The sequence below is a fragment of the Actinomadura sp. SCN-SB genome (assembly GCF_043906805.1).
Lineage (GTDB): Bacteria > Actinomycetota > Actinomycetes > Streptosporangiales > Streptosporangiaceae > Spirillospora.
The window spans coordinates 57,672-114,898 of sequence record NZ_JBIMPP010000021.1 but is presented as its reverse complement, the minus strand read 5'-3'; the positions used below and the strand labels follow the sequence as shown (position 1 = coordinate 114,898).

Below are 57,227 nucleotides of genomic sequence, written 5' to 3'. Positions count from 1 at the left end.
CACCCACCCCATACCAGCCACCGCAGAGACCGCCGACGATCCATGGCGGCGAACGCTGCCGGGAAGGGCCCGGCAACGCTGCCCAGGTTCTGACACCAAGGGACCGGTCGTGCCTGGTTGGCGCCTATGGTGCTTGCGCTTGTCAGCTTGTAGGTGGGCTGGCGGTGGAGGCCCGTGGCTCGTTGGTGCCGTTACACATCGCCCAGGTAGAAGCGGGTGCCTTGGTCGTCGGTGCATTCGGCGAGGGTTCCGTAGGGGTGACTTTCGGGGTCGGAGGCGGTGCCGCCGGCGGCGCGGACGCGGGCTACGGCGGCGTCGATGTCCTGGACGGCGTAGACGGGGACGACGGTCGAGCTGTCGTGGCCGCCGTGCATGCCGGTCATGGGGTACACCTCGCCGCCGCCGTGCGACCGGACCGACCAGCCGTCCGGGACGCGGCCCGGGACGAACTCCCAGCCGAGGACGGCGCCGAAGAAGGCTCGGGCGCGGGCGGAGTCGGGGACCTCTATGGTCAGGTACGTGACCTCACCCGCGGCCGGGGTGGCCGGACGGGACGGGCTCGCGGTGCCCGCGCCGGTGGTGTCCTCGCAGACGGCGAAGGTGAGGCCCTGGTCATCGGTGCACATCGAGATGGTGCCGTACGGTTCCTCGTTGGGCTCTTCGGCCTCACCGCCGGATTCACGGACGCGGCGAACCGCCTGGTGAACGTCGTCGACCGCGAAGCAGAGGAACATGGTGGGGTGCTCCTGGCCGCCCCAGATGCCGAGGTGCTGGGTGGGCAGTCCCTCGATCCGGCGGCTCTCCGCCATGCCGCCGGGCACGATGCGCCAGTCCAGCACGGAGCCGTAGAAGGCGGCGGCCCGATCGGCGTCCGGGAGCTGGAGTGAGGCGTAGGTGACGTCACCGTGCCGGGGACGGGACGGGACCCCGGGCGGGGAGGTCACCATCCAGCGGTGGCCGAACGGGTCGTTGATCACACCGTTGCGGCCGTGCGGGTAGTCCGCGACGGGACGGGCCAGCTCGGCACCCTCCCGGACGGCGCGGGCGACGACCGCGTCGACGTCCGGGACGCGGAGGTAGATCGACTGGCTGGGGCCGCCACGGGCCTTGGGGCCGAGCAGGCCCAGTTCCGGCCATTCGTCGGCCAGCATCAGCACGGAGTCGCCGATGGCCAGTTCGGCGTGGCCGACGCGGCCGTCCTCCATCACCACGGGTTCCGCGTGCTGCCGGGCGCCCAGCACCCGCATGTACCAGTCGATGGCGCGCCTGCCGTCTTCGACGCAGAGGTAGGGCGTGAGTGAACGGACATGGGCTTCCAGCGGAGAAACGGTGCCGGGCGCGGTGTCCGGGGTCGTTTCGGTGCTCGCGGTCATGGTCGTGCCTCCTGAAGGTCGCAGCAGCTCCTGCCGAATCCGTTCGCGCAGCCTCGCCGCGAATTCCGGATCGGGATCGACGGGGGTGATCGGCATGCGGAGGGCCTCTAGTGGGTCAGTCATCGCGGCCCTCCTCTCCAGTGCAGTGCTCGTCATAGGCCCGGCGGAACGCCGCCCGCGCCCGTACCAGCAGCGCCTCGGTGGCGTGCAGGGTGCGGCCCAGGTGGGCGGCGACCTGCGGAACCGTCAGCCCGTCCAGGTAGCGCAGCGTCAGCGCGGCCCGGTGGTGCGGCCCCAGCGCGCCGAGGACCTGCCGGGCCAGCAGCGCGTCCAGGCGCTCGTCCCACGGGTCGTCGGCGCCGTCCTGCCCGCCGTCGACGGCGCGCAGCCCGCGCTCCTCCCGTGCCGCGTGCCGCCAGTGGTCGGCCAGCTTGTGCCGTGCCACCCCCACCAGCCAGGCGACGGACATCTCCGGCGGCGATTCCTTGCGGACGGCCTCGACCGCGGCGAGGAACGTCTCCGCGGTGAGGTCCTCGGCCAGGGCCCGTTTCCCGCACCGCGACAGGAGGTAGCCATAGACCTCGGGCAGCGCCTCGTCGTACAGCGCGAGCAGCGCCGGGCCCGGGTCCGGCTCCACCTGCTGTCTCGGCCGTCCCATACCCCTCCATCGCACGGCGCACGGATTCTCCGACGGCCCTCGACAAGATTTTTTCTGCCCATCACGGAGAGTGACCATGCCCGCCCGGTGGCGTCGGTCGTGGCGTCGCGGGAATGTCGCCGATGGCCGGGGTACGACTCAGGTCGTGTCGACCATCACCGTTCGCGGCGGCGACCCGCCATTCGGACATTCACGAAATTCCGCGATGATATGGGCGTGAGGGATCCCGAGCCGCTGACGCTGTTCACCCAGGACGGCGTACGTATCGACGCAGGCCACAGTCCTGGTGACACCGGGTTGTGCATCGTGGTGGCGCATGGTTTCACCTGCTCCTGGCGCCAGCCGATCCTGCGGCGGATCACCAGCGCGCTCAACTCGCACGGGGGTGTGATCGGGCTGGATCTCCGCGGTCACGGCCGCTCAGGCGGCCACTCTACGGTGGGTGACCGAGAGATCCTGGACGTCGACGCCGCCGTGGCCGCAGCCCGGCGCCGTGGCTATGAGCGCGTGGTGGTCACCGGCTTCTCCCTGGGCGGTGCCGTGGCCGTACGTCACGCCGCCCTGCACGGAGGCATCGACGCCGTGGTCTCCGTCAGTGCGCCGGCACGCTGGTACTACCGCGAGACAGTGCCGATGCGGCGCGTCCACTGGGTGATAGAGCGCCGCATGGGCCGCCTTGCCGTGCGCCTCGCCAGAGGTACGCGCGTCGCCTCAAGGGGATGGAATCCAGAGCCCGAGGCACCGTACGTTGTGGCGCCCCGCATCGCTCCAGTGCCCCTGCTCATCGTCCATGGCGATGCGGATCCGTTCCTTCCGCTGGAACACGCCCATCAGTTGTACGGCGCGGCGCGCGACCCGCGCGAACTATGGATCGAGCCCGGCTTCGGGCATGCCGAGGTCGCGGCCACACCCGACCTCATCAAGCGGATAGGGGAGTGGGCCGTCGCGCAACGCTGAGCCACGACGACGCTTATCGCCTCGCGCGAGGCAGCGCAGTTGCGGGCGTGCTGCCTATTGCGCCGATTCCTGTGGTTTCGGCTCAGTCGGCCGCGTTGTGCGTCCGTGCAAGGCGGTCACACCCGCTGTCGCCGCCGCGAGCAACACCAGCGCCAGCAACGCAGGGATCAGAACTACGACCAGCCCAGCAAACAAGGCCAGCACGCCACTCACAATGAGGACGATCGGCGGTCGCCCTCCGATCCGCATCCGGATGGCCGCCGCAGCCAATAGGAACAGCCCCACGCCCCCGGCCAGTGACCACCCCTCCACACCATGCAGGGGCTCCGACAGGTCGTAGTGTTCGGTGTCGGCCACCTGGTGAAGCGCCGTCTCCACGCCGAGCGCGGTGAGAACGACACCGGCGACCAAGGGCAGGTGCAGGAACGTGTACACGTGGCTGGCCAGCAAGGTACGTTCGTCGCCGTCCAGGGCTGTCAAACGTTCCTCGGCATCGGCGCTCAGCCGCCTGAAGTACAAGCGCCACAGCCCGGCGGCGATGAGCAGCGCGGCCACCGCCCCGGCCAGCACCTCAACGGTGATGGGGAAGCCCCGCACGCCGACGCCGATCGCCATGATGGACTCGCCCAACGCGATGATCAGGATCAGGCCGTGGCGTTCGGCGAAGTGCCCGGGCGAGGTCACCCGCCAGCCGGACCCTCCGACGAGATAGATCGCCACATAGTCGAGGACCAGCGCGCCGAGCCAGATCAGAATCTGCGTGGCGCCACTGAAAGCACTCCCGATCAGCAGCAGCAGGAACGGCGGCGCCACCGATGTCAGCGCCGTCCGGCGCAGGACGGCACGGAGCTGCAAGTCGTTGGGATGCGCGATCCAGTACGCGGTCAGGTGCAGCGTCCTGAGGAGGCCGTAACACAGGACGAACACCAATGGCGCGTCCACACCGCCCTCCGCGTCCGCGTACACCTCGGAGACGGTGAGGGAGACGATCAGGACCGCGCTCATCACGACCAGCAGCACGCCGAGCAGCGCGCCGGTATCCGCGCGTACGACGTTGCCCAGCCAGGCGAAACAGCACCAGCACCACCACAGCAGACCGATCACGACGGCGCCGCCGAGCAGCCGCAGTGGCGTCGGGTCTTCTGCGAGCAGCGAGGTGATCTGGATGAGGGCGTAGACGAAGACCAGATCGAAGAAGAGCTCCGCAGGGGTGACGCGGTGCTCGTCGCCGGTGGCGACCATCCTGGAACGCGCGCTGTCCCTGGCCATGCCTGTCCCCGTTCTATCCCGCCTTGCCAGAAATCGCCGCTTTGAGGCAAGCAGGGTACCGGCTCTTGATCGACGACGGGACTTCTATGACGCACGGCCGCCCGACCCGGACATGAGAGTCATCCACAATCCCGGCGGGCTCTTCTGATCAACCTGGACGGGCGCGGAGCATCGATGGCATGACGACGAGCATCGGCTGGCGACTCGCCGGTCTCACGATCGCCCCTTCCGACCCCGATGAGGTGTCCACCACCGCCGCTCGCGCCGCTCTGATCGGGCGCCTCGCCCCTCCCGCGGTCGTAGCACGACGGACCGCCGCCTGGATCTGGGGTTTCGACCTCCTACCGCCCAGCTCCGGCCTGACGCGGCTCGAGATCGACCTCCTCGACGTCGCGCACGTCCCACCGTCCCATGTCGTTGAGGAGTCGGGCATACACGTGACCTCCCTGACCAGGACGGCCCTCGACTGCGCCCGCTGGCTCCCGCGCGCAGAAGCGGTGGCCGGGCTCGACCAGTTCCTCCGAGCAGGCGTCGCACGCGCGAACCTCCGGCGCATGGCTGGTGAACTCCCCGCATACCGCAACTCCTCACGCTTACGCGAAGTGCTGCGCTTGGGGGACGCAGGCGCGGCCTCACCTGGCGAGAGCCGAGTGCGCTTCGCCATCATCGAAGCCGGTTTCCCGCGACCCCGTACCCAGATCCCCGTACCGGGGCCCAGAGGCGACCCTTTCTACATCGACCTCGGTTACGAGCGGTTCCGGCTAGGGATCGAGTACGACGGCGAGCCCCACCACCTCGGCGCCCGAGCCCGAGCCAGAGACGAGGGCCGGCGCCGCTGGCTCGCACGAGAGGCGGGCTGGGAGATCATCCCGGTCACCAGGGATTTCCTGCCCCACCCCGCGCCCTACCTCGAAGCCCTGCTGACCGCCCTCCTACACCGAGGATGGCACCCGTCCGACAGAACGCTCGACCGCATCGCCACCCACCTGACCCGCCTCCGCAGACGCCGAACCACCTAAGTTGGTGGGTTGTCTTGCTCGTGGCGGGAATCTGTCCTGCTTGCAGCCGGGTCTCGATGTTGTTTCTGGACGGTGGCCCGTTTTGCTTGTGGTCGGTAGACGGGCCTGTTTGCGGCCGGCCCCTCGCTGTTGCTGTGGTCAGGGTTCGCCTTGGCTGTGGTCGATGGGTCTCCTGCTTGCGGTTGGTGGGGTGTCCTGTTCGTGGTTGAGGGGGTGGCTGACGGAGCTGAGCGCCGTTGGGGCTCGGTGCGATGGCTGGTCTCGGGCCTGCCTGGCGGATCGTCGTTGATTCAAGGGGGCGCTGACAGGTGGTGGCAGATCGGTAGTGGTCAGGCGGCCTGCCATGGCGGGGTGGCAGGGCTGGGGGTCGCGAGTGGCTGCGGTGTTGGTTTGCGATGTCGTGTGCGCGGCATTGTTGGGTTGCCGGTTCCTGGGACGGGTCGTTGGTGAGGTGAGTGCGGTGTGCTGACAGCCTGGGTTGAACAGATCGGCGTGGGGTCCGGAAGGCGAGTTCGTTCTGGGATTGGTGCGTAGGTCTGTTAAGCGTGGAAACTGGTTGCTTGGTGTTATTTGTACGAGAAGGTGACCGTTCCGAGGGGTAACTGGGTCAAGGAAGGTGAAACCATGGATTGGAAGCTTCAAGTGGTGGTCGTGCCTGTTTCGGATGTCGATGTCGCCAGGGCTTTCTATGCCGAGAAGCTAGGTTTCAACGTGGACACCGACTATCGCGCGGGGGAGGACTTCCGCATCGTCCAGTTGACGCCGCCGGGGTCGGCGTGCTCGATCTCGATCGGCGCAGGGGTCGCCAAGGCGGAGCCTGGCTCCGCTCAGGGAATGCACCTCGTCGTCACGGACCTCGATGCCGCCCGTGCGGCGCTCATCGAGCAAGGGGTGGAAGTCAGTGAACCCTTCCACTTCGACGAGGGCGGAATGCGGCCGGGAGCGGACCCGCAGCGACGTGACTACGCCTCCTTCGTGTCGTTCAAGGACCCCGACGGCAACGGTTGGCTCGTCCAGGAGGTGAAGGGGATCGGGAAATAGTGGAGTTTCCCTTGTCAGGTCGAGGTACTCCGGTTTGGAGGGGTGAGAGTCGCGGATATGGGTGGCGGATTTTCGGTTTGAGGTCCTTGCGTCGGCAAGGCAATGGTCGGCGTGGCGTTGGAGGTCGAGCGCCGTTTTTGGTGCCTGTGCGAGTGGGGCATTTGGTGGCGCCGACGGGGGTCGGTCGCCATCGTCTCTGTTTTTCGCTGGATTGGACTTGTAGGTGTCGGCGAGCGGGTGTCGGTATTTGTGGATGTCGGCTTCCTGAGGAGTGCGGCGCGCGGTGATTTGTGAATTGTTGTTCTGGTGATGGTGTCGGAGGGGTCGTCTAGGCTGAGGGGGCTCTGGTTGGGTGGAGGTGGGGGTTGTCGTGACGTGGTCGCGTGGTGGGGATCCGTTGGTCGGGTTGGTGGGGGTGGTGTTGGAGCACCACGGGTACGCGTACTCGGTTGTGGGTGAGGACGAGCTTGCGGTGACGCGGCCCGGGCGGGCGAAGCCGGTGCGGATGTATCTGACCAATCTGCGGCAGTGGGTCGCGCAGAAGCCTGAGGAGCAGTGGCCGGCTTTCGTCTCCGACTTCGTGGGGTCGCTGATCGCCACGGCGGAGGTCGAGGACGATGAGGTGCTCGACCTTGGGGACTTCTCGGTCGTCCGGTCGCTGCTCCGGACCCGCCTGTACACCGACGACTTCCGTACGGACCTGGAGGTGGTGCGGCGGGCGGTGGCGCCGGGGCTGATCGAGATCCTGGTGGTGGACAGGCCGACCTCGCTGATGATCGTGAACGTCGAGGTGGCCGGGGCCTGGGGGGTGGAGGCCGAGGAGTTGTTCCGGATCGCGCGTGAGAACGTGCGCGCGGACGGCCCTCTTGAGGTCGAGGACGGGACCCTCGATGGTGTGCGGATCTGTTCGCTCGGCGGCGAGACGGCGTACGTGACCGCGCACGCGTTGTGGGCGGGCGACTATCCGGTCACCGGGACGAGGGGAGCGCTGATCGCTGTGCCGGCGCAGGGGGTGGTCCATGCCTGCCCGGTCGACGGCGACGACGTGCCCGGCGCGATGAACCTGCTGATCCGGCTGGCCTGGGCGGGTTATCGGGAGGGGCCGCGCTCGGTGAGCCCGAACGTCTATTGGTGGCGGGACGGGGAGCTGCGGCTGGCGGGCGCGGTCGAGGCGGACGGCGATGCCCTGGAGGTGTCGATCAGTTCGGAGTTCCAGACGTTCCTGGAAGAGCTGGTGCGGGACTGACGGCGCGGCGGAGGGTGCGCCAGGTGAGCAGGCCGATCGGGACGGGCGCCCAGTAGGTGACGACACGGAACAGCAGGACGGCCTGCACCGCCGTCCCCGCGGAGATGCCGACCGCGGCGAGGGCGCCGACCAGGGCGGCCTCGGTGGAGCCCAGGCCGCCGGGGGCGGGCAGGGCGGCGCCCGCGGCGGCGCCCACGAGGTAGGCGACCAGCAGCGGGAGGATGTCGTCGGGCGTGGCGGTGCCGGGCACGGCGAGGACGCTCAACGCGAACGCCACGCCCAGCACGCAGGTCGTCGCGGCGGACGCGGCGAGCGTGATGGCCAGGTCGCCGGGGCGGCGGCACAGGTCCGTCACGCCGCCGAGCGCCTTCCCGACCGCGGCGGACCGTGCGCAGGGGCGGGCCAGCAGGGCGATGATCGGCAGGAGCGCCGCCGTGGCGGCGAGCGCCGGGGCGGGCGGTAGCCGGTCGGCGAGCCTGACGGCGTGCGCGGCCACGGTCTCCGCCATCCGGGAGTCCTGCGTGATGAGGAGGAGCAGGCCCAGCAGGATCAGGTCGGCGGGCGCACCGGCCACCTGGAGGGACGCGACGGCCACGGCGGCCCGCCCGAGCGGCATGCCGTGGCTGACCAGGTACCGGGTGTTGACGGCGACGGCGCCGAGTCCGCTGGGGGTGACCCGGTTGGCCGCGGCGGCGGTGAACTGGGCCAGCGTCGTCCTGAACAGCGGTAGCCGGTGCCCGGCGGCCCCGCGTAACGCGATCGCGGCGAAGACGTAGTGCAGGACGGAGAGGATCGCGAGCGCGGGAAGATACTCCCAGCGCACGTTCTGGAAGGCGATGGACGTGGCGCGTAGCGGGTCGTCCCCGTAGAGGATGAGCAGTCCCGTCGCGAGCGCGACCGGGAGGACACCGGCCAAGGCCCACCGGATGCGTGTCCGCCGCCGCGCCGCGTAAGGACAGGGGAGGGCTTCGGCGGCGTCGCCGCCGGAGGTCGCGAGCCCGGCGGCCGCCGCGCGTTCGGCGCCGGCGACGATCGTCTCCACACCTTCAGTTGTGGACCGGTTGTCTGAAGGGTACGCGACCGGCCGCCGCCTCCGAGGCGAACAACGGCCGGCGGAACGATCACCCGGTCAGGCGGCGGGCTGGTAGCGGTACGGCCGGGTCTGGGCGCCTATGTAGCGGAGTGTGCTGCGGAGCGTCCAGTGGTTGAGGCGGGTGGGGACCATGCGGTAGCCCTGCCGGTTGGCCATGGCGAGCGCGGCGAACCGGACCTGGTCGGCGGGGCTCCACGGGATGTCGAAACGGTCCCGGACGATCGACGGCAGGCAGCCGAAGGTGACCAGGCGGAGCGGGCGTTCGGCGACGAGGCGGCCGGCGCGCTCCAGGCGGGCGCCGCCGACCGGCATGAGGGAGACGGTGTCGGATCCGTGCTTGGCGATGTCCAGGGCGCGGGCGGCGGCCGGGGTGAGTTCGAGCCGCTTGGCGCAGATGTGCCAGAACTTGGACTGGAACGAGGCGTAGTCCGGCGGGACGGGACGCATGCTGACGCCGTACCGGGAGTACCAGGTGACCGTCTCCGCGTAGAGGCGTTCGCGGTCCTCGGCGGAGAGCGTGCCGGGGTGGAAGACGTCGGCGGCCTTGAAGATCTCCCAGGTGAACGTGGCGTGCGCCCACCAGTAGGTCTCGGGTTCGAGCGCGTGGTAGCGGCGGCGGTGCTCGTCCACGCCTCCGATGGCGCGGTGCAGGTCGCGGATGGCGCGTCCGCGGCGGTCGGCGTCGGGGGCGAAGATGGTCGCCCAGATCTGCGGGACCGAACGGTAGATGCGGTCGAACGGCGCGTCGAAGAACGCCGAGTGCTCGGACACTCCCGCCCCGATGCCGGGATGCATGAGCTGCATGAGCCCGGCGGCGGCGCCGGGCAGCAGGGACCGCACGTCGCCCGCGTACGACCACAGCAGCGAGCCGGGGCCGAGCGGGGCGGTCGCCGCGGTCCGGGACGGGGTGGTGGAGACGGTCATCGCACCTCCCATGAAGACGCGCGTCCTCTCCGATGATGAGACAAGAGTCATTTTTTGTCTAATGTCCAACACGCGTGAGCCCGCCCGCCGTCTTCCAGCGGGCGGGCTCAGGCGCGGGTCAGGCGGCGGGCTTGTAGACGGCCACGGCACATGCGCTGCCCAGGCCGATGTTGTGCTGAAGGGCGACGCGGGCGTTCTCGACCTGGCGCTTGCCCGCCTTGCCGCGCAGCTGCCAGGTGAGTTCGGCGCACTGGGCGATTCCGGTGGCGCCGAGCGGGTGACCCTTGGAGATGAGCCCGCCGGACGGGTTGACGACCCACTTGCCGCCGTACGTGGTGGCCTCGTCGTCGACCAGCTTGTGGCCCTCCCCGACGGCCGCCATGCCGAGGGCCTCGTAGGTGATGAGCTCGTTGGCGCTGAAGCAGTCGTGCAGTTCGATCACGTCGACGTCGTCGATGCCGACCTGGGCCTCGTCCATGGCCGTGCGGGCGGCGCGCTCCGAGCAGCCGAAGCCGACGACGCGGATGGACGAGTGGTCCTCGAAGCTGTCGGGGACGTCCGTGGCGATGGCGTGGCCCGCGATCTCGATGGCCTGTTCCCACAGGTCGTGCTCGTCCACGAACCGCTCGCTCGCCACGATCGCGGCGGCGGCGCCGTCGGAGGTGGGGGAGCACTGCAGCTTGGTGAGCGGGTCGTAGATCATCGGGGCGTTCTTGACGTCGTCGAGCGAGTACTCGTCCTGGAACTGGGCGTACGGGTTGTTCACCGAGTGCTTGTGGTTCTTCCAGCCGATCCAGGCGTAGTGCTCGGGGGCCGAGCCGTACTTCTCGATGTGCTCCCGGCCCGCGTTGCCGAACATCTGCGGCATCGGCGCCTTGTCGGCCTCCCACGGGCGCCCGGCGGTCATCGAGGTCAGATGGTGGTCGATCATCGTGACCTTGGACCGCCCCACCCCGGCGCCCAGGGAGCCCTTCTGCATCTTCTCCATGCCGAACGCGAGCGCGCAGTCGGCCAGCCCGCCCTTGATCGCCTGCCGGGCCATGAACAGCGCGCTGGACCCGGTGGCGCAGGCATTGGAGACGGTCATCACGGGAATGCCGGTCATGCCGGTCTCGTAGAGGGCGCGCTGCCCCATCGCACCGTAGGCGGAGCCCGCGTACGCCTGCTCGATGCGGTCGTAGGGGATGCCCGCGTCCTCCAGGGCCTTGCCGACCGCTTCCTTGGCCATGTCCGGGTACTCCCAGTCACGGGATCCGGGCTTCTCGAACTTGGTCATGCCTACGCCGACGACGAATGTGCGGTTGGCCATCGGGGCCGCCTCTCTTCGCACCGAATCAAGTTCGGTCTCACGATAACCCGGTGGCTCGATCGAGCGCTCGCTCGGTCCCCGCCTCAGGCGGTCATCTCGTCGGCCAGCGCGGCGGCGAAGGCGGCGACGTCGCCTTCGGTGGTGTCGAACGAGCACATGAACCGGACCTCGCCGGTGCGGTGGTCCCAGGTCGAGAACGCGTAGCGCTTGCGCAGGCGGTCCGCGACGTCCTTCGGGATGATCGCGAAGACCGCGTTGGCCTGGACGGGCTGGGTGATTCGGACGCCCGGCACGGCCCGCACCGCGTGCGCCAGGTGCTGGGCCATCGTGTTCGCGTGCGTCGCGTTGCGCAGCCACAGATCGCCGTCCAGCAGGGCGACGAGCTGGGCGGACAGGAACCTCATCTTCGAGGCCAGCTGCATCCCCATCTTGCGCAGGAACTCGATGCCCTGAACGGCCTCGGGGTTCAGGACGACGATCGCCTCGGCGACCATCAGCCCGTTCTTGGTGCCCCCGTACGACAGCACGTCCAGCCCGGCGTCGGTGGTGAACGCCCGGAGCGGCAGGTCGAGGGCGGCGGCGGCGTTGGAGATGCGGGCGCCGTCCATGTGCAGCAGCATCCCGCGCTCGTGCGCGCAGGACGCGAGCGCCGCGATCTCCTCGGCGGTGTAGACGGTGCCCAGCTCCGTGCTCTGCGTGATGGACACGATCTTGGGCTGGGGATGGTGCGGGTCGCCCCAGCCCCACGCGTACCGGTCGACCAGTTCGGGGGTCAGCTTGCCGTCCGGCGTCGGGATCGGCGTCAGCTTCAGCCCGGCGACCTTCTCGGCGGCGCCGCACTCGTCCACGTTGATGTGGGACGACTCGGTGCACAGCACCGAACTCCAGCGCTCCGACATCGCCTGCAGCCCCACGACGTTCGCGCCCGTCCCGTTGAACACCGGGTACGTCTCGGCCTGCTCACCGAAATGGCGGCGCATCACCTCGCGGAGCCTGGCGGTGTGCGGATCGTCGCCGTAGGCGGGCTGGTGCCCCTCGTTGGCGGCGGCCAGCGCGGTCAGGATCTCCGGGTGGACGCCGGCGTGGTTGTCGCTGGCGAATCCGCGGACGGGTGAGGAGGAGTCGTTGAGGCGATCATCCATGCCCTCATTCTGTCGCACGCGGGGGATCGGCCGGCCGGTGCCGTCGGCGGCCTCCGCGTACGGCCGGGATCAGGCTTCCGTGCCGGTCAGCGGCTGCGGGTCGCCGATCGCGGCGGGCCCGGCGGGCGGCGCCGAGGGGTGGCGGGCCGGAAGGCGGGAGCGAAGGGTGTCGAGGTCGTCGCCCATGCGGGCGATGTTGGCCTGAAGGTCGCGCCAGAGCCCGGCGCGCTGCTCCAAGCGGGTGAGCCTTCCGCGCAGTTCGGACAAACGGTTCTCGACGGTCTCCAGTCCGGAGCGCTGGGCCGCGGTCTCCCGCCCGGTACGGACCAGCCCCGTGGCAAGCGTGGTGAGATCGCGCTCGGCCTCGTGGATGCGCTCGTCGAGCTGGGGCAGCAACCGCTCGTTGAGCTGGCCGATCAGTGAGTCGAGGTCGGCGCGCAGGGCCCGCAGCTCGCGGTCGTGCTCGTCGGTGCGCCGTTCGAGCCGGTCGATCCTGGCCTCCTGGGCGAGCAGCCGCCGGAGGGCCTCATGGTCCGTGCGGTCCGGTTCTCCCGCGATCGCGGCGAGCAGGCCGGCGCCCGCCCGCAAACGGCGCTCGGCCTCGGCGGCGGCGCGGCGGATCAGAACCGGGAACAGCACGGTCATGAAGGGCTCCTCAAGGCGAGACACCGGGTGGCTGCCCCCTAAACTTTAGGCGAATTCCAATCGAACAGAGAATGTCCCCGCAAATGTTTCGCAGGTGTTGCGCGCCAGATCCTGCCAGGTCACTACGGGCGTCGCCGGGGACGCCGTCGCCGCGTCATCGCGCCGCGCCCGGCGGGTCGTGACCGCTCAATGCGATGGTGTGATCACGTTTTGTGAACGGCGGCTGCCGGCCGGCTTCTTCGGCAATTCCCGAATCGGCGGGCGCCGGCGATCAGGCCCGAGCGGTGCGGATCCCGGAAAGGTGGCCGGTCTCGTTGTACGACACCGGCCGCAGGTGTTCCCCGTCGCGGTGCCACCGGCTCACCGAGCAGTTGGCCACCCGCGTCTTCTCGATCTTCATGATCTCGCCCTCGGACAGGCCCTCCACCAGGTACCGGGTCATCACCACGATCGCGTCGTGCGTCGCCACCAGGACCCGCTCGCCCGGCATGTCCTGCTCCACATCGCGGTACAGGCTGCGCAGGCGCAACGCGAGGTCCGCCCAGGACTCCCCGCCGGGCGGGCGGTAGTAGAACTTGCCGAGACGCTTCATCCGCGTGGCCTCTTCAGGATGGCGGCGGTGCACTCCCAGCACCGTCAGGCCCTCCAGGACGCCCTGCTCGCGGTCGCGCAGCCGCTCGTCCACCTGGATCTCGGCGTCGAGGGACGCCTCCTCCAACGCGATGCGCGCGGTCTCGGCGGTCCGCAGGTACGGGGACGACAGCACCCGCGTCGGACGCTCGTCGGCGGGCAGCGCCCTGAGCCAGCGGCCCAGCGCCGTCGCCTGGACCCGTCCCAGCTCGGAGAGCGGGATGTCGGCGTCGCGCTCGACGAGCCCGACCTCCTCGGCGTCGGTCCCCAGCACCGCCTGGTAGGCGATGTTGCCGATGCTTTCGCCGTGCCGGACCAGGGTCAGCGATTGGAGCGCGTTCACGCGAGCCATGATCCCACGTCCGCGCTCCACGTGACCCGATGCGTCCTCTACAGGGTGTAGTAGTAGGCTCGGAGTCCTATGTCGAGCGTCCTGTCGACGGTGATCATCGCCGTGTCGCTGCTGGCGGCCGTGTACGCCCTGGTGGGCTCCCTGCGGGACCGTCCCATGGACCTGTGGCATCTCGGCTCGCTGGCCGTGCTGGAGGTGCTGCTGATCGCGCAGGCCGTGGTGGGCTTCGTCAAGCTGGGCGGCGACGAGGGTCCCGCCGAGCCGGCCACCTTCATCGGCTACCTCATCGGGATCCTGCTCATCCCGCTCGCCGCGGCGGGCTGGGGGATGCTGGAACGCAGCCGCTGGGGTCCCGGCGTGATCGTCGTGGCCTGCCTCTCGGTCGCGGTGATGGTGGTGCGGACGCGGCAGCTCTGGGAGGGCACCGTTGGCTGAGCGCGAGCGGAACGACGCCCCGGCGGTGGCGCCGGACGCCGCGCCTTCCCCTTCGCCCCTGCCCCCGTCCGTGAGGGGCGACGATCAGGGGGAGGCGACGCGGAGCGGTCCGGGACGGCTGCTGGTGGCGGTGTACGCGATCTTCGCGCTGGCGGCCGGGGCGCGGGCGGGCGTCCAGATCGCCACGCGCTTCTCCGAGGCGCCGGTGGCCTACGCCCTGTCGGCGTTCGCCGCCGTGGTCTACATCCTGGCCACGGTCGCGCTGGCCATGGGGGGACGGACCTCCCGGCGGGTGGCGCTGATCTCGTTGTCGATCGAACTGGCCGGTGTGCTGATCGTGGGGACGCTGAGCATCGCGGATCCGGCGGCGTTCCCGGACGCGACGGTCTGGTCGGTGTACGGGCGCGGGTACGGCTTCATCCCGCTGGTGCTGCCGGTCGTGGGACTGTACTGGCTGCGCAGAAGCGCCGTCTCGGCTCCGTCCCGTACCTGAACGAAGGCGTCCGGCGGGGGTGGAGGCCGCCTCCGGCGGGGATGCCGGTTTTGGGGTCGCGCTTGTATGGTGGGCATCCCCGCTGGAGGAAGCTCCCTCTCCTTGTTGTCGCCCCTTTCCTCCTCTCAGGCGTCGTGTCGTCCGCCTTGCTTCAGGCGGGGGTCTCTTAGGCGGAGCCTTCGGGCAGGCTCCTTCAGGCCGGGGTCATCGTGCGGCTGATGGGCAGTGCGAGGACCGCGGCCCGGGTGATGGCGTCGATGTCGGCGGGGGAGAAGTCGGCCACCGGATTCCGGTGGATCCAGCGGATCAGCTTCAGCGGCGAGGCGAGGGTGATGCCGTCCGCGCGGAACGGGGCCTTGCGGAGCTTGCCGCCGTGCACCGCCAGGACCGGGACGACCTTCACCTCGATGCCGGCGCGCTCGGCGAGGAGGCGGCCGGTGGTGGCGGCGGCCTCGACCAGCTCGCGCACCATCTGCGACTTGGTGCGGCCGTCCACGAACAGCCGGCCGCCATGCGAGGTGATCTCCGTCTCGGGATGCCAGGCGTCGTTGCGGATCAGCCAGATGCCGCCGGGCCCGACCACGAGCTGGTCGGCGGTGCCGTGGCCGGGGACGGTCCGGCCGTGCAGGACGCGGTGGCCGCGGCGTTCCAGCGTGAGGCGCAGCAGCCGGCCCATCCGCTCCTCACCGCGCAGCCCGCGCCGCCACACCTTGGATGCGTTGTAGGTGCGCCAGTGGACGCAGGCGTCCGCTCCCGCAACGAGCAAGGCCGCAATGGTTCCGAAAACAGCGTTCACCAGGGCCCCGCACAACAGCAGCGTCAGCCCGGCCAGAATGGCTCGTCTCCGCAATCTGCTCTTTCGGTCACGCTGCCACAGCTCCTCATAGACCGCCTGCGGAGAGCCACCGGTGAACGCCTCCCGTCCCCGGAGATAGATGGAGCTGCCGAACATCTTGACCTCCTCGCACCTGCCATGACGATGCTAATTATGGAGATACACGGTGCATTGGCCCGCGGGCGACCCCGGGTTACGGAAGTCCACCGGAAAGGCAATGCGCGGCGAAAGGGGTATTGCCGGTGTCCGATGCCGCAGGAGCATCTGTGCGGCTTGTTGAAGTGCGGTAAAGAACGTTCGCCCGCAATTGTGTAAAGCGCGATGCAACTATCACCGCAAGGCTCGCGGGGAAATCGGTCCGTGGCATTTATCACATTGGGGGGACCGGATGGCGCCGCCGGGGCGCGCGGCAGACTGGTGCGGTGCCTTCCGCCGCCCGCCCGATCGACCTGCCGGTTCGCGCGGCCGTGCCCGCCCTGGCCGCCGCGCTGGAGCGGCGGGGCGTGGCCGTGCTGGCGGCGCCGCCCGGGACCGGCAAGACGACGTTCGTCCCGCTCGCGCTCGCCGGTCTGGTCCCCGGCGTCCCGGGTCTGCGCGCCGGACGCGCCGGTCGCACCGGAGGCTCCCTTCCCGCTGCCGGTCAGGGGAAGGTGCTGGTCGTGGAGCCGCGGCGGCTGGCGGCCCGTGCCGCGGCGCGACGGATGGCCTGGCTTCTGGGCGAACGGGTCGGGGGCTCGGTGGGCGTCACGGTCCGCGGCGAGCACCGTCCGGGAGCGCTCATCGAGGTGGTCACCACCGGGGTGCTGCTGCAACGCCTCCAGGGGGAGCCGGAGCTCGACGGAGTCGCCGCCGTGATCCTGGACGAGTGCCATGAGCGCCATCTGGACGCCGACACCGCGCTGGCCTTCCTTCTGGACGTGCGGGCGGCGCTCCGTCCCGAGCTGCGGCTGGTCGCCGCGTCCGCGACCGCCGACACCGCGCCCTGGGCCCGCCTCCTCGCCGGTGAGGGGGACGACCCGGCGCCGGTGGTGGAGACCGACGCCGCCCTGTACCCGGTCGAGGTCGAGTGGGCGCCGCCGCCGCGTCCCCTGCCGCCGCCGCACGGCATGCGCGTCGACCCGGCGTTCCTCGCGCACGTGGCGTCCACGGTCCGGCGGGCGCTGGACGAGCGCGACGGCGACGTGCTCTGCTTCCTCCCCGGCGCGGGGGAGATCGCCAGGGTCGCGGGCCTCCTCCGCGACGGGCGAACGGACGCGCCGGTCGACGTCCTCCAGGTGCACGGCCAGGCTCCGGCGGCCGTGCAGGACGCGGTGCTCGCGCCGGGCGACCGGCGCCGGGTCGTCCTGGCCACCTCGGTCGCCGAGTCGAGCCTGACCGTCCCGGGCGTGCGGGTCGTGGTCGGCTCGGGGCTGGCCCGCGAGCCGCGCACCGACCACGCGCGCGGCCTGGGCGCGCTGACCACCGTCCGGGCGTCGCGGGCGACGGCCGACCAGCGCGCCGGACGCGCGGGACGCGAGGCGCCCGGCACCGTCTACCGCTGCTGGACGGAGTCCGAGCACGAGCGCCTGCCGGCACGGCCCAGGCCCGAGATCGAACTGGCGGACCTCACCGCGTTCGCCCTCCAGGCCGCCTGCTGGGGCGATCCGGGCGCCGAGGGCCTGGCCCTTCTGGACCCGCCGCCGGAGGCGGCCCTCCGCGCCGCCCGCGGCACCCTCCACGCCCTCGGCGCCACCGAGGACGGCCGGGTCACCGAACGCGGACGCCGCCTGGCCGGGATGGGCGTGGAGCCGCGGCTGGCCCGCGCCCTGCTCGACGGCTCCCGGGAGGTGGGCGAACGCGCCGCCGCCCAGGTCGTGGCCCTGCTGTCCGAGCCGCCCCCGCGCAGTGCGGGGGACGACCTCACCGCGGCCTGGCGTTCCCTGCGCCGCGACGGCCCCGTCAGGGACGCCCACGCCGCCCGCTGGCGCGACGAGTCGCGACGGCTGCTCAAGGCCCTCACCGGCCTGCCGCGTCGTGGCGAGGGCGACGGCGGCGCCCCCGAGAAGCGGAACGACGACGCCGTGGCGGGGACGGTCGTCGCCCTCGCCTTCCCCGAACGGGTCGCGCGGCTGCGGCCGGGAGGCGGGTACCTCATGGCGTCGGGGACGGGCGCCGAACCGGCCGGTGATTCCGTACTGGCGGCGGCCCGGCCCGAGTGGCTGGCGGTGGCGATCGCCGACCGTCCCGCCGGGTCGGCCTCGGCGCGCGTCCGGCAGGCCGTCGTCATCGACGAGGACGTGGCGCGGTTCGCCGCCGCCCCGCTCCTGGCCTCCGGCGAGGAGGTGGCCTGGCGGGACGGCGACGTGGTGGCGCGGCGCGTGGAACGGCTCGGGGCGATCGAGCTGTCCGCGGAGCCGATCGCCCGTCCCGACCCGGAACGGGTGCGGGCCGCGCTCGCGGACGGGCTGCGCGCCGAAGGGCTCGGCCTGCTCACCTGGACACCGGCGGCCACGGCGCTGCGCGAACGGCTGGCGTTCTGCCATCGCGCGCTCGGCGACCCGTGGCCCGCGATGGACGATGCCGCGCTGCTGGATCGCGCGGCCGGATGGATCGCCGCCTCCGGGGCGCGGCGCCGCGCCGATCTGGCGCGCATCGACGTCGCGGGCGCGCTGCGCGGGCTGCTGCCGTGGGAGTGCGCCGCCCGCCTGGACGAGCTGGCGCCCGAGCGGATCGAGGTGCCCTCCGGGTCGCGCGTCCGCGTCGACTACTCCGGCGAGCGCCCCGTCCTGGCGGTCAAGCTGCAGGAGCTGTTCGGCTGGGACGAGGCGCCCCGGCTCGCCGGCGGCAGGGTCCCGTTGGTGGTGCACCTGCTGTCACCGGCGGGACGGCCCGCGGCGGTGACCGCCGACCTGGCCTCGTTCTGGCGCGAAGGCTACAAGGCCGTCCGCGCCGAGCTGCGGGGCCGGTACCCGCGCCACCCCTGGCCGGAGGACCCGGCTCAGGCCACGCCCACCCGGCGCACCAACCCCCGCCGCTAAGCGTCCTCGCCGGCGGCGCGTGAGCGGACGAGCGCCTCGATGCCGTCCAGGACGCGTTCCAAGCCGAACTCGAAGGCGTGCTCGGGGCCGATCGCGCCGTCGTACTCCTCCCCGGCGGCCGCTCCCACGCGCATGCCCAGCGGGTACCGGCCGGGGTCGATGACCTTCTCCAGGAAGGGCGAGGTCGCCTCCCACCACTCGCGGTCGGTGATGCCGGTGCGCCGCTCGGCCTGGGCGACGTCGACCGACGAGCGCGCCGAGCTGGCGGCGAATCCGGTGACCAGGGAGACGACCGAGTCCATCTCCACATCGGTGAGGCCCAGGCCGTCCACGGCGCGCAGTTCGTACTCGTACTTGTCGAGCAGGTTCGGCCCCAGGGGCGGGCGCGCGGTGACGACTTGGAGCATCCAGGGGTGCCGGTGGTACAGGTCCCAGTTCTCCCGGGCGATGTGCCGCAGCTTGTCCCGCCAGGGGAGGTCCTCGCGGGGCGGGGTCGCCTCGCCGAGCGCGCGGTCCATCATGACGTCGATCAGTTCGGACTTGCCGGGGACGTAGGTGTAGATCGACATCGGGGCCACGCCGAGCGTGTCGGCGATCCGGCGCATCGAGAGCGCGTCCAGCCCCTCGCCGTCGGCGATCTCGGTGGCCGCGCGGACGATGCGGTCGACGGTCAGGCGAGGCCGTGGCCCGCGGCGGGGCCGTTCCCGCACGTCCCACAGCAGTTCGAGGCTCCGCTTGGGATCGCCCGCCCCGCTGTACTCGACGCTCACGGGGCCGCTCCGCTCGCGCTCATGGGGTCGCCGCCGGTCGCAGTGTCACGCCGCCCATCTTCCCAGACACCTCGGTGACGCGCGGGAATGAAATTCCGTACGGCGTACGTTATGCTGACCGAACTTACTCCGTACAACGTACAAAGATGGGAAGCGGTGGAATGGGCGAGCCCGCGATAGCGGCCGAGGGGCTGCGCAAGCGCTACGGCGACACCGTGGCCCTGGACGGTGTCGACCTGACCGTGCCCGCGGGGACCGTGCACGGTCTGCTGGGGCCCAACGGTGCGGGCAAGACGACGATGGTCCGGATCCTCACCACGCTCGCCCGGCCCGACGTCGGCCGAGCGCGCGTCGCCGGTCACGACGTGGTGCGCGAGGCGGTACGGGTCCGCGCCAGGATCGGCCTGGTGGGCCAGCACGCGGCGGTGGACGAGATCCTCGGCGGGCGGCAGAACCTGGTGATGTTCGGCCGCCTCCACCACCTGAACGCCCGCCAGGCCCGGCGCAGGGCGGACGAGCTGCTGGAGCGCTTCGGCCTCGACGGGGTCGGCGACCGGCCCGTGGCCACCTACTCCGGCGGCATGCGGCGCCGTCTCGACCTGGCCGCCGGCATGATCCTGGCGCCGCCGGTGCTGTTCCTGGACGAGCCGACCTCCGGTCTCGACCCGCGGGCCAGGATCGAGGTCTGGGACGCGGTGCGGGCGCTGTCCGCCACCGGCACCACCGTCCTGCTCACCACCCAGTACCTGGACGAGGCCGACCGGCTCGCCGACGGGATCTCGGTGCTCGACCGGGGCCGGCTCATCGCGGCCGGCACCCCGGGCGAGCTGAAGTCCGACCTGGGCGGCGACCGGATGGACGTGGTCGTCCGCGAGGCCGCCGACCTGCCCCGCGCCGCGGAGATCATCACCGCGATCACCGGCACCCCCGCCGAGGCCGACCCCGAGGCCCTGCGCGTCGGGGCGCCCGTCACCGACCGGGTGGGCGCGCTCACCCGAACCGTCCGGGCGCTGGACGACGCGGGCGTCGCCGTCGCCGACATCGGCCTGCGCCGTCCCACGCTCGACGAGGTGTTCCTGCGCCTCACCGGCCACCGGTCCGTCCCGGAGACCGCCAAAGAGGAGGCGCCGGCATGACCGTGCTCAACCCCTTCGTCGAGCCCACCGGCCTGAGCCGGGTGCGGTGGGCGCTCGGGGACTCCTGGACGCTGACGCGGCGAGCCCTGGCCCACTGGGCCCGCCGCCCCTACGAGATGCTGATCGGGCTGCTGTTCCCCGTGATGATCGTCCTGATGATGGGCTACCTGTTCGGCGGCCAGATGACGGTGCCGGGCGGCGAGACCTACCGGTCGTTCATCATGCCCGGGATGTTCGCCATGACCATGCTGTTCGGCATCGAGAACACCTACACCGCGATCGCCACGGACGCCGCCAGGGGCGTGACCGATCGGTTCAGGGCGATGCCGATGGCCTCCTCGGCCGTCGTCGCGGGCCGCGCCGCCGCCGACATGCTGTACGCGGTCGCCTCGCTCGCCGTCATGGTGGCGTGCGGGCTGCTGATCGGCTGGCGCTGGCACGGCGGCCTCGCCAAGGCCGCGCTCGCCCTCGGGCTGCTGCTCCTGCTGCGGTTCGCCCTGGTCTGGGTGGGCGTCTACCTGGCGCTGCTGGCGCAGGGGCCGGAGTCGGTGATGGCCGTCCAGATCCTCGTCTGGCCGGTCGGGTTCGTGTCCAGCGCGCTGGTGGCGCCCGGCACCATGCCGGGATGGCTGGGCGCCGTCGCCGAATGGAACCCGCTGTCGGCCACCGTCACCGCCTGCCGCGACCTGTTCGGCAACGCCGACGCCGCCGCCGCGACCTGGGCGGGCGAGAACGCGCTGCTGATGTCGGTGGTGTGGCCGCTGGCGCTCGTCGCGGTGTTCTTCCCGCTGTCGGCCCGCCGCTACCGCGCCATGGGCCGCTGACGGCCCTGAGCGGGCGGCGGGCCGTCAGGCGGCGACCTGCGCCAGGGGTCTCAGCCGCCCGGCAGCAGGGACGCGCGGTGCCTGGCCAGGGCCAGCGCCGGGTAGCAGTCCTCGGGGTAGGTCTCCGCGCCGTACAGCGCGGCGCGGAGACGCGGCCCCACGGCGGCCGCGTCGTACGGCTGGACGACGCACAGCTCCGCCTGCATGGCCTTCCGCGCCGCGGCCATCATCCCCGGGACGTCCCCGACGATGACGATCTCGGTGGGCGCGTCCCCGTACGACAGCCGCACCGCCAGCGCGTGCAGGCCGGTGCCGCCCTCGTAGCGGAACTCGCACACCAGCCGGTCGCCGTCCAGCGGTCCCTCCTGGATCAGCCAGGCCAGGCCGGGGGTGACGGTGCCGAGCGAGCCCGCCCACTCCGGCTCGGGCTGCGCGGCCAGCTCGCCGGCCGCCCGCCCGGCGGCGCGGCGGGCACCGGTCGGGCCGATCGCCGCCAGCGCCCGCAGGAACGTCCGCGCCCCGGGCGTCCCGGCGTCCCGCAACGTCGTGATCAGATCGCTCACCGCGGCCCGCCGCCCCTCGGCGTGCGGGGCGGCCGACTCCAGCGCGCCGAGCTGCGCGGAGGTCCACACCTCCGCCTGCAGGGCGCCCGGGAGCCCCGGAAGCTCACCGGCGGCGCGGGCGTACGCCCGGTACACCTCGCGCAGGCCGGGGAACGTCAGCCGAGGCCCCTGAACGGCGGAAACATCGGATGGCATCGCAGTCACCGCTCCAGGCTAGGGGACCACCCGTACCGGATGGAACGCCCCTCCCGGACCTCACCGGTTGGGCAGGGTCAGCAGCGTGCGCCCCGTCCCGATCGTGCGGACCTCGAACTTGGTGATCTCCTCCGGCTCCAGGGCCGTCGCCCCCTGAAGCGTCAGCCGCGGCATGGGCGAGTCGGGGAACCCGTACCCCTTGGCGGGCACCGACCAGCCGGACACGATGTGCTCCCGCCCGGCCCGGTCGAAGGCGACCAGCTCGCAGCGCAGCGGGCCGCGCACCTTGCTCAGCCGCATCCCGACCTCGCTGCCCCACTGCTTGCGCTGCGTCGCCACCGTCCCGCTGATCCCGCTGGCCGGGTCGGTCGCCGAGATCGGCCGGGAGTTGCGGAACAGCGCCTCCACCCCGCTCTCGACGGGACGTTCCACGGGCGGCGGTGCCGCGTCCCGGTCGGCGCCGACGGTGATCCCCAGCCCGGCCGAGCCGCCCATCAGGACCACCCCGGCGGCCACGCCCACCAGCGCCTGCGACACCCTGCGGCGCCGGTTCAGCCTGCGGCGGCGCTGGAGCAGGTCCGACACGACGGACGGGTCGGGCACCGGCGCCGGCACCGGCTCCTCGGGGATCGGCGGCAGCCCGTCCAGCGTGGCGGCCAGGCCCCGTAGCGCGCCCAGCTCCTCGTGGCAGGAGGGGCAGGACGCCAGGTGCGTCTCGAAGGCGCGCGCGTCCGGCTCTTCGAGCAGCCCCAGGGCGTACGCGCCCACGTCGGTGTGCTGCACCATGGCGTTCACGGCGTCACCTCCTCCTTCTTCTTCGGCCTCATGGCGTCGTGTCCCCCTCCTCGGACTTCACGGCGGTCACGTCCCCCCCTCCGGACGACCGCCAAGGCGGCTTCATGGCGTCACGCCCCTCTCCTCCAGGGCGACGCGGAGCGCCCGGAGCGCGTAGTAGACGCGGGATTTGACCGTGCCCACGGGGATGCCGAGGGCCTTGGCGGCCTCGTTGACCGAGCGGTCCCGGAAGAAGGTCTCGTTCAGGATCTCCCGGTGCGCCGGCGACAGCGACATCAGTGCTTCGGAGACGACGACCGAACGCAGCAGGTCCTCCAACCCGTCAGGGGCGCGCAGGTTCTCCAGCGGGCCCTCGCCCGCCTCCTGAGGCCGGGCGTTCTTACGGCGCTGGTCGTCGATCACGATCCGCCGCGCCACCGTGGCCAGCCACGGCAGCAGCGAGGTGGCGTTGGCGTCGAGCTGGTGCGCGCTGCGCCAGGCGCGGATCATGGTCTCCTGCACCACGTCCTCGGCCCAGTGCCGGTCGCCGCCGGTCAGCCGCAGCACGAACGCCAGCAGCGGCCGCCCGTACACCCGGTACAGCTCGTTGACCAGGACCTGGTCGTCCACCGCCGCGGGACGCGGGCCGCTGAACCAGCTCCACGGCCCGGCGGGAGCGGCGCGCTCCGAGTCCGGCACGGTGGTCGAGGATCTGTGCGCCATCAGGAGTCTCCGGCTGTGGGGTGCGGGGATGCGGGGGTGCGGCGGCGGTGCGCAGGATGACCGGTTCACCCGCCAGGGGCGGACGGGCCGCCCCCGGCGGTGCCCGGCGGCGCGGCGGTGCGCGGCTCCTTCTCGCCGATCACCACGCCGCCGGTGCCCTGGCCGTAGCCGGGCGGCGGGGGCGTGCCCGCGCCGAAGGTGGCCTTGGCGCCGTTGGGGCGGGCGACGAACCAGCCGCCGACGCCTTGGCCGTTGGCGTCGCCCGGGGCGGTGTCCCCGGAGTAGCGGTAGAGCGGCCAGCCGGAGAGCGTGAGCTGGAGGGTTCCGTCCGGGCGCCGGACGCCGCCGACCCGGCCTTCCGGGATGCCGGCGGTGATCCTGATCCGGGGGCTCCAGCGCACCGGCGGCCACTTCCGCGCGCACGCGCCCACGCAGTTGCTGAGGGACGGTCGCGGCCGGTCGCGGTCGAAGCGGTACAGGAGCCGGCCGGCGTCGTCCGCGACGACGTCGCCCAGCGGTCCCGCCGGAAGGATCCTGAGACTGGTGATGGCGACAGGGGCTCCGTCACCGGGGACGCCGTTGCCGGGCACCGTGGACGGCGCGATTCCGCCCACGGGTCTGCCGTACCCGTCGTTGTCCTCCAGCCCGCTCGGCAGGGCGGGCGCATCGCAGCCCGCCAGTGCGAGGCCCGCCAACGCGAGGCCCGCCGCGGTGACGCCCATCGGGGCGGACCGCCGCTGGAGTGCCATGGACGACGTCCTCCGGGTCTCCGGTTCGGGGTGCCTGTCGGATGGATGTACGGGGGCACGCGGGACGCGGTTCAACGGGAGCGGCACGGATTGATCCGGATCGGCCCTGACTTGTTCGCTAGATGACTCTTACCGCCGGGGCCTATCGGCCTGAGGGCACGTCCAAGGCACGTGCGCAGAGGCGCATCGGACGGCGACACGAAGGGAGACGATCCGGCCACGACCCGAAGACGGCTCGAAGACGGCTCGAAAATGGCTTGGGGCGCATCGCGAGAGTCCTCCGCACGAGGCGAACACTCACTCCAGCGTGGAGCGGATGAGGGCATCCGGCCCGATTCGCTCGGAGGACCGAGAGGCGATCGGAATGGACAGGACCGACGGGCCCCTGGTCTACCGGCTTCTCCTGGCCGTGGACATCCAGGGCTACAGCAAGCGCACCACCATCGAGCAGCTGCGCGCGCAGCACATGCTGAGCCGGGCGCTGGACCATGCCGCGTCCGCCATCGGCCTCGACCGCGCCCTCTGGGACAAGCAGGTCGGGGGCGACGGCGAGCTGGCCACCCTGCCCGAGGGCGTGGACCCGGCGCCGGTCGCCGGTGACTTCGTCATCGCCCTCGCGGCCGCGCTGCGCGGGCTCAACCGCGGCCGGGACGGCGGCCCGGCGCTGCGGATCCGGCTCGCCCTGCACCACGGCACGATGACCGCGGGCCCGTTCGGCCCGGCCGGTGACGCGCCGATCGTGGTGCAGCGGCTGCTGGACGCCGCGCCGCTACGCCGCCTGCTGATCGACGACCCCGGCCGCGACCTGGCCTACGTGGTCTCCGAGTCGCTGTACGAGGACGTCGTCCGCACGGGGTTCTGCGCGCTGCAGCCCTCCGCGTTCCGGGCCATCAAGGTCACCGCCAAGGGCGCCGTGTTCCGCGGTCACATCCTCACCGGTGAGGCCGCGCGGCGGAACGCGCGCCCCCGGGAACGGCGGGACCGGACGGCCGGGCCGCCGGGCGCCCGCGTGCTGGACCTCCCGTCCCTCGCCGCCCGGGGCACCGCCTGACGGCGGCCCGAATGCGGGAAGCAACGCCGCGGCGACGCGGTTGTGCCCAGCGTCAGGTCCTGCGCCGAGCGGCGTACGGCGACGGAGGGAGACCGCATGGCTGACGAGACTTCGCTGCTCAAGCTGCTGGGCGAGCGGAACCTGGGGGTGCTGGCCACCCTCAAGCGCGACGGGCGCCCCCAGCTGTCCACCATCACCTACCACTTCGACGAGTCCCGCCGCCTGGTGCGGATCTCGGTCACCGACGATCGGGCCAAGACGCGCAACCTGCGCCGCGATCCCCGCGCCAGCCTCCATGTGAGCTCCGAGGACGGCTGGTCGTGGACGGTGGCCGAGGGCGATGCCGAGCTGTCCGCCGTCGCCTCCGACCCGCATGACGAGGCCGTCGAGGAACTGATCGACCTCTACCGCTCCGTCAGGGGCGAGCACCCCGACTGGGACGACTACCGCCGCGCGATGGTCGCCGAGGCACGCCTGGTCCTCCGCCTCCACGTCACGCGCGTCTACGGGCAGCCCCCGGCCTGACCTACCCCGGGCGTGGTAGCGGCACCGGTTCCCGCTACCACGCCCGTCGTAGGGCGGAAGCCGCCGGTCATGCGATGCGGCGGCGCGAACCGTACCGGCACCGTCGGCGCCATGAGAACTTCACCGACGACACCGACGACACCGGAGGCGTCCCCGGCGGTATCGCCGGCCGCGCGGCGGCGCTCCACCAAGGCGCGGTTCTCGCCGCGAACCCGCAAGGCCGTCCTGCTGCTGCACATCCTCGGCTCGCTGACCTGGCTGGGACTGGACGTCGGCCTGCTGGCGCTCAGCCTGACCGGGCTCACCAGCGACGACCCGGCCACGGTGCGGGCGGTGTACCTGGCCATGAGCGTGCTGGGCACCACCGTCCTCATCCCGGCCGCGATCCTGTCGCTGGTCACCGGCGTGCTGCTGGGCCTGGGCACCAAGTGGGGCCTGGTCCGCCACCACTGGGTCCTGGTCAAGCTGGTGCTCACGGTCATCACCGCGGCCCTGACGATCTCCGCGCTGCGGTCGGGGCTGAGCCAGGCGGCGGACGAGGTCAGGCTGTCGGCGGTCGCGCCCGCGGACGCAACGGGCGGCCTGCTCTTCGCGCCCATCGTCTCGCTGACCTGCTACCTGTTCATGACGGTCCTCTCGATCTACAAGCCCTGGGGACGGACCCCATGGGCGCGGCGCCGCGCCGCATGAGCGCAACGTCCGGAAACGCGCGCTACGCCCCAGGTCGCTCCTAACGGTGACCATGGGGCGTACGCCCTAACATCCAGCTATGGCGGAAGTGACCTCCCGGGACGGTGCGTGGACGTTCGACGGCGAGGCCGTGCGGATCGTGCCCGGCCACGATCGCTCGGTGCACAAGCTGCGCAAGGCACTGGGCGAGGTCGTGGTGCCGTTGCAGGCCATCCGCAGCGTCGCCTACGAGCCGGGACGCAAGGGCGGGCGGCTGCGCCTGCGCCTGCGGGACGGAGCCGACCCGTTCTCGCAGGCGGTCGCGGGCGGGCTTCCCGGCAACGCCGACCCGTACTCACTCGTCGTCGGCGCCGACCGCACCGGCGCGGCTGAGTTCTTCGTCGACGACGTGCGCAACTCCCTCCAGGTGTGGGAGGTGCCGGAAGGCCCCTGCGACCGCTACCTGATGCCGGGCCCCGGCGTGCCGCTCACCGCCGCGGCGGGGGACGGCTCCGCCTCCTTCGATGGCGAGCGCGTGCGGCTGGTATGGAACTGGCTGGCCAGCGGAGCGAAAACGGCGGCGGGACCGCAGACGTTCGAGCTGAAGGACGTGGTCGGCGTCGAATGGGGCCGTCAGGTCGGCATGGGCTACGGGTACCTGCGGTTCAGGCTCCGTACCCCCGCACCCGAGCGGTCCCCGGAAGTGGACCCGCACGCCCTGTCGTGGGGCATCCAGAAGGAGGGCGGGACGACGGCGCTGCTGGCCGCGGCCGTGCTGGCGCGCCTACCGCACCCTCACGCCCCCGCCGTCCCGGAACCGGCCCCCGCCGGCGAGAACACGAGCGCGCAGGACGATCCGGACGCGATGCTGCGCCGCCTGCGCGAGCTGGGCGAGCTGCACCGCGAGGGCGTCCTGACCGACGAGGAGTTCACCGCCGCCAAGCGCACCCTGCTCGGCATGTGAGAAAACGCGGCACGTGAGAAAAAGCGTGGAGCGGAAAGCACCCCGCAGCTCTTTCCGCTCCACGCGCCTGTGACGGCCCCCGTCAGTCGAGGTCGGGGCCGTAGACCTCCCATAGCTCACCGGCGAAGAACCGCCCGAAGGACACCAGCGCCAGCGGACCGCCCGGTCCCGAGGTGCGGAACGTGGTGAGCTGCCGGGCGAAGTCGGTCAGCTTGATCTGGAGCACGCCCGCGGCCAGCACCTCCGCCTCCTCGTCCCCGCCCTCCTCGACATGCCCGTCCAGGATGCGGACGTACAGGGTCGAGGTGTCCGGCCAGATGCGGGTGGGAGGGCCGTGCAGGACGTTCTTCCGGCCCGTGAGGGTGCGGCGCCGGCCCTGGTCGTCGGCGAAGTGCAGGCGGTACTTCATCAGCCTGCGGTCCTCCGCGCCCCCCGGCGCGAACAGGTTGAACCAGCCCCGCTGCACCGGCCGCCGCCCCCCGTGACCGGGCGCGTCCACCCATCCCTCGGCCCGCGCGGTGTGCTCGGGCTCCTCCAGGAACCGGTGCACGTCGTCGGCGGTGATGGTGAGCCGGAACGAGAACCGCTCGCGCCGGTCGTCCAGCTCGCCCGCCCGCGGATCGGACGTCCCGTAGGTGACGAACCCCTTCATCTCCTCGGTGAACGACAACGACGTACGGCCCGGACCCTCGGGGGGCGTACCCCCGGCCCCCGCGAGGGTCCCCGATTCGGTGCCGCGTCCCTGAACGGGGACGCCACCCCGCGTCCCCTCGGACGGGCCGTACGTCTCGCCGCCCGCCCCGTCGGGCGAGCCGGCTCCCCGCGCCGGCCCGGCCCCCGTGTCGACGGGGCGGGACTCACCCTCCAGGATCCGGGTGGCCATCCGGTCGGCCAGCGCGGCGATGGTGAGGGAGGGGTTCGGGCCCACCGGTCCGGGCATCGCCGCCCCGTCGGCGATGTAGAGACCGGGGAACCCGAAGACCTCACCGAAGGCGTTGCACACGCCTTCCAGCGGGTCGCGTCCCATGGGCGCGCCGCCCAGGGGATGCACCGTGATGACCCGCTTGCGGAACCACATGGGGTTGTCGGCGTAGTCGGCGCCCAGCACGTCCGCGATGCCCTGCATCGTGCTGCGCAGCCGCTCGAAGTGCGCCGTGCTGGTCTCCGACGTCCAGTCGGCGGTGAGCCGGCCGTCCTTGAGGGACAGCCGCCCGTCGGGGGTGTCGCGCCCCATGCCCAGCAGCGGCAGCGAGCTCACCGCCAGCGCCCCGTCGCCGATCAGGTCGGCGATCTCCTTGGACAGGTTGGTGTCGGGCGCGCCGGAGAAGAACTCGGTGAACCGCCCCCACAGGAACTTCACCGCCCGGTCGATCTGGTCGCCCAGGTCGAACGGCTGGATGATCCAGTCGACGAAGGCGGGGTAGCCGCCGTCCTCGATGTAGGCGCCGCGGCCCGCGCCGGGATGGCCGTCCAGCTCGTCGGGCAGCCGGATCGCGCTGGTGATCACCGGGCCGCGGCTGGCGTCCAGCGGGCGGACCCGGTCGCGGTCGCGCGAGCGCAGCAGGAAGGTCAGCAGGTCGCCGTTGCCGCAGAACCGCGAGCCCAGCGCCGGGCTCAGCCCGGGGAAGTCGCGGGCCGACTTCAGCAGCAGGTAGGTCGTGCCGTACGTGCCGGCGCCCAGGATCAGCCGGTCGCAGGTGATGGTGCGGACCGGCAGGTCGCGCGCCTTGCGCGGCCCGCGCCCGTCACCCTCGACCGGGGTGGTCTCGTAGGTGACGTAGTCGACCTCGTACCCGCCGGTCGGGCGCGGCCGGATCGCCTTCACGTCGCAGGACGTCCGCAGGTCCGCGCCGTGGAACTTGGCGGCCGACAGGTAGTTGTGGTCGAGGGAGTTCTTGGCGCCGTCGTTGCAGCCGATGTCGCACTCGCCGCACAGCCGGCAGGTGCGCCGCGGCTTGCCGTGCAGGTTGCCGTAGGCGGGCTCGGCGATCGGCAGGTTCAGGCCGGGCGCGGCACCGGCCTCGGGAGCGAAGGACACCGCGAGGGGCGGAAGCGCCCAGTGCAGGCCCAGCTCGGCCGCCGCGTCCTGCATCGCGTGCGTCTTGGGCGTGTCGGCGAACGCGGCCTGGTCGAGCGGGTACGGGGTCGCGCCCATCATCTTCTCGACCTGGTCGTAGTGCGGGTCGAGGTCGGCGCGGCTCACCGGCCAGGGCTCGTAGCCGCCGTCCATCGTGTCGTTGACGAACCAGCGCTCGTCCTTGCGCAGCAGCACGTTGGCGTAGATGAGGGAGCCGCCGCCCAGTCCCGAGGAGACCACGGAGTCGCAGCCCTTGAAGCTCCACACGTCGAACATGCCGTACAGGCCCTCGGCGGGGTCCCAGAACGCCCGCCCCAGCTCGGCGGGGGAGCGGGGGAACGAGCCCGGCGCGTACCTCTGGCCGCGTTCCAGCAGCACGACCGACCGCCCGGCCTCGGCCAGCCGGTAGGCGGCGACCGAGCCGCCGAACCCCGAGCCGACGACGACCGCGTCGGCGTGCTCGGTGGTCATGTGCCGGGGCATCTCAGGCGGCCTTTCGGTCGTGCGCGTGCTTCTGGAAGTGGGCGAGGATCCTCGGGTAGACGTCCTCGTGGGCGTTCTTGCCGAGGATGGGGTCGATGTGGCCGTATCCGGGCAGCACCTCCAGCTCGTGCCGGCCGGGGACGATCTTCGACAGCAGCGCGTGGCACACCACGTTGGAGTCGGTGAAGATCCGGTTGTGGTCGCCGGTGGTGAACAGGATCGGCGTGGTGATCTCGGCGGCCTTGGCCAGGAAGTCGGTGGGCAGCGCCTTCAGCTTGGGATCCCGCGGATCGAACCGCACCGCCTTGCCGGCCTTCACCATCTTGCGGATGTGCCGGTAGTAGTGGACGTCCGAGGCGCCGTTGAGGTCGGCCAGCCGGTCGTGGACGTGGGTCTCGGGCGCGAGGTTCTCGTGCATGAAGAACCCGGGCCGCCCGGACGCCCACATGAAGCTCTGCATGTGGCAGGCCGACTCCTTGCACTCCGGGTGGAACGCGGAGATGACTTTGGACATCAGCCACCGGGCGGTCGGCTTGGGCGCCTGGCTGAACCGGGGGTCGATGACCGGGGAGCCCAGGATGTAGTCGGCGAACGCCGGGCCGACCGTCATCTTCACCTTCGACCAGCCGGGCACGCGCGGCGTCAGCGACACGCTGTTGACCACCAGGCTGGCCAGGTCGTCCTCGATCGCGCCGCCGAACAGGCTCATGCTGAACGACAGCGCGCCCAGGCAGTGCGCGAACACGTGCACCCGCCGGTTGCCGATGTGGCGGCGCAGCTCGGCCATCGCCGCCGGGTAGTCGAACAGCGCGATGTCGTCGAGCGAGTAGCGGCGCAGGTTGGTGTTGTAGGGGAGCCGGTTGCTCATCCGGAAGTCCAGCGCCCACACGTCCCCGAACCCGTTGTCGAGCAGGTAGCTCACCATGTTGTGGATCTCCGGCATGGTGAACAGGTCGCTGGAGGAGGTCAGCCCGTGCAGCAGCAGCACGACGTCGTCGCAGTCCTCCCGGTGGAAGCGCGACAGCGTGAGGAGCAGATCGTCCTCGGTGACGACCGGATGCAGCGACCGCTCGGCGTCCTTCACGCCGTCGGCCGAGAATCGTCGGATTCGCCGTGCCATCTGTCCGTCCTCCCGGCTCAACATCGGTGCCAACCCTGTCAGTCCCGTACGAACCGGCGGCATCGTGGAAAACCCGTAATCGGAGCCGGGACGTACGTGGTGGGATCCGTGTGACAGTAAGAGTCCGGTTTGATGGTATCGGTTCGTGCTTGTCCGTATTTCGGGGCGTTGTGCGTGCGGCGGGCAGGCGAAACGCTCAGGCGCGGCCGCTGCCGGGCAGGGCGTTGAGCGCGGTGGCGACGCCGACACGGGAGCTCACCCCGAGCTTGGCGAACACCCGGGACAGGTGCGTCTCGACCGTCCGGACGCTGAGGAACAGCTTCTCGGCGACCTGCTGGTTGGTGCAGCCCTGCGCGACCAGCGTCGCGATCTCGTACTCGCGGGGGGACAGGCCGAACGGCTCGTCGCCCTTCCGGCCGCGGCGCGGCCCCGGCACCCTGACGCCGAGGCGCCGCTGCTCGCGCACCGTCTGGTCGGCCAGCGCGCGGGCGCCGCACTCCTCGAAGACCGTCACGGCGGCGCGCAGCCGCTCCCTGGCCCGGTCGCGGTCGCCGGCCGCCTGATGGGCCAGGCCCGAGGCCAGCTCGGCCCTGCCCGCCTCCAGGCGCCGTCCCGCCCCGTCCAGCATCCGCGCGGCCTCGGCCGCCAGGGCGGCGGAGGCCGCCGGGTCGGACGTACGGGTGGCGTGCGCGCGGGCCAGCCGCACCAGGCCCGCGTCGGCGGGCACGCCGATGCCGCCGAGCATCTCGGCGATGCGGGCCCACTTGCCGGGGTCGCCGTCCTTCTCGCGGTGCGACTCGCAGTAGGCCAGCAGCTCCGCGCAGCTCATCAGGGTGGACGGGTCGAGCTGGGGCGAGCCGGGGTCGCCGCACGCCTCGACGATCGCGACGGCGCCCTCGTCCAGCCGGCCGGCGTTGACCAGCGCCACGCCCCGGGCGTACCGCGCCATCGCGCCCCACCACTCGCCGGCGCCCGCGTCGCCCGCCACGGCCTCCTCGCCCAGCCGCAGCGCCCGCTCGTGCTCCCCTGACCAGGCGGCGACCAGGCACTGCTGGGTGAGGCCGAACACGACCGTCTCGGCGGACCGCACCATCCGCGAGGTCTCGGTGGCCTCCTCGGCGGCGTCGGCGGCCTCGGCCAGCCGCCCCAGCAGGGTGTACGCCCTGGCCTGCGCGTTCAGCAGGAAGGTGATGTAGGCGGCCTGGCCGGTGGCGCGCGCGATGGCCACGCACCGTTCGAGGCGGCGCAGCGCGGGCTCGTACCGGCCCAGCATGACCTCCGCCCAGCACAGCCACGGGACGTGGTCGAGCGCCTCGGCGATGTGGCTGTCGGGGGCCTCGGCGTACACGGCGTCGGCGGCCTCGGAGTAGGCGATCGCGTCGTCCACCCGCCCGCCGGCGTAGGCGGGCATCACCCGCAGCGAGGCGACCGCGACGCGCAGGCCGGGCGCCCAGCCCGGGGCGTTCTCCGGCATCCGGTCCAGGACGGCCTGCGCGCCCCGCACGTCCACCCGCATCAGCCGGTCGGCCACCAGCCGGGTGCGGAGCAGCACGGCGGCGGGCGCCTGCGGGTCGGGGATGCGGTGCAGCTCGTCCAGGACCAGCGCGCGGGCCTCCTGGTGGCGGTTGAGCTGCCGCTCCATCACCGCGCACATCTGCACGGCGCGGGCCCGGCGGTCGTGGTCGTCGGGCGGCAGCAGCCGCAGCAGCGTGCGGGCGGTCTCCCGGCCCTCCACGAGCTGCCCGCTGACGGTCTGCGCGTGCGCGAGCTCCACCAGCAGCCGCACGCGCGGGGGCTCCTCGTCGCCGTCGGCCTGGCCGGAGTCCTCCGGCATGAGGCGCAGCGCGGCCTTCAGCCAGTGCGCCGCCGTCGCCGGGGCCTGCGGCGCGACGGCGCGGGCCGCCTCCACCAGCGTCGCGATCGCCGACCGGTCGCCGTAGGTGGCCGAACGCTCCACGTGGTGGGCGCGGAGCGTGGCGGGGGCGCCGAGGTCGGCGAGGTAGCGGGCGATCCGCGCGTGCGCGCCCAGCCGCCACCCCGCCGCGGCCGACCCGTACACCACGTGCCGGACCAGCGGATGGCGGAACCGGAACCGCCCGGCGGACGCGGGCCGCACCACGTCCCGCGCCACCAGCTCGTCGAGGGCGGCCAGCGCCACCGCGTCGGGCCGCTGCGCCCCGGCGGCGGCCAGGGCGGGCTCGAACTCGTCGGCGGCGACCGCGGCGGCCTGCGCGATCAGCAGGACGGTCGCGTCCAGGCCGCTCAGCTCCAGTTGCAGCGCGGTGCGGACGGCGGGCGGCAGCTCGGTGATGTCGCCCAGGTCGGGCAGCGTGCCCCAGACCTCGGGGTCGGCGGCCGCCGGACGGTCGGCGCCGTCCTTGCGGGCGAGCGCCTCCAGGTAGAAGGGGTTGCCGCCGCTGGCCTCGTACAACGACTGGCAGCGGGACCGGCTCGTTCCCGGGCCGAGGAACTCCTCGACCTCCTCGATGGTGAACGGCTCGGCGGTGACGCTGACGCCGTGCTCGCCCGCGACGTCCACCAGGCCCGCCAGCCGGGGCGAAGCCTGCGCGGGACGGTAGGCGACCCCGATCAGCACCTTGGCGCGCGGAGGGTGGCGCACCAGGTAGCCCAGCAGCTCGACGGAGGCGTCGTCGGCCCAGTGCACGTCGTCGAGCAGCAGTACCAGGCCGTCGTCGTCGGCCAGTTCCTCCAGCAGGTGCCGCACCGCGCGGTGCAACTGGTAGCGCGCGACGCCGAGCGTCTCCGGCGCCGGGTCGGGCCGGTGCTCGTGCGCGGGCAGGACGGTGGTGTCGCCGTTGGAGGAGGACGTGCCGTGGCCGCCTGCGGTCATGGCGCTGAGCGCGCCCGCCGGGGCCATGGCGGGAGCGCCGCCACCGGCCGTCCCCGTCAGCGCGGGGAACACCGTGGACAGCAGCCGGGTGGTGGCGGGGTCCAGGTCGGGGCGGCGCTCTTCGAGCTGGTCGTCCAGGGCGTCCACCAGCGCGCCGAACGGCATCTGCTGCTCGAACTCGGCGGCGCGCCCGGCCAGCACCCGCAGCCCGCGCGAGGCCCCGGCCTCGGCGAGCTCGCCCAGCAGCCGGGTCTTGCCCGCGCCGGGGTCGCCCGACAGCGCGAGGAAGCGGAAGGAACCCCCGGTCACCGAGTCCAGCGCACCGTCCAGGACGCGCAGCGCGTCACGCCGCCCGACCAGGGGCGTCCCCGCGGGATCCCTGGTGCCGTGACCCGCGTTCCGGTCCGCGCGACCCTCCATGTCCACACCCCAACAGTGACAGGCGGTCGATGCGCCGTGATCGTTCCACTTGTACGACTACCGGGTATCGCACCGGTCATCTTACTGATCTCCGGGGAACGGGTGATCCGCACCGGGCGCGTGCCCCGCCCGTGTTCTGGCCGGTGTGGGCCGCGTTCCCCCGTCCTCCGGTTCAGGCGAGCGCGCCGGAGGACCTTCCGGACCACCGGTCATGTGCTATCAACCGTCATCGCCGCCCCGGTGTCAATAGTGACGGTCTGTCGAATAGTCGTCGCGGGCCTATCCTCGCAGCCGCGACCACGATCTGCGCGGTGAATCGGCGATCCGGCTGAGGACGACCAGGGCCGTCGGGGGACGCGCGGCCTTGCCCCGCTCCAGCCTCCGCATGAACGCGAGCTGCTCCAGCGTCGGCGGGCCGACCGCGAGGCTGCGCCGGGTGGCGGTGGCGGCGTCGGCCTGCCCGGTGTGGACGAGGTAGGCCGCCGCCATCGAGCCCGCGCGCCCGACCCCGGCCCCGCAGTGCACGAACACCGTGCCCTTCGCCGACCGGACGGTGGTCATGAACCGGTCGACCTGGGCGGGTGTGGGCGCCTGCCCGTCCCTGAGGGGCAGCCGCACGACCGTCAGCCCGGCTTGCCGGGGGATCGCCTGAGCGGACGCGGGCAGCCGCTCGGCCCTCAGGTCGACCACCGTGCGGACACCGAGCCGGGCCAGGTGGCGATACCCCTCCGCGCTGGGCGCCGAGCCCCGCCACAGATGGCCGTCGACCCGTTCGAAGTTCTGGACCCCGCGTACCGAGGACGGCCCGCCGATCCGGTGCATGGCCGTCCGGTCGGCGCCCCGCGCGGCGGCGCTCATCCCCAGGATGACCAGGCTCACCACCGCGAACACGACCCCGTAGCCGATCACCCCGCCGAGCGCGGCCACCCCCAGCGCGCGCAGGACACGGACCTTGGCGCTGCGGGGCCGGCCTCCCTGCGCCTCCGTCCGCCCCTCCGTGCCGGGGCTTTCCGCCTCGCCGATGCCATGTTCCGCGTCACCGTCCTGCCCCATGACCACCCTCTCGTCCGCCGGCGCCCCCGCGACGCCCGGTGGTACCAAACTAGGCGGAGGCGAGCCGTGCGGCGGCCTCCTCCCAGGGACGGATGTCGCCGGTGGGGTCGTACCGGCGCACCGGCTGGGTGGCGGCGACCAGGGAGCGGATCTCCGCCAGATCGCTGACCAGGCCGTGGGCGCGGGCCTGGACGAGCACGTTGCCGAGCGCGGTGGCCTCGACCGGGCCGGCGACCACGGGGAGGCCGCAGGCGTCGGCGGTCAGCCGGCACAGCAGCTCGTTGCGGCTGCCGCCGCCGACCATGTGGACGACGTCGATCTCCCGTCCCGACAGCCGCACCGCCTCCCGGAGGGTGGCCCGGTGCGCCAGGGCGAGGCTGTCCAGGACGCACCGGACGATCTCCGCGCGGGTGCGGGGCTCGGGGAAGCCGCGCCGCACGCAGTGGGCGGCGATCCTGGCCGGCATGTCGCCGGGCGGCAGGAACTCCGGGTCGTCCGGGTCGATGAGGAAGCGCCGTGCGGGGACCCGCTCGGCCTCGGCGAGCAGGGCGGGCAGGTCCGGGGAGCCCCAGGCGCGCAGAGACTCCTGGAGCAGCCACATGCCCATGATGTTGCGCAGGTAGCGGATCGTCCCGTCGACGCCGCCCTCGTTGGTGAAGTTGGCCGCGCGGCTCTCACCGGTCAGCACCGGCGCGTCCAGCTCCACCCCGGCCAGCGACCAGGTGCCGCAGGAGATGAAGCCGAACCGCTCCCCGGCGGTGGCCGGGACGGCGGCCACGGCCGACGCGGTGTCGTGCGACGCGACCGCCGTGACGGCCAGGTCGCGCGGGAGACCGGCGTCCTCGGCCACGTCCGATCGCGGCGTCCCGATCACGCCGCCGGGGTCGCGGAGGTCCGGCAGGAGACGGGCGGGCAGCCCGAGCGTGCCGAGCAGCGTCCGCGACCACTCGCCGGTCCGGACGTCCAGGAGCCCGGTGGTGGAGGCGTTGGTGCGCTCGGCGCCCGCCTCGCCGGTCAGCCAGAACGCCAGCAGGTCGGGGATCAGCAGCAGCCGGCTCGCCCGTTCCAGCCCCGCGCCGGCGGCGACGAGCTGGAAGACGGTGTTGAACGGCAGGAATTGCAGGCCCGACACCTGGTAGAGGAGCTCGTCCCCCACCTCGGCGCGGACCCGCTCCATGACCCCGGCGGTACGGGAGTCGCGGTAGTGGACCGGGTTGCCCAGCAGCGCGCCGTCCTCGTCGAGCAGGCCGTAGTCGACGGCCCACGAGTCGATGCCGACGGACACGAGCCCGTCCCGGGCGGCGTCTCTCAGCCCGTCCAGGACGTTGCGGTACAGGTCGAGGATGTCCCAGTGCAGGGTGCCGTTGACCCGGACGGGGCGGTTGGGGAAGCGGTGGACCTCGGTGAGGTCGAGCGTCCCTTCGCCGATCCGGGCGGTCATCACGCGTCCGCTGGAGGCGCCGAGGTCGACGGCCGCGAACAGAGGGGTGGTCATTGAACGTGCCATTCGGTTTCAGTGCAGGAGCAGGACGTCGAGCGTGCGGGGGCCGTGGACCCCCTCGACCCGGGACAGCTCGATGTCGCTGGTGGCGGACGGGCCGGACACGAAGGTCATCGGGCGTGCCGGGTCGAGTCGTTCCAGGGCCTCGGGGACGTCGGCGGCGACCTGGCCGGCGGTGACGACGATCAGGTGGTAGTCGGGGACGAGCGACAGCGCCCGCGGACCCTGGTCCGGGCCGTGGTCGAGGACGATCGTGCCGGTCTCGGCGATCCCGGCCGCGCAGGCGGTGATCGCGCCGGCCAGGCCGTCAAGGTCGGCGACGGCCGGGTCGCGCACCAGCCACCCTTGCTCGGCCTCCGCGACCCATGCGCCGGGCAGGCCGCCCGGCACCCCGTACAACCCGGGGCGGGACGCCAGCGCCTCCGCGACCGCGCCCGGCAGTTCGGCGGCGGTGACCGTGCGGACCGTGGCGCGGTAGTGCGCGACCCGTTCGGCGAACAGGTCGAGGATGCCGTCGCCGTGGTGCTGCCGCAGGTAGGAGCGGTCGATCTCGGTGTAGGACCTGGCGACCTCGGCCGCGGGGCGGGCCGGGACGATCCGGTCGATCCGCCGCAGGATCTCGTCCCGGGCGCTCACTTGGTCCCTCCGCCGGTACGCGACCACCAGGCTCGGAACGACTCCTCGGGTGGGGCGGGCGCGTCCCGGGTGTCGGTCCAGCCCTTCAGCGGGCCGGGGAGGCGGCGGATGCGGCCGTTGCGGCCGACGACCCAGCGGCTCGCCGACGCCGCGCGCTGCGCCAGGCCCAGCCTGGCCGGGGAACGCAGCGTCCAGGCGGCGACGCCCATCGTGGCCCGCTCGATCGGGTGCTTGCGCGACCCCTCCACGGCGCGGGCGCGCAGATGCACCAGCACCTCGGGGATGTCGATGGCGACGGGGCACGCCTCGAAGCACGCCCCGCACAGCGACGACGCGTACGGCAGCGAGGCGTCCACCTCCGACCCGATCCCGCGGATCTGCGGCGACAGGATCGCGCCGATCGGCCCCGGGTAGGGCGAGCCGTAGGCGTGGCCGCCCGCGCGCGAGTACACCGGGCACACGTTCAGGCAGGCCGAGCAGCGGATGCAGCGCAGCGCCTGCCGCCCGACCTCGTCCTCCAGCGTGTCGACGCGGCCGTTGTCCAGCAGGACGAGGTGGAAGTCGCGGGGCCCGTCGCCCTCGGACGTGCCCGTCCAGGTGGAGGTGTAGGGGTTCATCCGCTCGGCGGTGGACGAGCGGGGCAGCAACTGGAGGAACACCTCCAGGTCGCGCCAGCTCGGAACGATCTTCTCCACGCCCATCACCGAGATCAGCGTCTCGGGCAGGGTGAGGCACATCCGGCCGTTGCCCTCCGACTCCACCACGACCAGCGTCCCGGTGTCGGCGACCGCGAAGTTGGCGCCCGAGATCCCGACCTTGGCCGACAGGAACTTGGCGCGCAGATGGGCGCGGGCCGCGGCGGTCAGCTCGGTGGGGGAGTCCGACAGGCCGGGCGGGGCGTCCGGCATCTCGCGGCGGAAGATGTCGCGGATGTCGGACCGGTTGCGGTGGATCGCCGGAACGAGGATGTGCGAGGGCCGGTCGTGCCCGAGCTGCACGATCAGCTCGGCCAGGTCGGTCTCGTAGGCGGTGATGCCCTCCTCGGCCAGCGCCTCGTTCAGCCCGATCTCCTGGGTGGCCATCGACTTGACCTTGACGACCTCCCGCTCGCCGGTGGCCTTGACCAGTCCCGCGACGATCCGGTTGGCCTCGGCCGCGTCCCTGGCCCAGTGCACGGTGCCGCCGGCCTCCGTGACCTTCTCCTCAAGCCGCCGCAGGTAGTGGCCGAGATTGGCCAGGACGTGGTCCTTGATCTGCTTGCCGGCCTCGCGCAGCGCCGCCCAGTCGTCCAGCTCCGCCACGGCGGCGGCGCGGCGGCCGCGGATCGTCGTGGTGGCGTGCGCCAGGTTGCGCCGCAGCCGGGTGTCGGCGACCGCCTTCCTGGCCGCGTCGGGGAACGAGGGCATCCCGACGTAGGTGGGCATCGCTCCGTCGGGCTTCGGGCGGCCGTTCATTGGGCGGTCTCCTCCGTGGACGCCAGGATCTCGGCCAGGTGGACGGTCCGGACGCCCGAGCGGGTGCGGGTCAGCGCGCCGCCGATGTGCATCAGGCAGGAGTTGTCGGCCGCGCACAGCGCCTCGGCCCCCGTGCGCCGCACGTTGGTGACCTTGTCGGCGCACATCGCGGCCGACACCTCGGAGTTCTTCAGCGCGAACGTCCCGCCGAAGCCGCAGCACTCGGTGGCCTCGGGCAGCTCGACCAGGTCGATGCCGCGCACCTCGCGCAGCAGCCGCAGCGGCCGGTCGCCCACGTGCAGCATCCGCAGCGAGTGGCAGGTCGGATGGTAGGTGACGCGGTGGGGGAAGTAGGCCCCCACGTCGGTCACGCCGAGCACGTCCACCAGGAACTCCGACAGCTCGTAGACCTTGGGCACCGGACCGTCGTGGAGCTTGGGATGCCAGTCGCGGACCATCGCGCCGCAGGACGCCGACGGGGTCACGACCGCGTCGTACCCCGCGAACGCCTCGGCGAAGCCGCGCGCCAGGGGCGCGGCCTGCGAGCGGTACCCGGTGTTGAAGTGCATCTGGCCGCAGCAGGTCTGCGCTTCGGGGAAGTCGACCTCCTGGCCGAGCCTGCGCAGCAGCCGGACGACCGCCTTGCCCGTGCCCGGGAAGAGGGTGTCGTTGAGGCAGGTGATGAACAGGGCGACCTTCATCGCGGGCTCCGTTCCGTCGAGTCGCGGACGACCAGCTCCGGCTGGAACATGACCTGCTGGTGCGCGTGGGTCTCGGTGTCGTCGCACTCCTCCAGGAGCAGCTCGGTGGCGATCCGTCCCAGCTGGTAGGTGGGCTGGCGCACCGAGCTGAGCGGGACCGCGGCCGCCGCGCTGAACTCGATGTCGTCGTACCCGATCACGGCCACGTCCGCGGGCACCTTCACGCCCGCGCGCAGCAGCACCCGCAGCACGCCCAGCGCGAGCAGGTCGTTCGCGCAGAAGACGGCGTCGGGCAGCGTCTTGGCCTCCAGCAGGCGGTGGGCCGCCTCCTGGCCGTTGCGGGCGTTCATCGCGGGGACGGTCAGCTCGGTCATGGCGTTCCGTCCCAGACCGGCGGCGCGCAGGGCGCGAAGCGCGCCCTTGCGGCGGTCGGTGCACTGCCGCAGGGCGGAGGGGCCGGTGACGAAGGCGATGCTGCGGGCGCCCCGGTCGAGCAGGTGCCCGACCGCCAGTTCCCCGCCCGCCATGTCGTCCACCGCGACCGAGCACTGGTTGGCGCGGGGGGTCGGGTGGTCCAGCAGGACGACCGGGACGCCCCGGTCGCGCAGCAGGTCGGCGTTCTGCCCGTCGTCCCCGACCGGGGTGACCAGGACGCCCCGGACCCGCTGCTCCGCCAGGACCCGGAGGTTGCGCTGCTCGCGCTCGCCCGACTCGGCCGAGGAGGACAGCAGGACGGCGTAGCCGCGTTCGCTCGCCACGTCCTCGACCCCGCGGGCCACGTCGGTGAAGAACGGGTTGGCCAGGTCGAGCACCATCAGGCCGATCGTGCTGCTGTGCCCGGCGCGCAGCGTGGACGCCGACCCGTTGCGGACGAACCCCAGCTCGCGGATCGATCTCTCCACCCTGGCGCGGGTCGCGGCGGCCACCCGTTCGGGACGGTTGAGCACGTTGGAGACCGTACCGGGGGAGACCCCGGCATGCTCGGCGACCTGCTTGATCCCCACGGTGCCCAACTCGCGCCCCCCGGTCTCTCCTCCACCGCTGCCAGATGCCGCGCTCACTTTGGGTCATCCTTTAAAACGTGTCAACCCTACTGTGAGGTGCCGTTTGCTCACCAGGCGGCCACCGGCCCCGATGGTAACGAGCGGAAAACAGCCTCTTGACGAGCGGTTGTGTCCACATCTACCGTCCTGGGCAACATAGATTTAAAACGTTTTTCATAGCAAGGTTACGTGGCACTACGAGCAACACCAGTGAGGAGGGTGGCCGTGAGCGCACCCGCGCGGTCGGCGCCGCCGACATTGGCACTGGTCAACGTGAGCAAGTCGTTCGGCGCCGTGCGGGCACTGCAGGACGTCACCCTGGAGCTGTACGCCGGCGAGGTTCATGCCCTCGCCGGTGAGAACGGCGCCGGCAAGTCCACAGTGGTAAAAACGTTCGCAGGCGTGCACCGTCCCGACGCGGGCGAGGTCCGCGTGGACGGACGGCCCGTGGAGTTCCACGGGCCCGGCGACGCCCAGCAGGCCGGGGTCGCGGTCATCTACCAGGAGCCCACGTTGTTCCCCGACCTGTCGGTCGCCGAGAACATCTTCATGGGCCGCCAGCCCCGCGCCGGGCTGGGCAGGATCGACCGCCGGGCCATGCACGAGCGCACCTCCGAGCTGTTCGCCCGGCTGGGTGTCGCGCTGGACCCGCAGCAGCCCGCCCGCGGGCTGTCCATCGCCGACCAGCAGGTCGTCGAGATCGCCAAGGCCATCTCCCGGGACGCCCGAGTGCTGATCATGGACGAGCCGACCGCCGCGCTGACCGGCCAGGAGGTGGCCCGGCTGTTCACGGTCACCAGGACCCTGCGGGAGCAGGGCTGCGCGATCCTGTTCATCTCGCACCGGCTGGAGGAGATCTTCGAGCTCTGCCAGCGGGTCACCACCCTGCGCGACGGCACCTACATCGGGACCGAGCCGGTGGACGGCCTCACCCCCGACGACCTGGTGCAGCGGATGGTCGGCCGCGAGCTCGGCCAGCTCTACCCCAAGCAGGAGGTCACGCCGGGCGAGGTGGCGCTGAAGGTGTCCAGGCTCACCCGCGAGGGCGCCTTCACCGACATCTCCTTCGAGGTGCGGCGCGGCGAGATCATCGCGCTGGCCGGGCTGGTCGGCGCGGGCCGCAGCGAGGTCGCCCGCGCGATCTTCGGCGTGGACCGCTGGGACGCCGGAAGCGTCGAGGTCGCCGGGCGGAGGCTGCCCCCGGCGAGCCCGACCGCCGCCATGTCGGCCGGGGTGGCGCTGGTCCCCGAGGACCGCCGCCAGCAGGGCCTGGTCATGGACATGTCCATCGAGCGCAACATGGGCCTCACCCAGCTCCGCGCGCTGCGCCGCGCCACCAGGCGCGGGCCGCTGATCTCCCGCAAGGTGGAGCGGGACCGCGCCGCCGACTGGGCGCTGCGGCTCCAGCTCAAGTACGCCCGGCTGAGCGACGCCGTCGGCGTCCTGTCGGGCGGCAACCAGCAGAAGGTCGTGCTGGCCAAGTGGCTGGCCACCGAGCCCACCGTGCTGATCGTGGACGAGCCCACCCGCGGCATCGACGTCGGCACCAAGGCCGAGGTGCACCGGCTGCTGTCGGAACTGGCCTCGCAGGACCTGGCGGTGCTGATGATCTCCTCCGACCTGCCCGAGGTGCTCGGCATGGCCGACCGGGTGCTGGTCATGCACGAGGGGCGGCTGGCCGCCGAGATCGCGCGGGCCGACGCCACCGAGGAGACGGTCATGGCCGCCGCGACCGGCCGCGCCGGCGACGGGAACGGGAAGGCGGCCTGATGACCACGCTCACCGAGACCCCGACCAGGCCCCCCGCCGACGCCCCGGCCCAGACCGGCGGCCGGCTGGTCGACCTGGTGCTGCGGGCCCGCGAACTGAGCATCGCCGCGGCCCTGATCCTGCTGGTGGTCATCACCACCATCGCCAACCCGCAGTTCCTGTCCGCGCAGGGCGTCGAGGACATCTTCCTCAACGCCTCCATCCTGGTGCTGCTCGCGGTCGGCCAGACCATGGTCGTGGTCACCCGCAACATCGACCTGTCGGTCGGCTCGGTCGTCGGGCTGGTCGCGTTCGTCACCGGCGACTTCGCCTCGGGCACCGACCGCAACGTGCTGCTGGTCCTGGTGGTCGGCATGGTCATCGGCGCCCTGTGCGGCCTGGTGAACGGGCTGCTGGTCTCCTTCTGCCGGGTCCCCGCGCTGGTGGTCACCCTGGGCACGCTGTACGTGATCCAGGGCGTCGACCACTACCTCGCGCACGGCGAGCAGATCAGCGCGTCCGACCTGCCGTCCTCGGTGCTGTCGCTGGGCAACGACGCCGTGCTGGGCGTCCCCTACCTGCCGATCATCACCGTGGCGGTCATGCTGGCCATGGGCTACTACCTGCGGTCCTACTCCTCGGGCCGGGAGTTCTACGCGATCGGGTCCAACCCCGAGGCGGCCCGGCTCGCCGGCGTCCCGATCCGGCGCAGGGTGCTGACCGCCTACCTGGTCAGCGGCCTGCTCGCCGGCCTCGCCGGGGTGCTGTGGCTGGCCCGGTTCGGCACGGTGGTGGCCGACGCCGCCAACGGCTGGGAGCTGAAGGTGGTCAGCGCGGTCGTGGTCGGCGGCGTGGCCATCGTCGGCGGCACCGGCACCGTGTACGGCGCGGCGCTGGGCGCCCTGCTGATCACCACCATCGGCAGCGTGCTGGTGGTGCTCAAGGTCAACTCGTTCTGGCAGGACGCCATCACCGGCGTGCTGCTCCTGCTGGCCATCAGCGTGGACCGGCTGCTGGCGCTGCGCGTCACCCGCGCCCTGCGCGTCAAGTCCAGGACCAGGCGGGGACGCCGCCGGCTCAACGGCAACGGCAGCGGCGGCGCGCACCGCGCCGGGCGGGCCGAGGCCGCCGCGCCGTTGCCGGCGACCAAGGAAGGGAGCGCTCGCGATGAGGTTTGATCCGCGTGGTCTGCTCCGCTGGGAGAGCGCCGTCATCCTGCTGCTGGTGGTGGTGTTCTTCGGCGGCGCCGGGATCTCCCCGGACTTCGCCAACTCCGACAACCTGTCCTTCGCGCTCGGCGACCTCAGCGAGATCGCGCTGATCGCGCTGCCGATGACCCTGCTGGTGGTCTGCGGCCAGGTGGACCTGTCGGTCGCCTCCGTGCTGGGCCTGTGCAGCGCGCTCACCGGCGCCCTGTGGGACGCCGGCTGGGCACTGGAGACGATCTTCGTGGTGGTGCTGGTGGTCGGCCTGGTCTGCGGGCTGGTCAACGGCTGGCTGGTCACCAGGCTCGGGCTGCCGTCGCTGGCGGTCACCATCGGCACGATGACCCTCTACCGGGGCCTGGCCTACGTCGTGCTCGGCACCGAGGCCATCTCCCAGTTCCCCCAGCGGTACGCCGACCTGGCCACCCACTCGGTCCCCGGCACCCCCATCCCGTACCCGATGGCGTTGTTCGCCCTGCTCGCCCTGGTCACCGGCGTGGCGCTGCACGCCACCGGGATCGGCCGGTCGCTGTTCGCGATCGGATCGCAGGAGGACGCCGCCTACTTCGCCGGCATCCGGGTCAAGCGGATCAAGCTGGTGCTGTTCGTGATCTCCGGCCTGGTCGCGGGCTTCGCCGGGATCGTCTACACCCTCCGGTACGGCAGCGCCCGTGCCGACAACGGCCTCGGCCTGGAGCTCACCGTGATCGCTGCGGTGCTGCTCGGCGGGATCGACTTCGACGGCGGCAAGGGCACCCTCGGCGGCGTGATCGCCGCGGTGCTGCTCATCGGGCTGTTGCGCAACCTGCTGATGCTCAACGACGTCTCGACCGAGATCCAGTCGATCGTCACCGGGCTGCTGCTGATCGTGTCGGTCCTCACACCACGGCTGATCGCCGTGGTGCGGGAAACGCGGGGACGACAGCGGGGGCCTCGACCCGAGGCCCCCGCCCCCGCGGCGACCTCATGAACCCTGTCCCTCTGACCACCCCCCACCTGACCCACCCTGAAAGGCAACGACCATGACCGTCCGTCTGCGCGCTCCGCGCCGTCTCGCGGCGATCGCGAGCGTGAGCGTTCTGGCCCTCTCGCTGGCCGCTTGTGGTGGCACGACCAAGGAGTCGTCCTCGTCCGAAGGCGGCGCCGCCGGTGGCGGGGCGGCCTCGGCCAACCCCAACGCGCCCATCAAGAAGGGCCTGAAGATCGCCTTCCTGCCCAAGCAGGTCAACAACCCCTACGAGACGATCGTCGACAAGGCCGGCATCGAGGCCGCCAAGGAGTACGGCGGCGAGGCCAAGGAGGTCGGCCCGTCCGACGCCTCGGCCTCCTCGCAGGTGTCCTACATCAACACGCTGGTGCAGCAGCGGCACGACGCGATCCTGATCGCCGCCAACGACGAGAACGCGGTGTGCGGCCCGCTGAAGCAGGCCATGTCCCGCAACATCAAGGTGGTGGCCTACGACTCCGACACCGCCAAGGACTGCCGGAACCTGTTCATCAACCAGGCCAGCTCCGAGGAGATCGGGCGCAGCCAGGTCAAGCTGCTCAGCGACATGATCGGCGGCAAGGGCGAGATCGCGATCCTGTCCGCCACCGCCAACGCCACCAACCAGAACACCTGGATCCGCTTCATGCAGGACGAGCTGAAGAAGCCGGAGTACTCCGGGCTGAAGCTCGTCAAGATCGCCTACGGTGACGACGACGACCAGAAGTCGTTCCAGCAGACCCAGGGCCTGCTCCAGGCGTACCCGAACCTCAAGGGCATCATCTCCCCGACCACGGTCGGCATCGCCGCCGCGGCGCGCTACATCAGCGGCTCCAAGTACAAGGGCAAGGTCACGCTGACCGGCCTGGGCACCCCGAACCAGATGCGCCAGTTCGTCAAGGACGGCACCGTCCAGAAGTTCGCGCTCTGGGACCCCAAGAACCTGGGCTACCTGGCGTCCTACGCGGCGGCCGCGCTGGCGTCCGGCCAGATCACCGGCCAGCAGGGTGAGACCTTCAAGGCCGGCAAGCTCGGCTCCCGCACCATCGGCGCCAACGGCGAGGTGATCCTCGGGCCGCCCACGGTCTTCGACAAGAACAACATCGATCAGTACGACTTCTGATCCCCATCCCCGTTCGCCCCGTCCCGCCGCGGCGCTCCCTATCAGGCCGCGGCGGGACGGGAATCCAGGAGGGACCTCGTGAAACGCGTCTGCTTCCTGCTGAAGGTCAAGCAGGACCGGCTGGAGGAGTACCGGGAACGGCACGCGCACGTGTGGCCGGACATGCTGGCCGCTCTGCGCGACACGGGCTGGCACAACTACTCGCTCTTCCTGCGCGAGGACGGGCTGCTGGTCGGCTATCTGGAGACCGAGGACTTCGAGAAGGCGCAGGAGGGCATGGCGCGCACCGAGGTCAACGCGCGCTGGCAGGCCGAGATGGCGCCGTTCTTCGAGGACCTGGACGGCCGCCCCGACGAGGGCATGCGGCTGCTCACCGAGGTCTTCCACCTGGACTGAGACACCCCCCAAGCCGCTGAAGGGAGAGGTAACCCCGTGACCGACAGGAGTGCGGTGAAGGACGCTCTTCGCCGCCAGCACATCGAGACTCCCTCGTGGGCGTACGGCAACTCCGGCACCCGGTTCAAGGTGTTCGCGCAGCAGGGTGTGCCGCGCACTCCGCAGGAGAAGATCGACGACGCCGCGCAGGTGCACAAGTTCACCGGCGTGGCGCCCAGCGTCGCCCTGCACATCCCGTGGGACAGGGTGGACGACTACGCCGCGCTCGCCGCGCACGCCAAGGACCAGGGCGTGGCGATCGGGGCGATCAACAGCAACGTCTTCCAGGACGACGACTACATGCTGGGCAGCGTCACCAACCCGGACCCGGCGGTGCGCCGCAAGGCGCTGGACCACCTGCTGGAATGCGTCGACATCATGGACCAGACCGGGTCGCGCGACCTGAAGCTGTGGTTCTCCGACGGGACCAACTACCCGGGCCAGGACGACATCCGCGCCCGCCAGGACCGGCTGGCCGAGGCGCTGGCCGCCGTGTACGACCGGCTCGGCGACGACCAGCGGTTCCTGCTGGAGTACAAGCTGTTCGAGCCCGCGTTCTACACCACCGATGTGCCGGACTGGGGCACCTCGTACGCGCACTGCGTCAAGCTCGGCGACAAGGCGAAGGTGTGCGTGGACACCGGCCACCACGCGCCGGGCACCAACATCGAGTTCATCGTGGCGTTCCTGCTGCGCGAGGACAAGCTGGGCGCGTTCGACTTCAACTCCCGCTTCTACGCCGACGACGACCTGATGGTGGGCGCCGCCGACCCGTTCCAGCTGTTCCGCATCATGTACGAGGTGGTGCGCGGCGGCGGGTACGAGCCGGAGGCCGGCGTGGCGTTCATGCTCGACCAGTGCCACAACATCGAGCCCAAGATCCAGGGGCAGATCCGGTCGGTGATGAACGTGCAGGAGGCCACCGCCAAGGCCCTGCTGGTGGACCGGGACGCGCTGCACGCCGCGCAGGACGCCGGTGACGTGCTGGGCGCCAACGCGGTGTTCATGGACGCCTACAACACCGACGTCCGCCCGCTGCTGGCCGAGGTCCGCGAGGACATGGGCCTGGACCCCGACCCGATCGCCGCGTACAAGGCGTCCGGCTACTACGAGAAGGTGGTGGCCGAGCGCAAGGACGGGCAGGCGGCCGGGTGGGGGGCCTGACCGGCCCGGCCCGGATCGGCGTCATCGACCCCGGCTCGACGACCCCACGCACACCTACGCGAAGCTACGCACACCCATCGCACATCTATAAGGAGACCTTCCGATGACCGCCACTCCGCCCCAGGTGGAGCAACTGCTGGAGCGGGCGCACACCCTGGGCTCGGACCCGCGCAACACCAACTACGCGGGCGGCAACGCCTCGGCCAAAGGCACCGTCACCGACCCGGTGACCGCGCAGGACGTCGAGCTGATGTGGGTCAAGGGCTCCGGCGGCGACCTCGGCACGCTCACCGAGGCGGGGCTCGCGGTGCTCCGCCTCGACCGCATGCGCGCCCTCGTGGACGTCTACCCCGGCGTCGAGCGCGAGGACGAGATGGTGGCCGCGTTCGACTACTGCCTGCACGGCAAGGGCGGCGCGGCCCCGTCCATCGACACCGCCATGCACGGCCTGGTGGAGGCCGCGCACGTCGACCACCTGCACCCGGACTCGGGCATCGCGATCGCGACGGCCGCCGACGGCGAGGAACTGACCCGGCGGATCTTCGGCGACCGGGTGCTGTGGGTGCCGTGGCGGCGCCCCGGGTTCCAGCTCGGCCTGGACATCGCGGCGATCAAGAAGGACAACCCGCAGGCCATCGGGGTGGTGCTGGGCGGGCACGGCATCACCGCGTGGGGCGACACCAGCGAGGAGTGCCAGGCCAACTCGCTGGAGATCATCCGTACCGCCGAGGCGTACATCGCCGAGCACGGCCGGCCCGACCCGTTCGGCGCGGTGGTGTACGCGACGCTGCCGGAGGCGGAGCGGCACGAGCGCGCCGCCGCGCTGTTCCCGCTGCTGCGCGGCCTGGCGTCCACCGACAGGCCGCAGGTGGGCCACTACACCGACAGCCCCGAGGTGCTGGACTTCGTCTCCCGCGCCGAGCACCCGCGTCTCGCCGCGCTCGGCACCTCGTGCCCGGACCACTTCCTGCGCACCAAGGTCGCGCCGCTGGTCCTGGACCTGCCGCCGGACGCGCCGCTCGACCGGGTGACCGCCAGGCTCCGTGAGCTGCACGCCGCCTACCGTGAGGAGTACGCGGCCTACTACGCGCGGCACGCGACGCCCGACTCCCCGCCGATGCGCGGCGCCGACCCGGCGATCGTGCTGGTGCCCGGCGTCGGCATGTTCAGCTTCGGCGCCAACAAGCAGACCGCGCGGGTGGCGGGCGAGTTCTACGTCAACGCGATCAACGTGATGCGGGGCGCCGAGGCGCTGTCCACGTACGCGCCCATCCCCGAGTCGGAGAAGTTCCGGATCGAGTACTGGGAACTGGAGGAGGCCAAGCTTCGCCGGATGCCCCGGCCCAAGCCGCTGGCGACCCGTGTCGCGCTGGTCACGGGCGGCGGCTCGGGCATCGGCGCGGCCACGGCGCGGCGGCTGGCGGCCGAGGGCGCCTGCGTGGTGGTCGCCGACCGCGACCTCGCCGGGGCCGAGAAGGTCGCGGCGGAGATCGGCGCCGGCGCGCCGCGGCAGGAGGACGTGGCGATCGCGGTGGCCGTGGACGTCACCGACGAGGACCAGATCGCCCGTGCCGTCCGGGAGGCGGTGCTGGCCTTCGGCGGGATCGACCTGGTCGTCAACAACGCCGGGCTGTCGATCTCCAAGCCGCTGCTGGAGACCACGGCGGCCGACTGGGACCTCCAGCACGACGTGATGGCGCGGGGCTCGTTCCTGGTCTCCCGGGAGACCGCCCGCGTCATGATCGACCAGAACCTGGGCGGCGACATCGTCTACATCTCGTCCAAGAACGCGGTGTTCGCGGGGCCCAACAACGTCGCCTACGGCGCCACCAAGGCCGACCAGGCGCACCAGGTGCGGCTGCTGGCCGCGGAGCTGGGCGAGCACGGCATCCGCGTCAACGGCATCAACCCCGACGGCGTCGTCCGCGGCTCGGGGATCTTCGCCGGGGGCTGGGGCGCGCAGCGCGCCGCGGTCTACGGGGTGGAGGAGGAGAAGCTCGGCGAGTTCTACGCGCAGCGCACGCTCCTGAAGCGGGAGGTGCTGCCCGAGCATGTCGCCGCCGCCGTCTTCGCCCTCACCGGCGGGGACCTCACCCACACCACCGGCCTGCACATCCCCGTGGACGCGGGGGTGGCCGCGGCCTTCCTCCGCTGACCGGCGACGGCCGAACCGGCGACCACTGACGCAGAGACCGATTGGAGCGAGACATGGCCACGAACACGGTACGAGTGGGGCTGGTGGCCGGTGGGCTGGGCGCCTACTGGCCCCAGTTCCCGGATCTGCTGCCCCAGCTCAAGCGCTCCGCCGCACGCGTGTCGGAACGGATGCGCGACCTGGGCGCCGAGGTCGAGGTCGTGGACGTCGGGTTCATCTCCGACGCGGAGGAGGGCGCCGCCGCGGCGGAGAAGCTGCGGGTCGCCGGGTGCGACCTCATCGTCGGCTTCCTCACCACCTACATGACCGCCACCATGCTGGTGCCGATCGCCCAGCGGTCCGGCGCGCCCGTCCTGCTGATCAACCTGCAGCCGACCGAGTCGATGGACCACGCGACCTTCGACACCGGCCAGTGGCTGGCCTACTGCGGAGCCTGCCCGCTGCCGGAGATGGCCAACGCGTTCCAGCGCTGCGGGATCCCGTTCCGGTCGGTGTCGGGGTACGTGGAGGACGAGCGCGCCTGGGCGAAGATCGGGCGCTGGGTCCGTGCCGCGGGCGTCCGGGCCGCGCTGCGCAGGGGCCGGCACGGCCTGATGGGGCACCTGTACCCCGGCATGCTGGACGTGTCCACCGACCTCACCCTGGTCAGCGCCAACTTCGGCGGGCACGTCGAGGTGCTGGAGTTCGACGACCTGCGGGTGCGGGTGGAGAAGGTCACCGACACCGAGGCCAAGGCCAAGGTGGACGAGGCCCGCGAGATCTTCGAGCTGGCCGACTCGGTGAACGAGGACGACCTGGGCTGGGCCGCCCGCGTCTCCGTCGGCCTGGACCGCCTGGTGGAGGACTTCGGCCTGGACAGCCTGGCCTACTACCACCGGGGCCTGGACGGCGAGATCCACGAGCGGCTGGGCGCCGGGATGATCCTGGGCGCGTCGCTGTTGACGGCGCGTGGCATCCCGGCGGCGGGGGAGTACGAGCTGCGCACCTCGCTGGCCATGCTGATCGCCGACCGGCTCGGCGCGGGCGGCTCGTTCACCGAGCTGCAGGCGTTGGACTTCCACCGCGGCCATGTGGAGATGGGCCATGACGGCCCCGCCCACCTGGCCATCAGCGCGCGCAAGCCGCTGCTGCGCGGGCTCGGCGTCTACCACGGCAAGCGCGGGTACGGCGTGTCGGTCGAGTTCGACGTCAAGCACGGCCCGGTCACCGCGTTCGGGATCATCCAGCGCAGGGACGGCCGGTTCGGGTTCGTGGCGTCCGAGGGCGAGACCGTGGACGGCCCGCTGCTGCAGATCGGCAACACCACCTCGCGGGTCGACTTCGGCTGCGACCCGGGCGAGTGGGTCGACGAGTGGAGCGCCACCGGCATCTCCCACCACTGGGCGCTGGGCACCGGCCACCGCGTCGCCGACCTCAAGGCCCTGGCCGACCTGATGGACCTGGAGTTCACGGAGGTCCGTCCCTGATACCCGGCGCGTAGCCGGCGACCTTTCCGCTCCTCAACGCAAGTGTGATCGGGGGATCCCACCCTGGCCGCGGGGAACCGGCCCCGGCCGTGCCATGACGCGTGCGCGCCCGCATGGCCGAGGGCCTGGTTCGCCGTGCCCGAAAACCCTGGAGGAAAGCCCGTGCGAACGCCGCAGCGGCCGACGCAGCACCGACAACGGTCTCGATCCACGCTCCTCGTCCTCCCCGCAGCCCTCGTCCTGGTCGTCACGTCGGGAGGCGCCGCGCTGGCGGCGCCCGAGGGCGGAGGCGTCCGGGTGCTGAGCACCACCACCGAGTACGGCGAGCGACCGCTCGGGCTCGACGACCCGGCCCCGCGGCTGAGCTGGCGGCTCGGATCCCCGGAGCGGAACCAGTCGCAGTCCGCGTACGAGATCCACGTCGCGTCCAGCCCGGCCAAGCTCGCCACGGGGGACGTGTGGGACAGCGGCAAGGTCGCCTCCGGCCAGTCCGTGCTGGTCCCGTACCGTGGGCCGGCGCTCAAGCCGCGCACCCGCTACCACTGGACGGTCCGTGTCTGGGACGCCCACGGCCGGGCCTCGTCCTGGAGCAAGCCGTCCTGGTGGGAGACCGGTCTGCTGGACCCGGCCGAATGGAAGGGCGGCTGGATCGGCGCGTCCGCCGACCCCGACAAGCCTCCGGCGCTGAGCGGCACCTCGTGGATCTGGTATCCCGAGGGCGACCCGGCCTCCGGCGCACCGGCCGGAAGCCGCTACTTCCGCGGGTCGTTCGACCTGACGGGTGCCGCGCAGAGGGGCCGTCTGGTGATGACGGCCGACGACGGGTTCACCGCCTGGGTCAACGGCGAGCAGGTCGCCGACGTCGAGGCGGGCAACGACAACTGGCGGCGCCCCGTCCTCGTCGATGTGACGGGCAAGCTGAGGCAGGGCCGCAACACCATCGCGGTGAAGGCCACCAACGCCTCCGCCGGCCCCGCGGGCCTGCTGGGACGGCTAGAGGTCACCACCGCCGAGGGCGTCCGTACGATCGACACCTCCGGTGACTGGCGCACGGTGAAGGACGAGCCGTCCGGTGACTGGCAGGCCACCGACTACGACGACTCCTCCTGGCAGGCCGCCAAGGTCGCCGCCGCCTGGGGCTCGGGTCCCTGGGGACGTCCCCAGCCCGCCGACCCGACCGCCCCGCCGAGCTTCAGCGGCGCGTCATGGGTCTGGTACCCCGAGGGCGACCCGGCCGCCGACGCCCCCGAAGGGACGCGGTACTTCCGCGGGTCGTTCGACCTGGCGGCCGCCGCGCAGAAGGGCCGTCTGGTGATGACGGCCGACGACGGCTTCACCGCGTGGATCAACGGCGAGCAGGTCGCCGACGTGGAGCCGGGCAACGACGCATGGCGCCGCCCGGTCTTCGTGGACGTGACGGGCAAGCTGAGGCAGGGCCGCAACACGATCGCGGTGAAGGCCACCAACATCGCGGTCAACAGGCCGAGCCCGGCGGGCCTGCTGGGACGGCTGGAGGTCACCACCGCCGAGGGCGTCCGTACGATCGACACCTCCGGTGACTGGCGCACGGTGAAGGACGAGCCGTCCGGTGACTGGCAGGCCACCGACTACGACGACTCCTCCTGGCAGGCCGCCAAGGTCCTCGCCGCCTGGGGCTCGGGCCCCTGGGGCGGCGTCCAGGCCGAGCCCGAACCGCCCGGGGCGTCGCTGCTGCGCCGCGAGTTCCGCCTCAGCGGCAAGCACGTCGCGCAGGCACGCCTCTACTCCACCGCCCTCGGCCTCTACAAGGCCGAGATCAACGGCCACCGGGTGGGCGAGGACGTCCTGGCCCCCGGCTGGACCGACTACGACACCCGCGTCCAGTACCAGACCTACGACGTGACCGGACTGCTGCGGCACGGCGACAACGCCATCGGCGTCGCGCTCGCCCCCGGCTGGTACTCCGGGTCGGTCGGGATGTTCGGACCCCGGCAGTACGGCGACCAGCCGTGGCTGCGCGCCCAGCTCGAAGTGCGCTACACCGACGGCACCACCGACACGATCGCCACCGGCGACGGCTGGCGCTGGTCGCCGGGCCCCGTCACCAGCGCCGACCTGCTCATGGGCGAGTCCTATGACGCCCGCCTCGAACAGCGCGGCTGGTCCGAGTCCGGGTTCGACGACGCCGCGTGGCGGCCGGTGTCGCCCGGCACCGGCATCACCGCGCGGCCGACCGCCCAGATCGACGCCCCGATCCGGGTGGAGCGCGAGCTGACCCCCGCGAAGATCACGCAGCCCAGGCCCGGCGTGCACGTGTTCGACCTCGGCCAGAACATGGTCGGCGCCGTCCGGCTCAAGGTCTCCGGCAAGGCGGGGCAGAAGGTCAGGATCCGGCACGCGGAGGTGCTCAACAAGGACGGCACCATCTACACCGCCAACCTGCGCACCGCCAAGGCCACCGACACCTACGTGCTGCGCGGCGGCGGGACCGAGGTGTACGAGCCGGAGTTCACCTTCCACGGCTTCCGGTACGTCGAGGTCACCGGCCTGCCCGGCGCCCCGTCCAAGGGCACGGTCACCGGGAGGGTGATGCACACGGCCGCGCCGTTCACCATGGACTTCAAGACCAACGACGGCATGCTCAACCAGCTCCACAGCAACATCACCTGGGGCCAGCGCGGCAACTTCCTGTCCATCCCGACCGACACCCCGGCCAGGGACGAGCGGCTGGGCTGGACGGGCGACATCAACGTGTTCTCCCGTACCGCCACCTACAACATGGAGTCGGCGCGGTTCCTGAGCAAGTGGATGCAGGACATGCGCGACACCCAGGGGAGCAACGGCGCCTTCCCCGACGTCGCGCCCCGCATCGGCGGGCTCGGCGAGGGCGCCGCCGGCTGGGGCGACGCCGGGGTGACCGTGCCGTGGAACCTGTACCGGGCGTACGGGGACCGGCGGGTGCTGGAGCAGAACTACCCGGCGATGCGCAAGTGGATCACCTACCTGGAGAACAACAGCAACGGGCTGCTGCGACCGGCCGCCGGGTACGGCGACTGGCTCAACATCAACGACGAGACGCCCAAGGACGTCATCGGCACGGCCTACTTCGCCTACGTCACCGACCTGGTCGCCGACATCGCCCGCGTCCTGGGCAAGGAGGACGAGGCCGCGCAGTACGACGACCTGGCCGGGCGCGTGCGCGAGGCGTTCACCAAGGCGTACGTGACCGATGGCCGTATCAAGGGCGACACCCAGACCGCCTACGTGCTGGCGCTGTCGATGAACCTGCTGCCCGAGGCGGCGCGCAAGCCCGCCGCCGACCGTCTCGTGCAGTTGATCGAGGCGCGCGACTGGCACCTGTCCACCGGGTTCCTGGGGACGCCGCAGTTGCTGCCCGTGCTGACCGCCACCGGGCACACCGACGTGGCGTACCGGCTGCTGCACCAGCGCACCTTCCCGTCCTGGGGCTACCAGATCGACCGTGGCGCGACCACGATGTGGGAGCGCTGGGACTCCATCAGGCCGGACGGGTCGTTCCAGGACGCCGGGATGAACTCCTTCAACCACTACGCCTACGGCGCCGTGGGCGAATGGATGTACGAGAACATCGCCGGCATCAGCGCGGGCGAGCCCGGCTACCGGCGCACGGTGATCCGCCCGCGCCCCGGCGGCGACGTGGACCGGGCGAGCGGCCGCTATGACTCGGTCTACGGCCCGATCGAGACGAGCTGGTCGGCCAAGGGCGGCCGGTTCGACCTCACCGTGTCCGTTCCCGTGAACACCACCGCCGAGGTCTGGGTTCCGGCCCGGTCGGCGGCGGAGGTGTCGCAGAGCGGCGCCAGGTTCCTCCGCATGCAGGACGGGGCCGCCGTCTTCACCGTCGGCTCCGGCACCTACCACTTCTCGGCGAGGCCGTCCGGCACCGGGTGACCCGCCGGCCGGTCCTCACGCGGCGGGAGGGCGTCCCCTGCCCGCTCTCCCGCCGCCCCCCTCTTGCCACCCGCCGCACCCCCCGCTTGAGGAGACAGACCCGTGTCCCTTCCTCGAACCCGCCGTGTCCTTCTCGCCCACGTCTCCGCCGCATCGCTGCTCGTCCCCGTCGTGGCCGGAAAGGCGGTGGCCTGACATGGCGGAACCGATCTCCCGCCGCCGCTTCGTCCAGGCGGGCGGCATCACCGCGGCGGCCGTGGGCGCCGCCGGAGCGGTCGCGCCGGCGACGGCCGAGGCCGCGCCCGCCACACCCGGCCTCCGTCCCATCGACCTGCGGGTCGACCACCTGCGCTCGCCGCTGGGGATCGACGACACCACGCCGACCCTCAGCTGGCGGTTCGCTTCCGGTCCCCGCGATCAGGCGCCGACCGCGTACCAGATCAAGGTGACCGGCGACGGGGTGCTCTGGGACTCGGGGAAGGTCCGCGGCTCCGCGGTCTCGGCCGTGTACGCGGGCCGCCCCCTGCGGTCCCGGCAGCGCGTCTCCTGGCGGGTCCGCGTGTGGGACGCGCAGGGCCGCCCGTCGCCTTGGAGCGAGCCATCGTCCTGGGAGATGGGCCTGCTGGACGCCGGCGACTGGACGGCCTCCTGGATCGGCCACCCGGACTGGAACGAGCCCGAACCCAACCCCGTCACGATTACCTTCCCCGCGCGCACCGCCCGCTACGTCCGGCTGGAGGTGTCCCGGCTCGGCCTGCCCCTCAAGGAGGGCTGGCCGTACAAGGTGTCCCGGCTGCAACTCGCCGAGATCGTGGTGGCGGACGGCGACGCGGGCGAGAACCTGGCCCTGCACGCCCCCGTCACCGCCTCCGAGACCTACACGGCACCGGGCCAGTGGGAACCGCAGGCGGCCACCGACGGATCGCTCACCAGCGAGAGCGCCCCGTTCGGCTACACCAGCCTGGAACACCAGGAACAGGACCTCGCCACGCCCATCTGGGTCCAGGTGGACCTCGGCGCCGAACGCCGCTTCGACCGGGTCGTCCTCTACCCCCGTACCGACACGCTGACCGACGACGGGAAGACGGCCAACTTCCCCGAGGACTTCACGGTGCGGACCTCCTCGGACGGGTCGTCCTTCGACACGGCCGCGACCGTCGAAGGACAGGAGGCGCCGCCACCGCTGCGCCGCGCGCCGTCGGCGGTCCCGGTCTTCACCAAGCGGATCGATGTGGGCAAGCGGATCCGGAGCGCGCGTCTCTACGCCACCGCGCTGGGCGTCCTCGACCTCACCGTCAACGGGCGCCCGGTGAGCAGGGCCGTCCTGGAACCGCCGAACACCGACCACAAGGAACGGCTGGTCTACTCCACCTACGACGTCACCGGGCTGCTCCGCCGTGGCGCGAACGACCTGCGCGTGGAACTGGGCAACGGCATGGCGCACGTGCCCGCCACCCCCGGCCGGTACCAGAAGCTCACCCGCAGCGACGGCGCCCCGGCCTTCCTCCTCCAGCTCGAGATCACCTACGGCGACGGCCGCCGTGTCGTGATCGGCAGCGACCCGAGCTGGCGCACCGCGCTGGGCGCCACCACGTTCAGCGGTTGGTACGGCGGCGAGGACCACGACGCGCGGCGCGTCCCCGGCGACTGGGCCGCCGCCGTCCGCCGCGACCCGCCCACCGCGCGGCTGACCGCGCGGGCGGCGCCGCCGATCGAGCACGTGGAGACCGTCCGCACCAAGAAGATCACCCGGCCCCGGGACGGGGTGTACGTGGCCGACCTCGGCACCAACATCGCGGGCTGGCCGGTGCTGCGCGTCAGCGGCCCGGCCGGGACGAGGGTGACGATGCGGCCCGGCGAGCTGCTCGCCGCCGACGGCACGGTCAGCCAGCACACCACCGGCTCGCCGATCTGGGACACCTACACCCTGTCCGGCGACGGCGTGGAGACCTGGCATCCGCGCTTCGTCTACCACGGCTTCCGCTACGTGCAACTGGAAGGGCTGCCGTCGGCGCCGGACGAGGACACCGTCTCGGGGATGGTGCTCCGCACCGCCAACGAGCGCGCGGGCGGCTTCACCAGCTCGCACCCCCTGATCAACGACATCCACAAGATCATCGACCGGGCGGTGCAGGGCAACATGTACTCGGTCCTGACCGACTGCCCGCACCGGGAGAAGCTGGGCTGGCTGGAGCAGGCCAACCTGGTCTTCCCCGCGGTCGCCCGCAACTACGACGTGGCCGCCTACTACGCGGAGATCGTGCGCAACATCGCCGAGGCGCAGACCGCCGACGGTCTCGTCCCGGACATCGCGCC

At 72.1% G+C, this 57,227-nt stretch carries 47 protein-coding genes (1 of these 47 only partly in view); 23 read left to right on the top strand and 24 right to left on the bottom strand.

Annotated features, from left to right (window positions below; genetic code table 11):
• Positions 1-191 precede the first annotated feature (191 nt).
• Both ACGWYJ_RS16420 and ACGWYJ_RS16415 read right to left on the bottom strand, forming a co-directional pair.
• Positions 192-1,496 (bottom strand): VOC family protein, encoded by a 1,305-nt coding sequence (locus tag ACGWYJ_RS16420; RefSeq protein ID WP_395106843.1) that lies wholly within the window; start codon positions 1,494-1,496, stop codon positions 192-194.
• The gene (locus ACGWYJ_RS16415; RefSeq protein WP_395106842.1) at positions 1,489-2,031 is read right to left on the bottom strand and encodes an RNA polymerase sigma factor; all 543 of its coding nucleotides are present in this window, start codon (positions 2,029-2,031) and stop codon (positions 1,489-1,491) included. The genes ACGWYJ_RS16420 and ACGWYJ_RS16415 overlap by 8 nt, the downstream gene beginning before the upstream one ends.
• Before the next feature lie 216 nt (positions 2,032-2,247).
• Between ACGWYJ_RS16415 and ACGWYJ_RS16410 the strand changes: the two genes are divergently transcribed.
• Complete coding sequence (locus ACGWYJ_RS16410) at positions 2,248-2,988, top strand: alpha/beta hydrolase (protein ID WP_395106841.1); 741 nt, start codon at positions 2,248-2,250, stop codon at positions 2,986-2,988.
• Between the two features lie 54 nt (positions 2,989-3,042).
• On the opposite strand, the gene ACGWYJ_RS16405 is transcribed toward ACGWYJ_RS16410, so the two are convergent.
• The gene (locus ACGWYJ_RS16405; protein WP_395106840.1) at positions 3,043-4,257 is read right to left on the bottom strand and encodes a low temperature requirement protein A; all 1,215 of its coding nucleotides are present in this window, start codon (positions 4,255-4,257) and stop codon (positions 3,043-3,045) included.
• A 179-nt stretch (positions 4,258-4,436) separates the two neighbouring features.
• Here ACGWYJ_RS16405 and ACGWYJ_RS16400 point away from each other — a divergent pair, with 179 nt between their 5' ends.
• From ACGWYJ_RS16400 to ACGWYJ_RS16390, 3 genes are all read left to right on the top strand, one after another.
• Positions 4,437-5,276, top strand: a complete 840-nt coding sequence (locus ACGWYJ_RS16400) for an endonuclease domain-containing protein (RefSeq protein ID WP_395106839.1) — start codon at positions 4,437-4,439, stop codon at positions 5,274-5,276.
• Between the two features lie 624 nt (positions 5,277-5,900).
• Positions 5,901-6,317: a VOC family protein gene (locus tag ACGWYJ_RS16395; RefSeq protein ID WP_395106838.1), complete on the top strand. Its 417-nt coding sequence runs from the start codon at positions 5,901-5,903 to the stop codon at positions 6,315-6,317.
• A 397-nt stretch (positions 6,318-6,714) separates the two neighbouring features.
• Entirely contained in the window at positions 6,715-7,563 is an 849-nt protein-coding gene (locus ACGWYJ_RS16390; RefSeq protein WP_395106837.1) for a hypothetical protein, read from the top strand.
• On the opposite strand, the gene ACGWYJ_RS16385 is transcribed toward ACGWYJ_RS16390, so the two are convergent.
• The 6 genes from ACGWYJ_RS16385 to ACGWYJ_RS16360 form a co-directional block, all read right to left on the bottom strand.
• Positions 7,517-8,605: a lysylphosphatidylglycerol synthase domain-containing protein gene (locus ACGWYJ_RS16385; RefSeq protein ID WP_395106836.1), complete on the bottom strand. Its 1,089-nt coding sequence runs from the start codon at positions 8,603-8,605 to the stop codon at positions 7,517-7,519. The two genes, ACGWYJ_RS16390 and ACGWYJ_RS16385, sit on opposite strands and share 47 nt — an antisense overlap.
• Positions 8,606-8,692: 87 nt before the next feature.
• Positions 8,693-9,580 (bottom strand): oxygenase MpaB family protein, encoded by an 888-nt coding sequence (locus tag ACGWYJ_RS16380; protein WP_395106835.1) that lies wholly within the window; start codon positions 9,578-9,580, stop codon positions 8,693-8,695.
• 118 nt (positions 9,581-9,698) lie between these two features.
• Positions 9,699-10,889: a thiolase C-terminal domain-containing protein gene (locus ACGWYJ_RS16375; RefSeq protein WP_395106834.1), complete on the bottom strand. Its 1,191-nt coding sequence runs from the start codon at positions 10,887-10,889 to the stop codon at positions 9,699-9,701.
• 83 nt (positions 10,890-10,972) lie between these two features.
• Positions 10,973-12,031, bottom strand: coding sequence for a threonine aldolase family protein (locus tag ACGWYJ_RS16370; RefSeq protein WP_395106833.1), 1,059 nt, complete (start codon positions 12,029-12,031; stop codon positions 10,973-10,975).
• Positions 12,032-12,100: 69 nt separating this feature from the next.
• The gene (locus ACGWYJ_RS16365; RefSeq protein WP_395106832.1) at positions 12,101-12,676 is read right to left on the bottom strand and encodes a hypothetical protein; all 576 of its coding nucleotides are present in this window, start codon (positions 12,674-12,676) and stop codon (positions 12,101-12,103) included.
• Between the two features lie 271 nt (positions 12,677-12,947).
• Complete coding sequence (locus ACGWYJ_RS16360) at positions 12,948-13,658, bottom strand: histidine phosphatase family protein (RefSeq protein ID WP_395106831.1); 711 nt, start codon at positions 13,656-13,658, stop codon at positions 12,948-12,950.
• A 69-nt stretch (positions 13,659-13,727) separates the two neighbouring features.
• Between ACGWYJ_RS16360 and ACGWYJ_RS16355 the strand changes: the two genes are divergently transcribed.
• The gene (locus ACGWYJ_RS16355) at positions 13,728-14,093 is read left to right on the top strand and encodes a hypothetical protein (protein ID WP_395106830.1); all 366 of its coding nucleotides are present in this window, start codon (positions 13,728-13,730) and stop codon (positions 14,091-14,093) included.
• A gap of 70 nt (positions 14,094-14,163) precedes the next feature.
• Positions 14,164-14,586, top strand: coding sequence for a hypothetical protein (locus ACGWYJ_RS16350; protein WP_395106848.1), 423 nt, complete (start codon positions 14,164-14,166; stop codon positions 14,584-14,586).
• A 193-nt stretch (positions 14,587-14,779) separates the two neighbouring features.
• On the opposite strand, the gene ACGWYJ_RS16345 is transcribed toward ACGWYJ_RS16350, so the two are convergent.
• On the bottom strand, positions 14,780-15,538 hold the full coding sequence (locus ACGWYJ_RS16345; protein ID WP_395106829.1) for an NERD domain-containing protein: 759 nt from the start codon (positions 15,536-15,538) through the stop codon (positions 14,780-14,782).
• A gap of 305 nt (positions 15,539-15,843) precedes the next feature.
• On the opposite strand from ACGWYJ_RS16345, the gene hrpB reads away from it, so the two are divergent.
• Complete coding sequence (hrpB, locus tag ACGWYJ_RS16340) at positions 15,844-18,438, top strand: ATP-dependent helicase HrpB (RefSeq protein ID WP_395106828.1); 2,595 nt, start codon at positions 15,844-15,846, stop codon at positions 18,436-18,438.
• Here hrpB and ACGWYJ_RS16335 read toward each other — a convergent pair.
• Complete coding sequence (locus ACGWYJ_RS16335; protein ID WP_395106827.1) at positions 18,435-19,208, bottom strand: TetR/AcrR family transcriptional regulator; 774 nt, start codon at positions 19,206-19,208, stop codon at positions 18,435-18,437. The genes hrpB and ACGWYJ_RS16335 overlap by 4 nt on opposite strands.
• Before the next feature lie 146 nt (positions 19,209-19,354).
• On the opposite strand from ACGWYJ_RS16335, the gene ACGWYJ_RS16330 reads away from it, so the two are divergent.
• Positions 19,355-20,344 carry an ATP-binding cassette domain-containing protein gene (locus ACGWYJ_RS16330; RefSeq protein WP_395106826.1) on the top strand — a complete coding sequence of 330 codons (990 nt, stop codon included), beginning with the start codon at positions 19,355-19,357 and terminating at the stop codon, positions 20,342-20,344.
• Positions 20,341-21,168 carry an ABC transporter permease gene (locus ACGWYJ_RS16325; protein WP_395106825.1) on the top strand — a complete coding sequence of 276 codons (828 nt, stop codon included), beginning with the start codon at positions 20,341-20,343 and terminating at the stop codon, positions 21,166-21,168. Before ACGWYJ_RS16330 ends, ACGWYJ_RS16325 begins: the two co-directional genes overlap by 4 nt.
• A gap of 50 nt (positions 21,169-21,218) precedes the next feature.
• On the opposite strand, the gene ACGWYJ_RS16320 is transcribed toward ACGWYJ_RS16325, so the two are convergent.
• The 4 genes from ACGWYJ_RS16320 to ACGWYJ_RS16305 form a co-directional block, all read right to left on the bottom strand.
• Positions 21,219-21,926, bottom strand: coding sequence for a hypothetical protein (locus tag ACGWYJ_RS16320; RefSeq protein ID WP_395106847.1), 708 nt, complete (start codon positions 21,924-21,926; stop codon positions 21,219-21,221).
• Positions 21,927-21,986: 60 nt separating this feature from the next.
• On the bottom strand, positions 21,987-22,712 hold the full coding sequence (locus ACGWYJ_RS16315) for an anti-sigma factor family protein (RefSeq protein WP_395106846.1): 726 nt from the start codon (positions 22,710-22,712) through the stop codon (positions 21,987-21,989).
• Positions 22,713-22,823: 111 nt separating this feature from the next.
• Complete coding sequence (locus tag ACGWYJ_RS16310) at positions 22,824-23,423, bottom strand: sigma-70 family RNA polymerase sigma factor (protein WP_395106824.1); 600 nt, start codon at positions 23,421-23,423, stop codon at positions 22,824-22,826.
• Positions 23,424-23,488: 65 nt separating this feature from the next.
• Positions 23,489-24,172, bottom strand: a complete 684-nt coding sequence (locus ACGWYJ_RS16305; RefSeq protein WP_395106823.1) for a hypothetical protein — start codon at positions 24,170-24,172, stop codon at positions 23,489-23,491.
• Positions 24,173-24,536: 364 nt separating this feature from the next.
• On the opposite strand from ACGWYJ_RS16305, the gene ACGWYJ_RS16300 reads away from it, so the two are divergent.
• The 4 genes from ACGWYJ_RS16300 to ACGWYJ_RS16285 all read left to right on the top strand — a co-directional run bounded on the left by ACGWYJ_RS16300 (position 24,537) and on the right by ACGWYJ_RS16285 (position 27,381).
• On the top strand, positions 24,537-25,223 hold the full coding sequence (locus tag ACGWYJ_RS16300) for a hypothetical protein (protein WP_395106822.1): 687 nt from the start codon (positions 24,537-24,539) through the stop codon (positions 25,221-25,223).
• 96 nt (positions 25,224-25,319) lie between these two features.
• Complete coding sequence (locus tag ACGWYJ_RS16295) at positions 25,320-25,748, top strand: PPOX class F420-dependent oxidoreductase (RefSeq protein ID WP_395106821.1); 429 nt, start codon at positions 25,320-25,322, stop codon at positions 25,746-25,748.
• Positions 25,749-25,859: 111 nt separating this feature from the next.
• Positions 25,860-26,438 (top strand): DUF2269 family protein, encoded by a 579-nt coding sequence (locus tag ACGWYJ_RS16290; RefSeq protein WP_395106820.1) that lies wholly within the window; start codon positions 25,860-25,862, stop codon positions 26,436-26,438.
• Between the two features lie 79 nt (positions 26,439-26,517).
• Positions 26,518-27,381 (top strand): DUF4429 domain-containing protein, encoded by an 864-nt coding sequence (locus ACGWYJ_RS16285; RefSeq protein ID WP_395106819.1) that lies wholly within the window; start codon positions 26,518-26,520, stop codon positions 27,379-27,381.
• An 82-nt stretch (positions 27,382-27,463) separates the two neighbouring features.
• On the opposite strand, the gene ACGWYJ_RS16280 is transcribed toward ACGWYJ_RS16285, so the two are convergent.
• The 9 genes from ACGWYJ_RS16280 to ACGWYJ_RS16240 form a co-directional block, all read right to left on the bottom strand.
• Entirely contained in the window at positions 27,464-29,929 is a 2,466-nt protein-coding gene (locus ACGWYJ_RS16280) for a GMC oxidoreductase (RefSeq protein WP_395106818.1), read from the bottom strand.
• Between the two features lie 13 nt (positions 29,930-29,942).
• Entirely contained in the window at positions 29,943-31,061 is a 1,119-nt protein-coding gene (locus ACGWYJ_RS16275; protein WP_395106817.1) for an alpha/beta fold hydrolase, read from the bottom strand.
• Between the two features lie 196 nt (positions 31,062-31,257).
• Entirely contained in the window at positions 31,258-34,332 is a 3,075-nt protein-coding gene (locus tag ACGWYJ_RS16270; RefSeq protein ID WP_395106816.1) for an AAA family ATPase, read from the bottom strand.
• A gap of 279 nt (positions 34,333-34,611) precedes the next feature.
• Positions 34,612-35,385, bottom strand: a complete 774-nt coding sequence (locus tag ACGWYJ_RS16265) for a dual specificity protein phosphatase family protein (protein ID WP_395106815.1) — start codon at positions 35,383-35,385, stop codon at positions 34,612-34,614.
• A 49-nt stretch (positions 35,386-35,434) separates the two neighbouring features.
• Complete coding sequence (locus ACGWYJ_RS16260) at positions 35,435-36,880, bottom strand: rhamnulokinase family protein (RefSeq protein WP_395106814.1); 1,446 nt, start codon at positions 36,878-36,880, stop codon at positions 35,435-35,437.
• An 18-nt stretch (positions 36,881-36,898) separates the two neighbouring features.
• Positions 36,899-37,522 carry a lactate utilization protein C gene (locus ACGWYJ_RS16255; protein WP_395106813.1) on the bottom strand — a complete coding sequence of 208 codons (624 nt, stop codon included), beginning with the start codon at positions 37,520-37,522 and terminating at the stop codon, positions 36,899-36,901.
• Positions 37,519-38,928, bottom strand: a complete 1,410-nt coding sequence (locus tag ACGWYJ_RS16250) for a LutB/LldF family L-lactate oxidation iron-sulfur protein (RefSeq protein WP_395106845.1) — start codon at positions 38,926-38,928, stop codon at positions 37,519-37,521. Before ACGWYJ_RS16250 ends, ACGWYJ_RS16255 begins: the two co-directional genes overlap by 4 nt.
• Before the next feature lie 44 nt (positions 38,929-38,972).
• The gene (locus ACGWYJ_RS16245; protein ID WP_395106812.1) at positions 38,973-39,677 is read right to left on the bottom strand and encodes a (Fe-S)-binding protein; all 705 of its coding nucleotides are present in this window, start codon (positions 39,675-39,677) and stop codon (positions 38,973-38,975) included.
• The gene (locus ACGWYJ_RS16240) at positions 39,674-40,738 is read right to left on the bottom strand and encodes a LacI family DNA-binding transcriptional regulator (RefSeq protein WP_395106811.1); all 1,065 of its coding nucleotides are present in this window, start codon (positions 40,736-40,738) and stop codon (positions 39,674-39,676) included. The genes ACGWYJ_RS16245 and ACGWYJ_RS16240 overlap by 4 nt, the downstream gene beginning before the upstream one ends.
• Positions 40,739-40,945: 207 nt before the next feature.
• Between ACGWYJ_RS16240 and ACGWYJ_RS16235 the strand changes: the two genes are divergently transcribed.
• The 10 genes from ACGWYJ_RS16235 to ACGWYJ_RS16190 all read left to right on the top strand — a co-directional run.
• A complete protein-coding gene (locus tag ACGWYJ_RS16235; protein ID WP_395106810.1) occupies positions 40,946-42,490 on the top strand; it encodes a sugar ABC transporter ATP-binding protein in 1,545 nt (514 codons plus the stop codon).
• Entirely contained in the window at positions 42,490-43,647 is a 1,158-nt protein-coding gene (locus tag ACGWYJ_RS16230; protein ID WP_395106809.1) for an ABC transporter permease, read from the top strand. Before ACGWYJ_RS16235 ends, ACGWYJ_RS16230 begins: the two co-directional genes overlap by 1 nt.
• Complete coding sequence (locus ACGWYJ_RS16225; RefSeq protein ID WP_395106808.1) at positions 43,637-44,644, top strand: ABC transporter permease; 1,008 nt, start codon at positions 43,637-43,639, stop codon at positions 44,642-44,644. The genes ACGWYJ_RS16230 and ACGWYJ_RS16225 overlap by 11 nt, the downstream gene beginning before the upstream one ends.
• A gap of 52 nt (positions 44,645-44,696) precedes the next feature.
• Positions 44,697-45,782, top strand: a complete 1,086-nt coding sequence (rhaS, locus tag ACGWYJ_RS16220; protein ID WP_395106807.1) for a rhamnose ABC transporter substrate-binding protein — start codon at positions 44,697-44,699, stop codon at positions 45,780-45,782.
• 78 nt (positions 45,783-45,860) lie between these two features.
• The gene (locus ACGWYJ_RS16215) at positions 45,861-46,178 is read left to right on the top strand and encodes an L-rhamnose mutarotase (RefSeq protein WP_395106806.1); all 318 of its coding nucleotides are present in this window, start codon (positions 45,861-45,863) and stop codon (positions 46,176-46,178) included.
• Between the two features lie 36 nt (positions 46,179-46,214).
• Positions 46,215-47,381, top strand: coding sequence for an L-rhamnose isomerase (rhaI, locus tag ACGWYJ_RS16210; RefSeq protein ID WP_395106805.1), 1,167 nt, complete (start codon positions 46,215-46,217; stop codon positions 47,379-47,381).
• 103 nt (positions 47,382-47,484) lie between these two features.
• Positions 47,485-49,536, top strand: a complete 2,052-nt coding sequence (locus tag ACGWYJ_RS16205; protein ID WP_395106804.1) for a bifunctional aldolase/short-chain dehydrogenase — start codon at positions 47,485-47,487, stop codon at positions 49,534-49,536.
• 53 nt (positions 49,537-49,589) lie between these two features.
• Positions 49,590-51,002, top strand: a complete 1,413-nt coding sequence (locus ACGWYJ_RS16200) for an arabinose isomerase (RefSeq protein WP_395106803.1) — start codon at positions 49,590-49,592, stop codon at positions 51,000-51,002.
• A gap of 162 nt (positions 51,003-51,164) precedes the next feature.
• Positions 51,165-54,911, top strand: a complete 3,747-nt coding sequence (locus tag ACGWYJ_RS16195; RefSeq protein WP_395106802.1) for a family 78 glycoside hydrolase catalytic domain — start codon at positions 51,165-51,167, stop codon at positions 54,909-54,911.
• Positions 54,912-55,107: 196 nt separating this feature from the next.
• Positions 55,108-57,227 carry the 5' portion of a family 78 glycoside hydrolase catalytic domain gene (locus ACGWYJ_RS16190; RefSeq protein ID WP_395106801.1) on the top strand. 1,051 nt of this gene lie beyond the right edge of the window, so 2,120 of the gene's 3,171 nt are visible here — the first part of the coding sequence; the start codon lies at positions 55,108-55,110; its stop codon lies off the right edge, out of view.

What these genes read in the sequence shown, in the direction of transcription:
- ACGWYJ_RS16355 (WP_395106830.1), top strand. Translation starts at nt 13,728, where the DNA reads ATGTCGAGCGTCCTGTCGACGGTGATCATCGCCGTGTCGCTGCTGGCG.
- ACGWYJ_RS16420 (WP_395106843.1), bottom strand. Translation starts at nt 1,496, where the DNA reads ATGACTGACCCACTAGAGGCCCTCCGCATGCCGATCACCCCCGTCGAT.
- ACGWYJ_RS16375 (WP_395106834.1), bottom strand. Translation starts at nt 10,889, where the DNA reads ATGGCCAACCGCACATTCGTCGTCGGCGTAGGCATGACCAAGTTCGAG.
- ACGWYJ_RS16325 (WP_395106825.1), top strand. Translation starts at nt 20,341, where the DNA reads ATGACCGTGCTCAACCCCTTCGTCGAGCCCACCGGCCTGAGCCGGGTG.
- rhaS (WP_395106807.1), top strand. Translation starts at nt 44,697, where the DNA reads ATGACCGTCCGTCTGCGCGCTCCGCGCCGTCTCGCGGCGATCGCGAGC.
- ACGWYJ_RS16310 (WP_395106824.1), bottom strand. Translation starts at nt 23,423, where the DNA reads ATGGCGCACAGATCCTCGACCACCGTGCCGGACTCGGAGCGCGCCGCT.
- ACGWYJ_RS16370 (WP_395106833.1), bottom strand. Translation starts at nt 12,031, where the DNA reads ATGGATGATCGCCTCAACGACTCCTCCTCACCCGTCCGCGGATTCGCC.
- ACGWYJ_RS16250 (WP_395106845.1), bottom strand. Translation starts at nt 38,928, where the DNA reads ATGCCCTCGTTCCCCGACGCGGCCAGGAAGGCGGTCGCCGACACCCGG.
- ACGWYJ_RS16415 (WP_395106842.1), bottom strand. Translation starts at nt 2,031, where the DNA reads ATGGGACGGCCGAGACAGCAGGTGGAGCCGGACCCGGGCCCGGCGCTG.
- ACGWYJ_RS16345 (WP_395106829.1), bottom strand. Translation starts at nt 15,538, where the DNA reads ATGTTCGGCAGCTCCATCTATCTCCGGGGACGGGAGGCGTTCACCGGT.
- ACGWYJ_RS16230 (WP_395106809.1), top strand. Translation starts at nt 42,490, where the DNA reads ATGACCACGCTCACCGAGACCCCGACCAGGCCCCCCGCCGACGCCCCG.
- ACGWYJ_RS16395 (WP_395106838.1), top strand. Translation starts at nt 5,901, where the DNA reads ATGGATTGGAAGCTTCAAGTGGTGGTCGTGCCTGTTTCGGATGTCGAT.
- ACGWYJ_RS16280 (WP_395106818.1), bottom strand. Translation starts at nt 29,929, where the DNA reads ATGACCACCGAGCACGCCGACGCGGTCGTCGTCGGCTCGGGGTTCGGC.
- ACGWYJ_RS16200 (WP_395106803.1), top strand. Translation starts at nt 49,590, where the DNA reads ATGGCCACGAACACGGTACGAGTGGGGCTGGTGGCCGGTGGGCTGGGC.
- ACGWYJ_RS16285 (WP_395106819.1), top strand. Translation starts at nt 26,518, where the DNA reads ATGGCGGAAGTGACCTCCCGGGACGGTGCGTGGACGTTCGACGGCGAG.
- ACGWYJ_RS16295 (WP_395106821.1), top strand. Translation starts at nt 25,320, where the DNA reads ATGGCTGACGAGACTTCGCTGCTCAAGCTGCTGGGCGAGCGGAACCTG.
- ACGWYJ_RS16380 (WP_395106835.1), bottom strand. Translation starts at nt 9,580, where the DNA reads ATGACCGTCTCCACCACCCCGTCCCGGACCGCGGCGACCGCCCCGCTC.
- ACGWYJ_RS16205 (WP_395106804.1), top strand. Translation starts at nt 47,485, where the DNA reads ATGACCGCCACTCCGCCCCAGGTGGAGCAACTGCTGGAGCGGGCGCAC.
- ACGWYJ_RS16265 (WP_395106815.1), bottom strand. Translation starts at nt 35,385, where the DNA reads ATGGGGCAGGACGGTGACGCGGAACATGGCATCGGCGAGGCGGAAAGC.
- ACGWYJ_RS16290 (WP_395106820.1), top strand. Translation starts at nt 25,860, where the DNA reads ATGAGAACTTCACCGACGACACCGACGACACCGGAGGCGTCCCCGGCG.
- ACGWYJ_RS16225 (WP_395106808.1), top strand. Translation starts at nt 43,637, where the DNA reads ATGAGGTTTGATCCGCGTGGTCTGCTCCGCTGGGAGAGCGCCGTCATC.
- ACGWYJ_RS16245 (WP_395106812.1), bottom strand. Translation starts at nt 39,677, where the DNA reads ATGAAGGTCGCCCTGTTCATCACCTGCCTCAACGACACCCTCTTCCCG.
- ACGWYJ_RS16400 (WP_395106839.1), top strand. Translation starts at nt 4,437, where the DNA reads ATGACGACGAGCATCGGCTGGCGACTCGCCGGTCTCACGATCGCCCCT.
- ACGWYJ_RS16360 (WP_395106831.1), bottom strand. Translation starts at nt 13,658, where the DNA reads ATGGCTCGCGTGAACGCGCTCCAATCGCTGACCCTGGTCCGGCACGGC.
- ACGWYJ_RS16305 (WP_395106823.1), bottom strand. Translation starts at nt 24,172, where the DNA reads ATGGCACTCCAGCGGCGGTCCGCCCCGATGGGCGTCACCGCGGCGGGC.
- ACGWYJ_RS16275 (WP_395106817.1), bottom strand. Translation starts at nt 31,061, where the DNA reads ATGGCACGGCGAATCCGACGATTCTCGGCCGACGGCGTGAAGGACGCC.
- ACGWYJ_RS16300 (WP_395106822.1), top strand. Translation starts at nt 24,537, where the DNA reads ATGGACAGGACCGACGGGCCCCTGGTCTACCGGCTTCTCCTGGCCGTG.
- ACGWYJ_RS16320 (WP_395106847.1), bottom strand. Translation starts at nt 21,926, where the DNA reads ATGCCATCCGATGTTTCCGCCGTTCAGGGGCCTCGGCTGACGTTCCCC.
- ACGWYJ_RS16260 (WP_395106814.1), bottom strand. Translation starts at nt 36,880, where the DNA reads ATGACCACCCCTCTGTTCGCGGCCGTCGACCTCGGCGCCTCCAGCGGA.
- ACGWYJ_RS16365 (WP_395106832.1), bottom strand. Translation starts at nt 12,676, where the DNA reads ATGACCGTGCTGTTCCCGGTTCTGATCCGCCGCGCCGCCGCCGAGGCC.
- ACGWYJ_RS16315 (WP_395106846.1), bottom strand. Translation starts at nt 22,712, where the DNA reads ATGGTGCAGCACACCGACGTGGGCGCGTACGCCCTGGGGCTGCTCGAA.
- ACGWYJ_RS16330 (WP_395106826.1), top strand. Translation starts at nt 19,355, where the DNA reads ATGGGAAGCGGTGGAATGGGCGAGCCCGCGATAGCGGCCGAGGGGCTG.
- ACGWYJ_RS16270 (WP_395106816.1), bottom strand. Translation starts at nt 34,332, where the DNA reads ATGGAGGGTCGCGCGGACCGGAACGCGGGTCACGGCACCAGGGATCCC.
- ACGWYJ_RS16405 (WP_395106840.1), bottom strand. Translation starts at nt 4,257, where the DNA reads ATGGCCAGGGACAGCGCGCGTTCCAGGATGGTCGCCACCGGCGACGAG.